This window comes from Salinigranum sp. (assembly GCF_041641895.1).
Taxonomy (GTDB): Archaea; Halobacteriota; Halobacteria; order Halobacteriales; family Haloferacaceae; genus Salinigranum.
This window is the reverse complement of record NZ_JBEPXO010000004.1, coordinates 1-53,830: the sequence shown is the minus strand read 5'-3', so window position 1 is coordinate 53,830 and position 53,830 is coordinate 1. Positions and strand designations below refer to the sequence as shown.

The following is a 53,830-nucleotide window of genomic DNA, read 5'->3' as shown; positions in this document are numbered from 1 at the left end:
TCTGCACGAACCAGCAGGAGGAGATGGGCGTGCTCACCGACCGGAGGAACGACGTCGTGGCGGTCAGCCTCAACGTCGACCCGAACGAGGACGCCGAACAGGTCCGCGAGCACGCGAGCGAGCACGGGTTCGACTGGCACTACGCCGTCGCTCCGCCGTCGATGACACGCGCGCTCGTCGAGGAGTTCGGGCCCGTCGTCACCAACGCGCCGGCGGCACCCGTCGTGACTGTCTGTTCGGGGGGGAGTGTGTCGCTCGTCGAGGGGCGGGGCGTGAAGTCGGCCGACGCCCTCGCGGCGGCGTTAGACCGGTGTTAGCATGGCAACGGCCGCCCAACTGGGGAGTTCGTTCGCCCTCGGACTGGCGACTCCGCTGACGGCCGTCTGCGTCCTCCCGCTGTACCCGAGTTTCCTCGCGTACCTCTCGAACCAGGGGGAGACGCGGCTCTCCATCTCGCTCTCGGGCGTCCTCGTCGCCGCGGGCGTCCTCTCGTTCATGCTGGGCCTGGGGCTGGTGTTCACGACGCTCCTCGAGTCGTCGCTGACGCGGGTCGTCGGCGTCGTCTCGCCCGTGGCGTTCGGCCTCCTGGCCGTCGCGAGTCTGCTGTTGCTCGCCGACGTCGAGTTCGGTCACCTCCTCCCGAGCGTCGAGCCACCGCAGACGAGCCACCCGATGGCGTCGGCGTTCGGCTACGGCTTCTTCTTCGGCGCCATCGTCGTCCCCTGCAACCCCGGGTTCGTCGCCGTCTTCTTCGCCCGGGCGTTCCTCTTCACCGACCCCGTCGGGAGCCTCCTGAACTTCCTCGCCTTCGGGTGCGGTATCGCCGCCCCACTGGTCGCGCTGGCGGCTGTCTCCGGCCGGTGGCAGGCGCGCGTGATGCGGAGCCTCACCGGCCACCGGTCGCTCGTCAACCGCGTCACCGGCGCCGTGATGCTCGCCGTCTCCGTCTACTACCTCGTGGTCGTCTTCGGGGTCGGCCCGTTCTGAGCGACCCGGAGGGGCCGGGCGTACCGGCGCCCGAACCCGACCGGACACCCGGTCGTACGGGAGACCGACAGAGTTTACACGCGACTCGTGATAGCGTCAGTGTGACCGATACCGACCGGGCCGAGAGCCATCTGTTCCGGGGGCTGTCGGCGACGCAGGGGACGACCCTCGCAGTCGGGTGGGTGATGCTCCTGTTCGTCGGGGCCTATCTGATTACGCCGGCAAGCATCCTCCCGCTGATAATCGAGGACCTCGGAATCGGCGAGGCCACGGCCGCGTCGCTCGTCTCGATGCCACAGGTCGCCGCGACGGTAATCGGCCTCCCGGTGGGAATCTACCTCGACCGCATCGAAACGCGGAGCATCGTCCCGTTCGCGGGTGCCGTCCTCTTCGTCGGCAGCGCGGGCGACTGGCTGGCCGCCACCGAAGCCAGCGTCCTGTTACTCACCGCCTCACGGTTACTCGCCGGCGTCGGGATGTTCATCCTGTGGGTGGTGAGCGTCAACGTCGCCTCGAACGCGTTCCCCCCGAGACAGCGGGCGACGGCGACGTCCGTCATCGTCTCTGGATACCCGGCGGGGTACGCGCTCGGACAGTTCGGGGCGCCTCGCATCGCCAGCGTCGTCGGTTGGCCGGGGGTGTTCCCCGTCTTCGGCACCGCAGTGCTGGTGGTCTCGGCCGCGTTCTTCGTCGTGACGAGCGGCGTCTCCCGCTCCGGCACGTCGACGAGTCCGCCGGCACTCAGCGACCTCACGCGGGTGTTCGGCAACCGGAACGTCTGGTCGGTCGTCGTGGTGACGTTCCTGGGCTACTCGCTGTACATGGTGTTCAACTCGTGGATGCCGACGTACATCACCAGCCAGTTCGGCATCTCGCTCGCCGAGAGCGGTTCGTTCGTCGCGCTGTTCCCGGCCATCGGTATCCTCGCCCGGCCCGCCGGTGGGTGGGTTTCGGACGGGTGGCTGGAGCACCGACGGCGTCCCGTGTTCGCCGCCTCGTTCACCGGTGCGAGCGTGCTCGCAGTCGCCATGCTCTACAGCACCACCGTCGCCGCGCTGGTCGGCGTGCTCGTCCTCGCCGGCGTCTTCATCCAGCTCCAGATCGGACTGCTGTACCAGTCCGTCCAGGAGTTCGCCGCCCCCTCCGTCGCGGGCACCGCGGTGTCGCTCGCGAGCATCGCGGGGTGGCTGGGGTCGTTCGTCGCACCCGTCGCAGTCGGGGAACTGGTGGCGACGGCCGGAACGTACACCGCGGTGTTCGGCTTCGCCGTCGCGCTCGGACTGGGAGGCGTGCTCACCGTCTGGCGGATGGCCGAGTCGGGCGGCGGAGCGGCGACGTGCTGACCGTCCTCGAGCGACGGCCGAGACCGAACCAGGGGAGGAGTCGACGTCCACACCGACGGCGGACGGACGGAGGAGACGGAAACGGTCGGAGACGCGCCGTCGGCCGACGCGTCAGAGGATAGAGTACGACGCCGCGAGGGTGAGCGCCAGCGCCGCCGCGAGCCCGATACCGGCGAGGTACGTCAGCGAGCGTGGCTCCCACCGGAGGTGCTGGAAGTACGCCGCGACGAACACCGCCTTCACGGCCGACAGCACCATGATGAGGCCGAACGCCAGCCAGTACGAGAGGCCGGCGAACTCGACCAGCACCTGCACCGTCGCCGAGACGAACAACACCGCGTAGATTGCCGTGTACAGTTTGGTTGATGTCATGATTGGTCACCTCACAGGATGTAGAACAGCGGGAAGAGGAACAGCCAGACGATGTCGACGAAGTGCCAGTAGAGGCCGAAGTACTCGAGCGAGCGGTTGTCCTCCAGGTACGCGCCTCGCCAAGCGCGCGCGATGAGGAAGAGGGTTATGAACAGGCCGACGATGACGTGTGCCGCGTGCAGGCCCGTGGTGAGGAAGAACGTCGACGTCCGGACGTTCGTCGACAGCCACAGCCCCTCGTGGAACAGGTGGCTCCACTCGATGGCCTTGTTGCCGAGGAAGCCCAGTCCCAAGAGGAACGTGGCCGTGAGCGTCACCACGACGCCCCACTTGTGTTTCTTCTCGGCCGCGACCAGCGCGAGGACGACGGTGAAACTGCTCGTCAGGAGGAGATAGGTGTTCATCAGTCCGGGGATGGGGTTGCTGGGGACGGGCTCCCAGGCGGTCCAGCCGAAGGCGACGCGCGTGAAGACGTACGCGCCGATGAACCCGCCGAAGAGGACGATGTCGCTCGCGAGGAATATCCACATCCCCACTTTGCCGTTCTCGATACCGCCGAACGGCCAGGCCTCGCCCTCGCCGCCGGGGAAGGCCGTGAAGGGTTCGAGGCCCCACGACAGCAACGAACCGACAGTGACGGCACCGCCGAGGGCCGCCGAAGCCATGTAGACGTTCGCCATCATCCCCTCGCCGAACGAGGCCTCTTGGACACCCGACAGGCCGAGGAAGAGGAAGAACATCCCCACGCTCAACGCGAGCGGCCAGATGCTCGCGTGGTCCGCGTGGACGTCGTCTTCGACGGTGTCGACTTCACGGACCGGGACGAGGGCGCGGGCGCCCGCCGCCACGCCGCCGTCGGTCTGTGTCCCGCCGTCGGTGTGTGCGCTCGCCCCCGAGGACGCCGTCGACGAGGAGGGTTTCAGGAACTCGAGTTTCCCGTTCTCGTAGGTCGGCGTCCCGGGGAAGTTCTCGAGCGACGGCGGGGAGTCGACGGCCCACTCGGCGGTGGTCGCGTACTCCCAGGGGTTGCCGTCGACCGGCTCGCCCGAGAAGGCGCTCTTGCCCAGGTTGTAGAACATGATGAGGAACGACAGCCCGAGGACGAACGCGCCGACCGTCGCGATCTTGTGCCACGGCTCGAGGCCGGGGGCGTAGTCGAACACTCTCCTGGGCGTCTCCCACGCGACGAACAGCGGGAAGTACAGGAGGTTGAAGCCGACGAAGTAGGCGCCGAAGTGGAGTTTCCCGAGGAACTCGTCGTACATCCGGCCGGTCATCTTCGGGAACCAGTAGTAGAGGCCGCCCACCAGCGCGGTGATGCCGCCGACCATCACGTAGTGGAAGTGCGCGACGACCCAGTAGGTGCCTCTGAACTCGTAGTCCAGCACCACCGCACCGAGGAAGACGCCGGTGATGCCGCCGATGATGAACAGCAGCAACGCCCCGAACGAGAAGAGGAAGGGCGTGGTGAAGCGAATCCGCCCCTTCAGCATGGTGTAGATGAGCGCGAACACCATCAGGTCGAACGGGAGCGAGATGCCGATGGTGGTCACCATGAACAGCGTCTTGATCTGGAGGTTGATGGTGGTCAGGAACATGTGGTGCATCCAGACCACGAACGACTGCAGGGCGACGAGGACCATCGCGGCGATGAACCACTTGCGCCCGACGATTCGTCTTCCGGTGAAGGTCTGGAAGCACTCGGCCATCACACCCAGCGCCGGGAAGAAGACGATGTACACCTCGGGGTGGCCGAAGAACCAGAAGAGGTGGGTCCACAGCAGCGACCCCGCCGGCGACTCCATCGCGAAGTAGGTCGTTCCCAGCAGTCGGTCCGACGAGAGGATGATGAGCGCCGCGAGCAGCGCCGCGAACGCGAACAGCATCATCCAGACGGTCAGGAGGATAGACCAGGTGAACAGCGGGAGTTTCCGCATCGTCAACCCCTTCGCCCGCATCCGGTGCATGGTCGTCAGGAAGTTCACCGACGAGACGGTGACCGAGGCGACGAACAGCGTGAGCGCCAACACCGCGGTCGACGCCCCGACGTCGGGTGTGAAGGTCGGGACGTTCAGCGGGGCGTACATGGTCCACCCGCCCGCGAACGTCCCGCCCTGGAAGAACGAGACCATGAACAGCAGGCCAGAGGCGAGGTAGAGCCAGTAGCTGAGGGCGTTCAGCCGGGGGAACGCGAGGTCTTTCGCCCCGATCTGAAGCGGGACGACGTAGTTCGCGAAGCCGAACGCGAACGGCGAGAGGAACCAGAAGACCATCAGCAGTCCGTGTGCGGAGACCGCCTGGTTGTACGCGCCCGCGCTGATGACCGTCTCGCCCGCCGCACGAGGCGCCCACAGCTGGATGCGCATCAGCCACGCGAGCACACCCCCGAGGACGAGGAAGAACAGCGACGTCACCACGTAGAGGATGCCGATGTCCTTGTGGTTGGTCGTGATGAGCCACCGCTTGATGGAGTTCGTGCCGGGGAACTCGTGGCCGTGGTCGTCGTGTGTCGTCTCGGCCCCGGGCACCGTGAGTTCCCCGCTCACGGTGCCGCCGTCGGGCTGACCACCGTCCGTGGCTCGTCGGTCCGTGTTCGTGGTGTCGGTGCTCGCGTCGGGTCCGCTGTCGGGTTCGGTGTCGCTCATGACGTGCTCTCGTTGAGGTTAGTGTACCACTCGCGGTACTCGTCCGGTTCCATCACGACGACCTGTGCGGTCATGTAGGAGTGGCCGGCCCCGCAGAGTTCGTAGCAGTTCGCCGTGTACGTTCCCGTCTCCGAGGCCTCGAACCAGGTCTCGGAGGTCTGGCCCGGGATGGCGTCGGTCTTCACCTTCATCGCGGGGATGCCGAAGTTGTGGAAGACGTCGTTCGAGGTCACGCGTAACCGGACCGCCTGGTCGGCCGGCACGCGCAACGCGCCGCCGGCAGTCGAGTCCTCGACGTGGCCGTTCGGGTAGACGAACCGCCAGCCGAACTGGTAGCCCTCGACGTCTATCTCCAGCGACTCGGCCTGTGAGGGCCCCTCCTCGACGTAGAGGAGCGTCCCGTACGTCCACGCGACGAGCGAGATGACGACGACGGCGCTCAGCGCGAAGGAGGTGAACAGCTTCTTGCCCTTCCCGCCGCCGGAGGGGAGTTCACCCAGCGTCAACTGGTCCGCGTCGGCGATTTCCTGCCCCGTGTCGCGGTACTTGTACGCGTTGTACAGCATGTAGCCGATGACGATTACCCCGACGAGCGTGCCGAGGACGAGGAACACGACGAAGATGCGCTGGAAGACGAAGACCCGTGTCCCTCTGGGGATGAGGCCGGACTGAGCGACGAGTCCGAGCAGCCCGTGTGGTACAATCATGGTCATTGGTAGCACACAACCTTCACCAATAATAATTAGGGCGATACTTAGCGGTTTCGGGAGTGTGGTGAGACTCGAAGAGTCGATTCCCGTCAGAAGCGGCCGGACCGGGCCTCAGACGTCGTGCTGTGGGATACCGGTCGTCCGGTGGAGGACGTACCCGAGCGTCGCCCCGTAGAGGCAGTGAGCGACGAGCGAGACGACGAGGTAGACGGCGACGGCGGCCACACCGGTCCCGGGCCAGAACGCCGGCGCGAACCCGGTCCAGAAGAACACCGCGAACGTCACCCCGCGGAGGTAGCGCGGTTCGCGCGGCGGGAGGAACGACCCGACGACGAGGAAGATGAGCGGGAGGACGAACGTCCCGCCGAGGCCGAAGATAACCATGCCGAGCGCGGCCGTCGGTTGGATGCCGAAGAACGCCGCGAAGCCGGCGAACTGGGTGATCGGTTCGGTGCTGAACAGCCCAAGCGCCTGTGGGACCCCGACCAGCACGGGGAGCATCGCCACAGTCCCGAGCAGGCCGCCGGCCATGGACGTGAGGACGACTTTCGCCGAGATGGGGAGGCCCAGTTCGGCAATGCCGGGTTGTTCGAGCGCCACCGTGTCGGCCTCGGAAGTCTCACTGCTCATACTCGCCACTGTTCTCGCTCATTCATGATAAATGGTGACACTATCCACGGAGTGTGCACGCACTACGCACAGTCGTCGGTGGTGGACCGGCGTCCGACGTCGCACGCCACGACGGCGCGAGCGCAGACTCTACCCTCGCGTCACTGGTTCTCTCACGCTCACTCGCGTTCGAGGACCTCGCGTCGCCGCTCGAACTCGTCGTCGTCGAGGTCACCGCGGGCGTACGCCAGCCGTAACTCGGCGAGCGCGTCGTCCTCGTCGGCGTCACGGGTCACCGCCCGGTAGACGAGGTACGCTCCGCCGACGAGGACGGCGAGGAATGCCAGTTGCATCACCGCACCGACGACGAACACCCAGCCTGGGGCCGAGCCGTCGGCCCACATGCCGCCACCCATCATGGGCCCGCCACCCATGTACCCCATCATCCCGCCACCCACGAACAGGAGTGGCAGGAGGACGATCAGTACGAGCGCGGCGAGCACGAGCGTCACGAGTCGCGTGTCTGTCGAAGTTGTGGTCATCGTATCCCCCTGTGTCGTGCGTTCGGCACGACGCCGGTGAGAGATACGCACTCGTGGTTCAATGCGGTTGCTGTTCGGATACTGTCGCGTTCGGACCACGATACCTTCGAATCGAAAGTCGAGGCGCACGGTTCCCTCGTCGGTCGACGAGGGGCCCTGGACGGGGCCGACGGAGCTACCGGAACTCCTCGATGGTCGAGGTGATGCGGCGGGCGATCATCTCGGGGTTCGCGTACGTGACCGTCACCGAGAGTTCCTGCTCGTTGAAGTCCTGCCCGACTGCGTCTGCCACGTCGTCGCGCTGCTGGACCTCGATGTAGAGTCGGAGGTCGTCCTCGCGCGGGATGGTCGTGAGGACGAGGCGCTCGACGTCGTGTTCGAACCGCGGCCCGGGCTCGAACGCGAGCGCCTGTGCGAACGGACGGTCGTCGAGCCACGGCGTCTCGGCGAGCGTCGACCTGGCGAACTCGAAGCCGAGGTCGGTCGCCGCCTCGAACAGCGCCGCCACGTAGGGGCCCGGTTCGACCACGACGTCGTCGGAGTCGGACGGGTCGACGGCCCAGTCGATGTCGACGCCGGTCTCCAGCCAGACGCGCACCCCCCCGCCCGTGACGGGCGTCCACGGCGGCACGTGGAGGTCGACCCGTTCGGTCCGTTCCTCACCGGGGTCGATGGTGAACGAGCCGTCGACGTCGATTCGGTCGACGACCCGCTCGTCACCGTCGACTGCGGCCTTGAGCGTGAAGTAGATGCCGTCGATGCGCTGGGCGGTCTCACCGCCGAGCAGTTCGACGTCGAGGCCGACCTGCTCGCCGGGACGGACGTCCGCCTGCGGGAGGATGGTGTCGACGGTCGCCGCGCCGATGCCGATACTGGAGAGGAGCCGCTTCATACCTGCTAGAGAGGGAGTCGAGCGTAAAAGCGTTCGAGTCGGACGACGGCGACGCCGTCCACGGTAATCCCTATACCCGTTCGGTCCCTAACACGCCCGATGCAGATGTTGCCGGCGGACGCGCCCGCTCCGGAGGCGTTCACCGACTACTTCCACGTCTACGAAGTCGACGTCGACGACGACGAGGAGGTCAGGTACTACGGCGAACCGCTGGCGTCACAGGAGACGGTGGTCCAGCGACTCGCCCCGGCGTTCCGCGAGCGCGGCTATCGGGTCCGAGTCGAACGGCGCCTCGGCGAACACGTCCTCGTCGCCGAGCGGCGCTCGCCCGGCGTCGACGGCGTCCCGTGGACGAACGTCGCGCTGTTCGTCGCCACCGTGGTCACGACGCTCCTGGCGGGGGCGGGCTGGTACGGCATCCCCATCACCGAACAGCCGTGGCGAGCGGTCGAGGCGTGGCCCTTCACCGTCTCCGTGCTGGGCGTGCTCGCCATCCACGAACTCGGCCACTACGTCATGAGTCGGTACCACGACGTCGAGGCGTCCCTCCCGTACTTCATCCCCGTCCCCACGCTCCTGGGGACGCTCGGGGCCGTCATCCGGATGAACGACCACATCCCGAGTCGACGGGCGCTGTTCGACATCGGCGTCGCCGGCCCGCTCGCAGGCCTCGTCGCCACCGTCGTCGTGACCGCCGTCGGCGTCTCGCTCCCGCCCATCGAGGCCGGCGCGATGGTCGGGGGAGCCGGGGCGACGACCGCGGCGACGCAGGTCCAACTCGGCTACCCGCCGCTCATCCAGCTCGTGGCGTGGGGGGTCGGCCAGCCGCTCACCTACGCGGAGCCGGGCGTGATGGTCAACCCCGTCGTCGTCGGCGGCTGGGTCGGCGCGTTCGTCACCTTCCTCAACCTCCTCCCCGTCGGGCAACTCGACGGCGCCCACGTCACCCGCGCACTCGTCGGCGACGCGCTCTCGACGGTACAGAAGCTCGTGCCCGCCGCGCTGTTCGGTCTCGCGGGCTACCTCTACGTGTTCGAGGGAGGCCAGGCGGTGGGCATCTGGATACTCTGGGGGTTCATCGCCCTCGCCTTCGGCCGGGTCGGTGGGGTGACACCCCTCGACACGTCCCCCGTGGGCCGTGGGCGGTGGCTCCTGGGCATCCTGACTCTCGTCCTCGGCGTGCTCTCGTTCACCCCGGTGCCCATCGTCGTCGGCGTGTGAACGAGCGACGGACGACGAACGCCGGGCCGGAACGAGACGTCCAGAGGAGGTTGTCCGTCGGGGGCCGTCCGAGTGTAGTGTCCGTCGGGGGTCGTCCGGGAGCACGTCGAGACGGGCACGGGCGGCCGGACGACCCCCGTGTACGGGCGCGGTGAGGCCACCTCCTCCCCAGCCGATTCGCTCGCGCGTGCGGTGCGCGGCAGGCCCGCGCACCGTCTCCGCGCCGCGCCGTCTCTCCTTCCGGCGTACCAATTCTTATCAGCCGTGGCCGTGAGCCACGTGGTATGGAGGACATCTTCGTCGGCCGACTCATGTCCGCACCCGTCGAGACGGTCAGACCACACACACCACTCGACGAGGCGGCCGCACAGCTTCTGGAACACAACATCGGCTCCGTGGTCGTCGTCGACGAGGAGGGTCACCTGGAGGGCATCCTCACCGCGACGGACTTCGTCCGCCTCGCCGCCAACGACGCCGTCGCCAGCGCGGAGACCGTCGCGGCGTACATGTCGACGGACGTGGTCACGACGACGGCGAACCACCCCATCACGGACGTCGCGGACACGATGATCGACAACCGGTTCCACCACGTCCCGGTCGTCGACGACGACGAGGGCGTCGTCGGCATCATCACCACGACGGACCTCACTGCGTACGTCTCCGGGCGCTGAGCGGGAGCGACGTCCCGTCTCGTCGCCCGCTCGCCTCAGAGCACAGAGCGGCGGGTCCGACGCTCAGTCGACGAACTCGATGTCGGTCGAACAGAGCGGGCAGGAACGGGCGTCGCCGCCGTCGTCGAGCTTCGTCGGGTGGCCGGTCCAGCCACAGTCGGGACAGAGCACTGGATCGTCGCTCATACCGACCCGTCGAGACCGAGCCCACCTAAGTGTACGTGTCCGCCCGACCGGTCCAGCGTCGAGCGCCGGCACTCAGTCGTCGTGAGCGTCGACGAGTGCGCGGCGGTCGTCCCACAGCTGCTGGTCAAGTTCGTGGTCCGCCGCGTCGGCGTCGAGCAGGTCGGCGAACTCCGTCGCGTAGCGGTAGTTCACGCGACGGGCCGCCTCGCGCGCCCGAAGGAGACGCGACAGACGCTCGACGGCGGCGCGGGGCGCGTCGGTGTCGGCCACGACCGACTCGACCGACTCGCCGGCACGGAGGCGCCGGACGACCGGGTCGTACTCGGGCGGCGCGTCCACCGGGGAGAAGAGGTGGAGGTTCATCCGCGCCCGGAAGACGGTCCCGGGCGAGACACCGAGGCCGGCGGCGAGGTCGGCGTCCGACCGCCCGGCGTAGAACCCGCGGACGACGGCCACGAGGTCGGCGTCGGAGAGCGTCGTCCGGAAGCCGGTCTCCTCGCGCAGTTCGTCGACGAGGGCACGGACGTCCCGGTCGACGTCGGCGTCGGAGTGGACGGCCCCCCGGGGCTGTTGCTGTGGTTCGGTGAACTCCGAGGCCCCGCCGAGGCGCGAGTAGATGTCTCTGAGACGGTCGAACCGGTCAGTCATAGCGCGAATACGTACGCGCCCGACCCATATCACGTTTTCTCGACGACGGAAGCCGAACGCTCGGGGGGGTGCACGACCCCCCCCTCTCACCCGGCCGTCACTCCTCGACTACGTCCGTCGCCGAGAGCGTGTGCGTGACGAGGCTGGCGATGCCCCGGCGGAGGCGTTCGGTGATCGCCTGGTCGGAGATGTCGTACTCGTCGGCGAGGTCCTGCGTCGACATCCCCCGGGGGATGTCGTAGTAGCCGCCGTGGACCGCACTGACCAGCGTCGTACGCTGTTCGGGGGTGAGGCCGAACCACGGACCCGCTCCCGGCGCGGTCGGAGTGTAGAGACGGTCGACCGTGACGGAGACGTCCGCGGCCGCACACCGCTCGTGGAACCGCGACAGCGCCTCGTGCGACGGGAACCGAAGCTCGAACGTCCAGCTGTCGGGCGTGCCGGTGGCGCTCACGAGCTGTGCGCCGGTCGCGCGCATCGCGCCGAAGAAGTGGTCCCGGGGGGCGGTCCACTCTAGGGCGTACAGCGTCTCGCCCTCCCGTCGCTGGAGTCTGGTGACCGTCTCGACCGACGGGTGGTCCGTGAGCGCCTCTTCGAACGTGTCGCGGTCCTCGTCGCGGACACGGAAGAACGCGACGGGCGTCTGGCCCAGGGGGACCATCCGCTCGAGGACGACCGTCGCGTGGTCACGCAGGCGCATCAGTCGACCCAGTTTGAACGCGTCGGGGGCGACCTGTAGTTCGGTGATGACGCTCATTCGTGCAGTCGGGTAGACGTAGTCGCCCGGAACGCATATACCATATGATTACAGGCCGGAGAGGTCCCGAGCGTCCCGTCGACGACCGTCACCCCGGGTTCCGAGCCGACGCCTCACCCTGCTGCGATGGCGGTCACGGCGCTCGGCGGCGACCGTTCGGCCACTTCAGAGGCGCTCGCGTTCCCGCGTCAGCAGTCGCTCCCAGAGGCCGAAGAGGGCGCTGTCGAGGTCGTAGGCGGCGTCGATGTCGCGGACCCACTCGTCGTCGGCGAACAGCAGACGCTGGAAGTGACGGACGTCGTCCGAGAGGTCGCCCTGTCCGGTGTAGTACGCGACTGTCTCCTCGCGGGCGCGCTGGACGAACCCGCTCGGGACGTGGATACCCGACTCGCGGGCGACGTGAGCGTACCACTCCAGGTGGAGGACGGCGTCGGCGAGGACGAACCGACGGGCGAACCCCGAGACGTACGACACCGCGGGTCGGCCGTCCACGAGCACGTCGTGCGGCCGGGAGAACCGGGGGACGGTCACGTGAGCCAAGTCGCGGGTGTATCGGTGAGCGACGCGACGGAGGCGGTACTCGCCGTAGCTCACGGGGCCGACCAGCGCGAGTTCGTACCACAGCGGCATCCACTCGAGGTAGGGCGCGGAGAACGTCGCGTCGGCGAGGAGGTCGGCGGCGATAGAGCGCGCAATCTCGGGCGGGACGTCGGTTCGCCCCGCGCGGAGTGCCGCCGTCGCCTCCTCCGCACGGAGCGGGAAGTCACCGACGGCGAAGCCCATACCCTCGGAGACGGTGAGCACGTACTCGGCGCCGATGCGGTACCAGTCGGCGAAGTGTTCTGGGCGGAACAGTCCGAACAGGCGCAGCAGTGACACGCTCTCCCGTCGGCGGGCGGCGGGTAAAGCCCAGCGGTCCGCCCTCGGCGGCTCTCGACGGCTCCCGACGGCCGCCGGGGACGACCGACCAGCCTCCGCCGCAACGGCTTTGTCCGGCGACACTGGTATGCGACCCATGCGCGCGACGCGACACTACGGCGTGGAGGGGCCGTCCGGCTGATGGCGGGCGAGGCACGGCCGGACGTGACTCACGCGTCGCTCGAGGCGGCGAGTGCGGCCGACTGTGCGGTCGACGCCGCCCGTCGGCCCCGCGAGACGTTCCCGCAGTCGGTCGCCAGCGGCGGCCCGACCCCCACGGGGGCCGTCCTCTGGACGCGCGTCGCGCCGGCGGCCGTCGTCGAAGGCGAACCGCTCGTCGTCGAAGTCGCGACGGACGACGGCTTCGGAGAGCGCGTGGTGCAGGGACTCGTGCCGGCAGAACGGGTCGGTCCCGAGTACGACTACACCGTGCGCGTCGACCTCGACGAGGGCCTCGAGCCCGACACCGCCTACGCGTACCGGTTCGTCTACGACGGGGCCGTCTCGCCGGTGGGCCGGTGTCGGACGCTCCCCCGCCCGGAGTCGACGCCCGAGGCCGTCCGACTGGCCGTGGTGTCGTGTCAGGACTTCGAGAACGGCTACTACGGCGCGTTCGACCACGTTGCCGACGCAGACGTCGACTTCCTGCTGCACCTCGGCGACCTCATCTACGAGTCGGCGGACCGACTGTACACGGGAGTCGGGAGTCGCCGGTACCCCGACCGGGAGATGACGCTCCCCAGCGGCAACGACCGCGCGTCGTCGCTCGCGGACTTCCGGTACATCTACCGGCGGTACCGGAGCGACCGCTTCTTCCAGCGGGCGCTGGAGAACCACACTGTCGTCGCCGGGTGGGACGACCACGGCGTCGCCAACAACCGCTACTGGGACTACGAGGAGAGGGCGCCGGCCGCGCCGGGACACCCTCGGGGCGACGACCCCGCGTTCATGCGTGAGCTGACGCGGGCCGGCATCCGGGCGTGGTACGAGTACCTCCCCGTGCGGGTCAGGTACGACCCCGACGCCGACCGCATCCACGACTCCTTCCGGCTGTACCGCGGCGTCGAGTTCGGTGACCTCGTCGACCTCACGCTGACCGACCAGCGCCTCTTCCGGAGTCGTCCCGGCGGCCGGTACCTCGGCGGTGTCAACGTCGACCTGCGACGGAACCGCGACCCGACCCGGACGATGCTCGGCGACGAGCAACTGGCGTGGTTCACCGACCGAATCGAGGAGTCGACGGCAACCTGGTTCGCGTGGGCCAACGCCGTCCTCTCGTTACCGCTCCGTGCCGGGGCGGGGCCGCTGTCGCTGTACCCGAACGGGGACGCGTGGGACGGCTACGCCGCCGAACGCGACGAGGTGTTCGAGGCGCTCGGAGCGGCGCGGGACGCGGGGGTGGTGACGCTGACGGGCGACATGCACTCGTCGCTCGCGGGGTACCAGCAGACCGCCTACCCGGAACTCGGCGACAACGGCGCGCCGACCCGCGTGGGCGTCGAGTTCATGACGCCCGCCGTCACGAGCGTCAACGTCGCCGAAGCGGTCGGGGTGAGCGGGACGGTCCTCGGGCCGCCGACGCGCCGACTGCTCTCGCGGGCCGTCCGGTGGATGAACCCTCACGTTCGGGCCTTCGACAGCCACCACTGGGGCTACTCGGTCGTGGAGTTCACCCCCGAGACGTGTACGTTCACCACCTACGCGGTCGACAAGCACGTCGACGTCCCGGGGACGAGACGCGAGCTGGTACGGTACGAGGTGCCGGCCGACCGCTACGAGCTACAGGTCTCCTGACGGCGGAGCGTCAGGGTTCCGTTCGGACGTCGTGGTGTCCGCGTCGGCGCCGGTGTCGGCATCGGCGTCGGCGTCCGAGGGACCCCCGTCGAGCGCCTCGGAGAGGCCCCACTCGGCGGCACGGCGCTGTGCCTCCTCGCGCGCCTGTTCACGGATGGCCTCGATCTTCGACTCGTCCGCGAGGAACGCCTCGACGGCGCTACCGCTCCCCGCCCGGTCGTCGAGACGCTCGTCCGGCGCGGCCGCACGGGTCCGGGCGGCCAGTCCGGGGTCGCCGGCGAGGCGCTCTGCCGGCATGGCCGGCGGTACCCGGAACGTCCGCTCGTCGTGGAGGTCGGCGACCGCTCGGGGCGAGAGTTCGTAGAGTTCCACGTGCGAGGGACCGGGCGAGGCCACCTCGGCGAGTGCGTCGGGGCCGCCGCGGTCGGTCGCCGCGTCGTAGACCAGGACGGGCACGCCCGTCTCGAACGTCACGACACAGCGTGTGCCGTCGTCGAACAGCACCGCGTCCTGTGGCTCGAAGACGGCGTAGCCGGTCAGGCCGTCGTCGAGTGCCGCCTCGAGGACGGTCCCGGGTTCGTCGACGACGCGGGACCGGACGAGACGGCCGCGCGGGACGTTCATAGTCGCTCGGGGATGACGGCGCTCCGGAATCGGTCGGCGACGTCCTCGCTGCTGCCAGGGCGGACGTCGAGTCGGCGTGCGGCCTCCCGGTACGCCGCCGCGGCCGCCGAGTCGGGCGCGTACGACAGGAGCGGTTCGCCCGCCCGACGGGCCGCCCGCACCAGGTCGCTCTCGGGCACCAGCGCGAGCGTCTCGCCGCCGAAGTACCGCTCGGCCTGTCGGGCGATGGTCTCGGTCTCCTCGTCGTCACGGACCCGGTTGAACACGACGCCGGCCGTCTCCGCGCCGTAGGTTCGGGCGTACTCCTGCGCCTTGATGCCGTCCGAGAGCGCCGGAATCGTCGGCTGGAGGACGACGACGACCCGGTCGGCGAGGACGACGGGCAGGATGGCCGACTTCGAGTCGAGCGCGGCCGGCGAGTCGAGGAGGAGGACGTCCGCGTCGGCGGCGAGGTCGGCGACGACGTCTCTGAGGCGAGCGGGTTCGGCGCGCTCGAACGCCGCGAGACTCGTCCCGCACGGGACGACACGCATCCCGAACCGCTCGTACGTCGCGTCCGCCACCGCCGTGGCCGTCTCCTCGACGAGGAGGTCGTGAAGGGTGACCTTGACGTCGTCGAGGCCGGCGTGAAAGAGCAGGTTCGCCATCCCCGTGTCGGCGTCGACCACGGTGACGTCGTACGTCTCCGCGAGCGCCATCCCCAGGGCGAGGGTGCTCGTCGTCTTCCCGGTCCCCCCCTTCCCGCTGGCGACGGCGATAGCCTCTACCATAGCCCTTCTGTGACGGAACCGGGAATAAGCGTTCGGGAGTCGTTATCGAACCCGAGAGTCGGTACGTGCGGCCGCGACGGGGCGGTCCGCCCGACGTCGGGGGTGCGGTGCTGACGACCGGAGTGGACGGCCGTGCCGGGGACCCGCGTCAGGCGACGAGTTGCAGCGCCTGTCGGAGGTGGAATCGGACCTCCGGGTCGTTCGACTCGGCCAGTGCGACCTCCAGGTGGCGTCGGACCGCACCGTGGTCCAGGGCAGGGGTGGAGTGGGTGTTCATACACCGCACGAGCACTGCGTGGTATATAACATTCCGGTCCAAAATACCGCTTCATATAACTAGAGAGCGTCTCTCGAAGCCACTAGCGGCTTCTTTCTCCAGTCGAGTACATTCATAAAATCGTGAACGAGCAGTGTGCGTCGGACCGCGGTCCGGTCGGGAGTCGGGGGTCGGGGACCGCCCCAGGAGCCGTGACGGGGACGGTCAGGCGGAGAGGTCGTCGATGTCGTCCGTCAGGTCGTCGAGCGAGGCGGTGTCGTCTTTCTCGACGCGGAACGCGTCGACCAGTTCGTGGAGAGCCTCGCCGCGCGAACTGAGTCGGAGTGCGGTGGACGAAATCTGTTCCATCGCCGTCGACTGTTCGTCGACGCTGGCCGACACCTGCTGGACCGAGGCGCTCATCTCCTCGGCGAGCGCCGACGACTCCTCGACGACGGCCGAGACCCGCTCGGTGTTGTGCGCCTGCGTCTCGACCGCGTCGGAAATCTCCTCGACGCCGCGGTCGGTCTGTTCGACTCGCTCGCGAATCTGAGTGAGCGTCGAGACGACGTCCTCGACGGCGTCGGCACCCTCTTCGACCTCGGTGTTGGCCCCCCTGATGCTCTCGACGACCTCCTCCGACTGGGTCTGCAGTTCGGTGATGATGTCGGCGATGTCGTCGGCGGAGGTCTGCGACTCGCGGGCGAGCGACTTCACCTCGTCGGCGACGACGGCGAACCCCTCGCCCGCAGACCCCGCGCGGGCGGCCTCGATGTTGGCGTTGAGCGCGAGCAGGTTCGTCTGGTCCGCGATGGAGACGATGAGGTCGACGATGTTGTTGACCTCGGACATCCGTTCTTCGAGGGTGTCCATCTCTTTGGCGACCGCCCGAGAGGCCTCCGTCGCCGACCGAATCCGGTCGAGCGCACGGCGAGTGTCCTCGGTCCCTCCCTCGACGAGCGTCGTCGCCTCCTCGGAGCGCGCGCGAATCTCCTGGGTGGACGCGGTGATCTGTTGAATCGAGGCGGAGAGGTCGTCGACGTTCTGACTCGCCGTCTGTGTCTGCGTGGCGAGTCGTTCGGAGCCGCTGGCCACCTCCCCGGTGGAGGCTTCGATGGACGCGACGGCGGCAGTCACCTCCTCGGTGGAGGCGCTGACGTCCTGGCTGGTGGCGGCGAGGTCGTTCGAGACGTCGGTCGCCTCGTCGACGACCGCACGGATGTTCGTCGTCGCACGGGTGAGGTTCGCCGACAACTGACTGAACTCCTCGTACGCCGTCTGGAGTTCCGGGTAGTCGGCCGGCGGTCTGGGGACGTCTGCCGTGACGGTGAGGTCGCCGTTCGCGAGGCGAGCGACCTTGCGCTGGAGGTCGTCGAGCACCGTGCGCTGGTACGCCTCGAGTTGCTCCGTCCGGTCGTCAGCGGCGTTCGCTGCGTCTGTGGTCTCCCCCGTGGCTGGCGGGTCGACCGCACCGTCGGTCGTGTCTCTCTGTCCCGTCGTCGAGAGTAGCGAGACGTGTGGGATGAATCTCATGTATCGTCGCACGCCGTCGGGTCGTGCGTATGGAACCCACGACGGAAGCACCCTTACCCGTCTCCGCGTGACTACCGGGTCGGAATTATCTGCGGTGAGAAAGTATCGAAACTGGATATGTCGTCGAGGGGGACCGACGGTTCCGAACCGCGTCTCACGCGTCTCGCTGGCTCGGGACGCGGACTCGCGTCGTGCGGACCCCCTCGTCCGTGCCGAGACGTGTCCGACCCGTCACTCGGTCCGCCCGCGTCTCCTCGGCTCCGACCTCACGCGTCGCGCTCCGGGCCGTCGTTCCTGCCGTCGCCCGCCGTCCCACCCGGGACGGGCGTTGCGTCGTCGACGAGGTCCAGGAGGTCGAGGCGGTCGAGGAGTGCCCGCGTCGGTCGCCCCTCGGCGTCCCACTCGCGGACCCGGTAGTACGTCGACAGCAGGTCGTCGAACGTGGCCGGGTCGACCCCCTCGCGGACGGCGTCCGCGGAGGGCTGTCGCACGAGCGTCGGCAGGCGGTCCTCGTCGCGGGTGAACCCCTCGCGGACGTTGAACAGGCGGGTGAGCGTCCAGACGCGCTCACCGACGTCGAGCAACTCGTCCGGTTCGTACGCCAGTCCGACCGTCGCCAAGAGCTCCGCGCCGTAGTCCGAGAGCGTCTCGCCGACGAAGTCGTCGGCGACGAGACACCAGAGCGCGGAGCGTAGCGTCTGCTCGGCGGCGACGGCCTCCGCCCGCTCCCGGTGGGACCACCTCTCCGTCGCGAACACTTCCGTGACGACCGGCCGGGCGCGGCGGTGGCAGGCGCCGCGGTCGCTCGTGGCGTACGCGAGCGCCATCGCCAGCGAGCCACGCGGGTCGTACGCGGGGAGGGCGACCGACTTCACCGTGGGGACGAGGTCGTCGCCGCCGAACCGGGCGGCCGCGGCGTCGACGCCGTCGGCGAGCGCGTCGGCGAGCGCACCGTCGCGCGCGGCGATACGGGTGAGGAGCGCCTCGGCGGCCGCGGGGTCACCGAACGCGAGCGGCGGCGTTTCGACGTCGTCGAGGAGTCCTGTGTCCGACGCACGAATCGCCCAGGCGACCGCGTTACCGGCGCTGATGACGTCCATCCCGAGTCGGTCACAGCGGTCGCCGAGCGCGACGACGGCGTCGAAGTCGTCGATGCCGAGGCCGGCCCCCAGCACCATCGGCGTCGCCCCGCGCGGGACGGTGGAGTTCCGGTCGTCGCTGGCGGTGTCCTCGGAGGGAGCGGTCGCGATGCGGAAGTCGCCGTCGCGTTCGCGGGCGGTCGCCGCGGCGCGGACCGCGTCGATACCGATGCGTTCACTCCCCTCGAACCGGTCCGCCTGCCAGCCGCGGGTCGGGAGCACTCCGACCTCGTCGGCGAAGTCGAGCGTCTCCATCGTCCCGCTCGCGTCGAGCCAGCGTCCGGTGTCGCTCTCGTGGAACGCGCGGTCGTAGGCGTCGGCGACCGAGGCGGCTTCGTCTCCGACGTCGGTGGGGGTGCGTGGTTCGCCGTCGGCGACGACAGCCTTGAGCCGCTTCGAACCCGCGACGGCACCGACGCCGCCCCGTCCGGCCTGGTGGTCGCCGCCGTCGGTGCCCAGCGTCGCGTACCGGACCCGGCGTTCACCGGCGGGGCCGATGCAAGCAGTCGCCCCGTCGAGCGCGCGGTCCGTCTCGGGGATGGACCGGCCCCACTGGTCGGTGGGTCGGAGCGTCGCCGCTCCGTCGGCGAGTCGGAGGACTGTCGGCTCCGTCGCCTCCCCTTCGACGACGACGGCGGCGTGGTCGCCGAGCGCGTTCGGGAGGCGCGCGGCGAACGCCCCGCCGACGTACGAGTCGGTGAATGTCCCGGACAGCGGCGACTTCGTGACGGCGACGCACCGGGGTTCGCCCGGCAGCAGGCCGGTGAGCGGGCCGACCGCGAGAACGAGTACGTTGTCGGGCGAGAGCGGGTCGGTCCCCGGCGCCAACTCGCGGTAGAGGGTGTAGGCCCCGACTCCCTTGCCGCCGAGGAATCGGCGGCGAACCGACGGGGCGAGCGACTCGCTCGTGGCGGTGCCGGTAGAGAGGTCGACGTGGAGCACCCGGGTCGGCGGGCCTGAAGCCATCGGCGGACGTTGGAGACGGGTGCCGATTAAAGCCGCGTTCGAACGGGGAACCGTACCCTCTTGACCGAGAGGCCGCTACACCGCCTATGCGCAGTGCCGTCATCGTCGCCGGGGGTCGGTCGACTCGCTTCGGCGACCGCGACAAGGCCGTCGCCGAACTCGCCGGGGTGCCGATGGTCCGTCGGGTGGCCGACCGACTCGCGCGCGTCTGTGACCGTCTCGTCGTCAACTGCCGGAGCGACCAGCGCGACGACGTCGAGGCCGCGCTCGCGGGGCACGACCCGGCGTTCGCAGTCGATCCCGACCCCGACCGCGGACCGGTCGCCGGCATCCGGACGGGTCTCCGCGCCGTCGAGACGGAGTACGCTGCCGTCGTCGCCTGCGACATGCCGTTCGTCGACCCCGACTTCGTCGCGTACCTGTTCGAGCGCGCCGCCGGTCACGACGCCGCGATTCCGCGCCCCGGCGAGTGGTACGAACCGCTGCAGGCGGTGTACCGGGCGGCGGCGATGGCCGACGCCTGCGACGCCGCGCTCGCCGCGGCCGAGGGCGGAGAGCCACGGGTTCTCACACCCATCGAGACGCTAGACCACGTCGTGGTCGACGGTGAAGCGGTGGCCGCCCACGCCGCGAGCGACACCTTCGACAACCTCAACACGGAAGCTGAGTTCCGGGCGGCGGACGACCGGCTCGGCCGCGACGAGTGAGCCGATTCGCGCTCACGCGAACACCTCGACGACGGGGTCCGGCGCGACGAGCTGCGTGAGGACGACCCGGTCGACGCGGTCGGTGAGCGAGAGCACCTCGGCCGCGACGGCCTCACCCGTCGCGCGGAGCGCGTCGTCGTCGACCATGTTCACCACGGCGACGGCCCGAGCCTCGTCGGGGACGTCTTTCAGGCCGCCGTCGGTGCTGGCGAGGACGCGCGCGACGTCCGTCGCGTCCAGTTCGTCGCCCACGTCGAGTCCAGTCAGGTCGGCCACTAGTTCGGGACGGTGGACCCACTGCTCCGACAGGGGCTTACCGACGACCCGCGCGCTGGCGACGGCGAGGACGGTGTCCGCACCCGCGGGGAGTTGTGGCTCGCGCTCGTCGGGTGCCTTGAGGAGCCGGGTCCGCGCCCCGTCGGCCTTCACTAGCACCGGCCCGTCGTGGGCGGCGGCGACGTCGTCGACCGTCTCGGGGTCGTAGCCGCGGTAGCGGTCGTCGCGCTCGCGCTCGGGGACGAGACCGAGCGGCCACGCGTCCGCGTCGTCCGTGCGCGACTGCAGCGTCGAGACGGGGTCGTCCGTGACCACCACCTCCGCCACCTCGTCGTCGAAGATGGGAATCCGCACGGTGGCCGTCACGACGGCGCGGTCGAGGAGCCCACCGAGTCGGTAGAGCGCCGTCTTCTTGCCACCGGCACCGACCACCGCGACGCACTGTTCGTCGGCCGCCGCGAGAGCCGAGGGGAGACGCATCGTCGTGAGAAAGAGCGGTCGGCTAAAGAACGTAGGGGTGAGCCGGTATGACGACAGGTGACAGTCCAACCCGTCGTGTCTGCGGCCGAGACCACCCGTCAGCGACGGCCGACGACTCGGACGACATCGGTCCCCGAGTACCCGTGTTGCCGTGTCTCATCACGGTCCCAGCGGAGTTCACCCTGTGACTCGTCGCCGTCGAAGCCAGCGTCCCCAAGGTCGAACTGCAACACGAGGTCGTCGCATCCGTCGCCGTCGACGTCCCGAACGTGGGAGGAGCGATGCATCGCGCCGGCACCGCCGCTCAGCACGTCGGGGGCACCGAAGCGGTAGCGGACGTCCTCACGGGTCGGGTCGAACGTATCTGTCTGCAGGACAGCGACGGTGACGACACCGTCGCTCCGTGGGTTGACGACGTTCTGTGGGCTGTCGGGCCTGATGTCGATGGAGAGCTCGGGAGGAAAGTGCGCCGTGGCCGAGCCAGAGAACGCTGCCAGTCCCGTCACCGTCGCAGCAGCCCCTGTTGCGGTCTTCAGTAGCGTCCGTCGCGTACAGTGTGAACCTATCACACGGTAACGCGGACCGGGAGTGGCATTATATCTTGTCAGTAGTTCAGACAGCGGAATCTCTTCGCGGGGCAAAAGACACACCAACACGGTCGTCGACTGGTCGTATGTGTCGGGGACGGTCGGACGACCAGGCGAGCAGTGTCCACACAGGTGGCTCGGAAGACCAGTTCAGCCGCCGACTTCGACTGCATCGAGTAGCGTCTGGACGTCCATTCCGGCGACGAGTGCGGCCGCGCGGTCGTACGGAGTGTCTCCCGTTTCCCGCCCACGAACCCACTCGATTCCTCTGGCTTCGAAGAGCGAACTGACGAACGCGTCCCGGACGGAGCGGTTCTCGAACAGGCCGTGGAGGTAGGTCCCGACGACCCGTCCTCGTGACGCGCCGAGCGCCGCCGTCGGGTCGCCGTCGAGGGGAGCGAACGGCGTGTCGACGGCTCCCGTGGCCCTGGTTCGTCCCTGGTGTATCTCGTACCCCGTGACGACGTCGCTGACGCCAGCCAGCGGGCCAGCGGTGGCGTCCAGTCGGAGGCGTGTCTCGACGACGCGTTTCTCCGCCGAGAACGACGTCTCCACGGGGAGGAGGTCGAGCCCCTCGACCACGTCGTCGTCTCCCGTTCCCTCGACCGTCGCGTTCGTTAGCCGTTCGCCGAGGAGCTGATAGCCGCCGCAGAGGCCGACGACCGGCCCGTCGAAGGCCCGCAGTCGGGTGCCGAAGTCGGCCGCGTGTAGTGCGAGCAGGTCGTCGACGGAGTTCTTCGTCCCCGGGAGGACGACCGCGTCGGCGTCGTCGAGCGGCGCGTCGAGGGCGCGGTAGGCGACCCGAACCCCCGGGAGGGATTCGAGCGGGCCGAGGTCGGTGTAGTTGGCGATGTGCGGGAGCCGCGGGACGACCACGAGCACGCCGTCCTCGGCGTCCGCCTCGTCGGCGCCTCTGACCGTCCCCGAGGGTGGAACCGCGACGCTGTCCTCCTCCGGGAGACCGGGGTCGTCGTAGGGGAGGACGCCGAGGACGGGGACGCCGGTGCGGGACTCCAACTCTCGGAGGCCCGGTTCGAGCAGCGACTCGTCACCGCGGAACTTCGTGACGACGACGCCACAGACCAGCTCGCGGAGGTCGTCGGGGACGAGTTCGAGCGTCCCCACGATGGACGCGAAGACGCCGCCGCGTTCGATGTCGGCGACGAGGAGAATCGCCGCCGAATCCGTCTCCCGCGCGAAGCGCGGCGTCTCCACGTTGGCGAGGTCGCGGTGGTGGAGGTTTATCTCGGCGATGGACCCGGCCCCCTCGGCGACGACCAGGTCGTGTGCGTCGGCGAGTCGGGCATGGGCGGCGGCGGCCACGTCGCGGGCGCGGTGCCAGTGGTCGTCGTAGTAGCGCCCGGCGGCCACGTCGGCGACGACGCGCCCGTCGAGCAGCAGTTGCGACTCGCCGCCACCCTGTGGCTTGAGGAGGACGGGGTTGTGGTCCGTCGTCGCCGGGACGCGGGCGGCCCGCGCCTGGACGTACTGTGAGACGCCGATTTCGCCGAAGCCGTCGCCCGTCGCACGCGGGACGGCGCGGGCGTTCGTGCTCATGTTCTGCGCCTTGAACGGGACGACGTCGACGCCACGGTCGGCGAGGAGTCGACAGAGGCCGGCGGCGACGGTGGACTTCCCCACGTGGCTCGCGGTGCCGGCGACCAGGAGCGTCGGCATACGAGAGGGAGAGCGCCCGGAGTACAAAGCCGTGGCGCCGTCGGACCCCGGCCGGCAGTGGTGGCTATCGCGTCGCGCGCGTGGGGTTCGGGAGCAGTCGGGCCGTCTCGGGGTCCTCGCGTCCGGCGCCACCGCGGCCGGTCGGACCGATGCTCGTCACCCGCCAGCAGTTCCCGCGGGTGTGGAGTCGCTCCATCTCGACCGGAACGGTCGTCCCCGTCGGGAGGTTCGCGAACACCGCGCGGAGGTCCGCGGCGAACGCGACGACCTGTCGGTGCTCGTTCGAGTCGTGGACCTCGACGGTCATCGTCCCGTGTTCGTTCACCGTTCGGCGGACGGTGACGAGAGTGCGACCACGCTCGGAGCCGACGGCGATATCAGAAGTCACACTCGCACGGTCCGGTCGGAGCCGTACACTACTGGTGCTTGTTCGGTCAAGTCATTCAAGAGGCAGCGCGTTCTGGTGGAGCGCGAGACGCGTCAGTACTCCGTGCCGCGGCGCGCGCGCTGCCCGGCGTCCATCGGGTGCTTCGACTTTCGAACCTCGGTGACGAGGTCGGCGTGGTCGAGGAGGTAGGTCGGTTCCTCGTGACCGCCTGTCAGGACGAGTTCGAGGTCGTCAGGGGCACGTTCGACCAGTTCGACGAGGTCCTCGGGAGCCAGCAGGTCCATCGAGACGGCGTACAGCACCTCGTCGAGCACGAGCATGTGGACCCCGTCCTCGGGCGGGCCGTCGAGGTCGAAGGGGGTCGAGCGGTCCGCCGCCGCCGCACAGTCGACGAGTTCGCGGGCCCGTTCGAAGCCGGCGTCCACCTGCGCCGCGTGGTCGGCGTCGTCGCTCCCGTCGGCCATGCCGGCCCACCCGTAGTGGCCGAGGTTCTCGTAACTGAGTCCCGGCAGAGCCGCGATGGCGTTGTACTCTCCCCTGACCGCCTCGACGGAGTCCGCGCCCCCTTTCAGGAACTGGAGGAGGTGGACGCGGAAGCCGTGGCCGGCGGCGCGAACCGCCATCCCGAGGGCGGCCGTCGTCTTTCCCTTGCCGTCCCCCCACCAGACCTGAACGAGGCCGAACTCCTCGGGTGCGTCGGGCGTAATCGCCTGTGCCCCGGGACGGATTCCCTTCCCCGGCGTGTTGCGGCGGACCGTCTCCGGGGTAGCCGACTCTTCAGATTCCGGACGGTTGTCCGCACTCGGCGAGTCGGTATCGGACTCGATAGCGTCGTCGGCGGTTCGGTCGTCCTCGCGTTCCGTGTGGCGGTCGCCGTCGTTCATCGACCGAGTTCGGCAGCGCGAGAACAAAAAGCCGGCCCCTCACCGCTGGATCAAGGAGACGCCGTCGTCCTCCACGCGGACCTGCGTGTCGAAGATGGCCCCGAGCGCGTGGACCGTCTGGCTGTCGTGAGCCATCGGGTCGAGGTGGAAGTGCGACCGGACCCCGGCGTCGGCGAGTCTGGTCGTGAGGACGTGGAGGAACTGACAGAGTCCCTGCTGGCTGACGTACTGGGAGAGGGGCGTCAGCGAGTCGAACCGCAGACAGACGTCGACGGACGCGTCGTCGGCCTCGAGGGCCGAGAGGGCGTTCAGCACGCGCACGCCGAGCGTCGTGAGGTCGGCCGGGTCCTCGACGGTGTCGACGCCGACGTGTGGATCCGAGACGGCGTCCGTGACCGAGAGGCCGTCGCCGACGAGCACCACGCGGAGCCTGTCGGGGCGGGTCGGGACGTGTTCGTCCCAGATGTCGACGACCTCTCTGGGGGTGTTGAGCAGCGTAATCCACAGGACGCGCGTCCGCTCGGGGTCGTCACCGGCGAGCAGCGAGAAGCCGGTTTCGAGCGTCTGCGGGTCCATCGGTGAGCCCATCAACAGGACGTTCCTGGCGCCGTCGAAGACGTCGCTCGACAGCCCATCGCCTCGCTCTCGCCCCCCCTCGTTCTCTCCTCCCACAGTCTCTTTATCGTCTGTGATACGGACTATTAAACGTATCGAACAAGTAAGAGTTCAGAGATTTACGGCACGGAGGACAGTCACCGCCGCCGAACGACGAGCTCCTCGGCGTCGACGTCGACGGACACCCGTGCGTCACAGACGGAGAGGAACGTGTGGAGGAGTCGCGGGTCGTGGAGCGCCGGGTCGAGGTGGAACCAGCCGGCCGCACCTGCTCCCGTGAGTCGGGCCGAGAGGGCGTGGAGGAACCTGAAGGCGTCGGCGGAGGGGACGAACTGTAGCAGCGTCGAGAGCGACTCGAACCACAGTCGGTCTCGCCCCGCCACCGTCGACGTGAGTCCGTCGGTGAGGCGGAGTCCGAGGGTCGTCAGCGCCGACGGCGACTCGACGTGGGCCGTCGAGTACGCCGGTTCGTCGAACCGACCCGCCGTCGGGGGCTCAGCGGCAGAGCGTCGTTCGCCGACTCCGACGACTGTCAGTGAGGCAGGCGCTGTGGCCACCTGGTCCGTCCACGTCCGAACCGCGTCCTCCGGCGAGCGGAGCGTCGTCACCCAGTGGACGTGGTTCGCCGCCGGTTCCGGGGACGACAGGAACGACACGCCCTCCGTCGTCACCCGGTGGTCCCTGGTCGGGCCGGTGAGGAGAACGCTGGTGGCGTCGCCGACGGCGTCCGAGACAGTCGTCGGTCCCGCCGAGATGTCGAGACGGTCCACGGATTCTTCGTACGCTCTGATTATACAGGTCGAAAATCAGCGTGTCGATCCCCGCCAGCGCCAGTCTCGGCGGGTCGGCGGCAGCGGTTGATATTGCACGAACATCGTTCAGAACCCTCGATACAGCCGTTAGCACTGGACGCGGTGACGGGGAGTCTCGTCAGCGGCTACCTCTCTAAAATCATGATTGAGAGTCTCCGGTCCAGGCGAGGTAGAGGGCGGCGCTCCACGCGAAGTCGTCGCTCCCGCGACCTGCACCCGAACGAGGGTTGAAGTACTCGCGGAACCCCCCACGGTCACAGAGCGCGAGGCTGTCCGCCCGAATCCGGTCGGCCGCCTCCGTGGCGTCGTACCGTCGGAGGCCCCGTTCCAGGAGCCAGTTGGTGTTCATCCAGACGGGGCCTCGCCAGTAGCGGTCGGGGTCGAACGCCTCGCCGACGTAGGTCGGAACCGCGTACGTGAAGTCGAGGAAGTCGGTCGTGAGCGTCTCGTGGAGGCGTTCGAACTGCCCGACCGTGGGGACGCCGCCGAAGACGGGGACGAGTCCGGCGACGGTGGGTTCGAGCAACTGCTCGCCGGCGACGCGGTCGTAGGAGACGAACAGCCCCAGGTCGTCGGACCAGAGGCGACCACGCATCGTCGCGCGCGTCTCCGCGGCCTGTTCGCGCCAGCGGTCCGCCGCGGCGGCGTCGTCGCCGCTCGCGTAGAGCGCCGCGAGGTCCTCGCACGCGCGGACGTAGACGCTGTTCGTGAGGACGTCCTCGACGCGGAACGGACACGTCTCCCGCAGGACCGACTCGTCCCAGTCCGCCGCCCGGCCCTGCTGGAGGAGGGCGACGTACCGGTCGTAGTCCCAGTCGGTCGGCCGCTGGTCGGCAAGGGCCGCGGACTTGCGGTCGGCACGCTCGTACGCGACGTGACCGGGGTCGAACCGTTCGAGGGGACCGCGCCACGCCGGCGAGTCGTCCATCCCCGTCTCCCAGGGGTGGCGAGTGTAGACGACGCCGTCGGTGGAGCGCTCGCGACGCCACCACGAGAGGTGTGCGTCCAGCGGCTCGACGACCCGGTCACGGAAGTCGTCGTCGCCCGTTACCTCGTACACGCGACGGGCGGCAGTCGCGACGACCGGCGGCTGGGAGATCCCGCTCGTCTCGATGTCCTCGACGCCCGCGTCCCACTCGTCGGGGCCGGGGAAGTAGCCCTCTGCGTCGGCCCAGAAGACGATCTGTGGGAGCAGTCCGTTCGGCCACGTCGCCGAGAGGAGCGTCTCGACCTCCCGTCTGGCCGCCGCCGGGTCGACGTCCGCGAGGCCGAGGGCGACGAACGCCGAGTCCCAGTTCCACTGGAACGGGTAGAGGGTCGCCGAGGGGATGGTGTAGCCGTCGCGACGGTTCGACTCCAGCACGCGGACGGCCTCCGCTCGTCGTTCCTCGCGGGACCGGCCCCCGTCGTCTGCGCGGTCGGTCATGGGCCGAGGCGACGCGGAGCGGTCGAAAGGAGGTTTCGGTTCGGGAGTCGCTCGCGGGGGTCTGCGGCGCTCCCGCCGGGAGCCGTCACCGCTCTGCCGACGCCACGACGTCGAGGAAGCGGTCGACTGCGCCGCTCTCGGCGTGCAGGTGGGCGTACGTCCCGAGCGTCTCGTACGCGAGGAGGCCGTCGCGGCCGTCGAGTCCTCGGCCGCGCACGACGTCGAAGGCGAACCGTGCGTCGCTGGCGACGTCGGCCGTCGAGTGGTGGAACTCGTGACCGCGACGGGTCTCGCCGCACCAGGCGGTGAGCGTCTCCCGCTCGGCGGCGAGTTCGACGTGGTCGAGCGCTCGGACGGACTCCGTCATCCGGACCTGTGCGGGGAGGACGCCCGCCATCCGATGGTCGGTCCCGTCGACCGTCAGCGTCTCGGACAGCGCCATCAGGCCGCCGCACTCACCCCAGACGGGCACGCCGGCGGCGGCCGCGTCCGCGACGGCGTCGAGCGTCGACCCCGCGGCCAGGTCGGCGGCGAACCGCTCCGGGTAGCCACCGGGGAGGTAGACGCCATCGCACGGCGGGAGCGGGTCGTCCGCGACGGGAGAGAACGTGGCGACGGACGCCCGGTCTCGGAGACGCTCCAGCGTGGCGGGGTAGACGAAGCAGAACGCGTCGTCGCGGGCGACGGCGACCCTCGCGTCGGAACCGCCGGTCGAGTCGGGGGCGTCCGTGGCATCGTCGCACCAGCCCACCCCGTCCGAGGGCGAGGGCGACGGCGGGTACCACGACGGGGCGCGCGCCAGACCGAACAGCCGGTCGCCCGCGAGACGGTCGGCGGCGGCGTCGAGCGCCTCCGTGGGGAGCGGTGCCTCCGACCCCATGTGGAGGCCGAGGTGGCGCTCGGGAATCGTGAGGTCGTCGCGCGGCGGGGTCCGCCCGAGGTACGCGAGGCCCTCCGGAAGCGCGTCGCGGATGCCCGCCTCGTGTCGTCCACCGTGTGCGCGGGCGGCCACGACGCCGACGACGTCGACGTCGTGAGGCGACTCCCGGGCGTACGCTCGGAAGCCGAGCGCCGTGGCGGCGACGCTCTCCATCCCCGCCGCGGCGTCGACGACCAGGACGACCGGGAGGTCGAGGCCGGCGGCGACGGTGGCAGTCGACGTATCACCGTCGTACAGTCCCATCATCCCCTCGACGACGCAGACGTCGCAGTCGTCGCCGCGGGCGTAGTTGCGCCGCATCCCCGCCGTCGACTGGAGCCACGGGTCGAGCGTCCGCGAGGGCCGGTCGCAGACAACCGCGTGGTGACTCGGGTCGATGAAATCCGGCCCGGCCTTGGCCGGTTGGACCCGGTGGCCGAGACGCTGGAGGCCGTGACAGAGCGCGAGCGTCGCGACGGTCTTGCCGACGCCCGAGGCGGTCCCGGCTACGACGACGCCCCTCATAGCCGCGTCACCGTCGCTCGCACGTCGGTGACGATGCCGTACGGCGCGCTCTCGACGCTGGGGACCGACCGGTCGGCGTAGCGCGACCCGAGGCTGGCGAGGACGGCGTCGCGGACGCACGCCCGCGCGGCGCGCCCCACGGGCGTCGCGCTGCCCGAGAAGGAGGCCGGCGATCCGTCGGGGTCACAGGCGGCGACGACGGCATCGGTGGTCGTCCCGGGGACGCCGGCGACCGAGAGCAGCGTCGCAGCCTTCGCCTCTGCGGCGACCGTGAGGAGGTTCGGGAGCGCCCCCGGGTCGAGGGCGCGGGTGGTGCCGACGACGACGTTGACCGTTCCGAGCGTCGGGGCGTCGTCGGAGTCACCGGCGCCGGCGCCGTCGGCGGCCTCGGCATCCGCGTCCGCCGTGTCGTCGAGGCCGGCGACCGGCAGTGCCGCCGGGTTCGAGACGCCGGCGGTGGCGACGGCCTCGACGCACCCCAGGCGCGCCCGTCGGGCGTGTTCCTGTGCGACACCCGTCAGGAGCGTCGGTCCCGCGGCGTCGAAGCTCGCCTCGGTACGCCGCGAGTCGACGTACGCCGCGAGGTCGGTCTCGGGCCAGCCCTCGGGCACCGTGACGTTGTACGCGACGCTCCCGCGGGAGTCGCCGCCGTCCCAGCCGGTCGAGAGCCACCGCGTATCGGGTCGGAAGAGCCGACAGACGCCCGCGCGGACGGTCGTCTCGAACACCGGGGCCGCGTCGTCCGCCTCAGACACCGTCGAGCACCTCCAGCAGTCGGTCGTTCTCGGCCGCGCGCTTGACCGCGACCCGGACGTGGTTCTCCAGCCCGAAGCTCCGGCAGTCGCGGACGGCGACGCCCGCCGCGGCGGTGCCCTCGACGACGGCGTCGACCGACCGGGAGCCGACGTCGAGCAGGAGGAAGGGGGCGTCGGAATCGTGGACGCCGTACCCCAGGTCGACGAGCGCTCCGCGCATCCGTTCGCGCTCGCTGGCGACGCGCTCGCGCGTGCGCTCGACGAACGCATCCTGCCGGAGACAGTACGCGCCGACTGCGGCGGCGGGCGTCGAGAGGTTCCACGCGGGGCGGGCCGTCTCGAGTCGGTCGGTCGACTCGCCCGTCGCGCACGCGAAGCCCATCCGAAGGCCGGGGAGGCCGAACAGTTTCGTCAGGGAGCGACAGACGACCGTTCCCTCGCTCCCGGCGAGCGAGGCCACGTCGGTGAAGTCGAGGAACGCCTCGTCGACGACGAGGAGCGTCCCGGCCTCCCGACACCGGTCGGCGAAGGCGGCGAGCGCGTCGGGGTCGGCCACCTCGCCGGTCGGGTTGTTCGGCGTGCAGACGACGGCCGCGGCGTAGTCGCCCGGAGAGTGGTCGAGCAGTTCGTCGTGCGGGACGAACGCCGGCGTCGCCCCCTGGAGACGGACCTCGCGGGCGTACTCGGCGAAACTCGGCGTCGGGACGAGCACCGCGTCGCCCGGCGAGACGTGCGTCGCGAGCGCCAGACGGATGGCCTCGGTCCCACCCGCCGTCGGCACGACGTCGGCGGCCCGACAGCCGACGTAGTCGGCGGCCGCCTCGCGGTAGTCGGCGTACGACTCGTCGGGGTACCGGGTCGAGGCGTCGAACGCGTCCTCGTACACGGCCCGAACGCCCGGTGGGCGCTCGGGGTTGGTGTTGGCGCTGAAGTCCAGGTCGTGCGTCGAACCGCCATGGACGGCCCGGCCGACCCCCGCGAGCGAGTCAGGGTCCACGGTCGTCCCCCGCGCCGTCCGGACCGGACTCGTCGCCCGGGCCGGTCCCGTGCTGCGCGTCGGGGCCATCCGCCGCCGCGAAGAGAGCGTCGAGCAGCGCGAGCGTCCGTGGCTCGACGGCGTCGAGGTCCCCCGTGCGGTCCGCGAGCGCCAGCGCCCCGCCCATCGCCGCACCCTCCTTCCCGACCGTCGCGTACTGCGAGAGGCGCTCGTCGGTGAAGCCGGGGTCGGTCACCGTGAGGTCGAGGTCGAGGCCGTCCACGGCCGGGCCGAGGTCGACGCTGTCGGCGAGATACGACGTCGTCGCGAGTTCCAGACTCTCCTGACACCCGGCGTGGCGGACGAGCGCGGCCGCCGCCACCAGCTGTGTGCCGCCCGCGAGCGTCACCCGTATCCCCGCGTCGAGCGCGCCGACGCAGAGGCCGGCGACGACGGCGAGGACCGGGTCGCCGACGAACCGGACTGCGAGTTCGGGGCGGTGGGCGGCCTGTCCCGGCGCGATGTCGGACGACTCGAACGCCGCCTCGACGACCTCTTCCTTCCGCGCGAGTGGGTTCTCCGGGAGCGACGACGACACGGGGTACGGCTCCCCGAGCGCGCGCATGACTGCGAGGGCCGTCGTCGTCCCGCCGGGGACCGTCTCGCCGACGACCAGGTGGTCCTCCGCTAGGCGCGCGCCGACGGCCTTCGCGGCGGCGAACACCCCCGGCGCGGTGCGGACGGGGTCAGGCTTCCGGATGTCGTGACCGGGGTTCGCGCCGAAGTCGACGGTGGGAGCGCCCGTCGGCTCGGCCAGCCCCCCGTCACAGACGACGACGTCGAGGCCGAGCAACTCGACGACGGCCCGCGTCACCACCGCGGGCGTCGGACAGCCGCTCGGGCTCACGGGGAGGACGGGCGAGCGGACGAGTCGTCCGTACCGGACGAGTTCCGCGTCGGCGCTCGGCGTGTGCCGGCGGAGGTCGGCGGAGGCGCCCGCGGCGCTGAGGCCGTCGATGGCGGCCGTCCGCGTCGTCCCCGCCACGAGTGTCAGTCGCATCGTGACTCGGCCACCTCTCTGTCCGCGGGACGGTTGACGTTCACGGCGAGACGTTCGTCGTCGACCACCGACACGGTTTCGGTCCCGTCCCCCTCGCCGCCCACGACGTTCAGACCGGTGGGGGCCACGTCCGTCCCCCGGTGTTCGAAGGCGGTGTCGACGCTGACACCCAGTCGTCGTTTCACGCTGGCGGGGACACAGACCGTGAGCGAGTCGATTCTCACGTCTGCGTCGTCCGGAGCAGCGTCGCGGGTCGCGTCCGACAGCGCCCGGTCGACGTGGTCAGACGCGAGGAACGGGAGGTCGGCAGCGACGGTCAGCGCCGGCGTTCCGACGACGTCGAGGGCGTGCCGGAGGTCGGAGACGTACCCCTCGCCGGGCGCGTCGACGACGTCGAGGCCCAGCCGTCTCGCACGGTCGCGCGTCCGGGGCGCGTGCGGCGAGGTGACGGCGTGAACGGAAGAGACGCGACTGTCGCGGAGCGCACGGACCACCCGGTCGAGCATCGGGTCGCCACAGACGGTGACGAGCGGTTTCTCCGTCGAGCCGCCGAGCCGTGTCCCCTGGCCGCCACAGAGAACGAGGGCGGGAACGTCGACGGCGGTCAGAGGAGCGTCCACGCCACCACCCCCGCGTGGACGCCCACGACGCGGCCGAGTTCGTTCGTCGCCCCCAGGACGTCGCCGCTGACGCCGCCGAGTCGTGACCGCGCCCAGCGGAGGGTGAGGAGTGCGACGACTGGCCCGCCGAGGAGGGCCGCGACGACGGCGGGCGTCCCCAGCGGCGCGGCGAGCGCCAGGACGGGGAGGGCCGCGACGAACACGGGGGCGAGCGCCGTCGCGTCGGCAGAGTCGGTGAGCGCGGAGCCGAGTCCCTCGTGGGCCGCGTCGCCGAGGCAGACGAGCGTCGCCATCCCGGCCTTCGCTCCGACTTCGGCCGCGACGGCGATGGTGAAGGCGACGCGTGGGCCCGACCCGGCCATCCCGAGCGCGCCGAGCAGGAGCGTGCCGAGGGCGAGCGCGACGGCGAGCGTGCCGCCGACGCCGGTCTCGGAGTCCTTCAACACCGCGCGGCGACGTTCGCGGTCGGTCGACTCGTCGTGGACCACGCTCGCGTCGGCGGTGTCGGCGAGGCCGTCGACGTGGGTGACGCCCGTGAGCAGGTAGAGCGTGCCCAGGTAGAGCGCCGCCGTCGTCGAGAGGGGGAAGGGGACCGCGAGCGGGAGTGCGGCGAAGCCGCCGACGACGTAGCCCGCGAGGACGAACGCGACGGGCGTACGTCGGAACGCCTCCCACGAGCGCTCGTCGCCGCCGACGGGGAGCCGAGTGAGGAAGGCGAGCGCCCCCTGGACGGCTCTCAGAACCACACGACCACCCCCGCGGCGGCGACGGCGAGCCAGCCGCTCCGCGCGACGAGCGTCCGTGCCCGGTCGGCGTCCGCGGCCGTCGGCGGCGCGCCGAAGTCGAGGACGTAGCCGCCGGGCTTCTCCAGTCGCACCGACAGGAGCGCGGCGAGCGTCGCCATCGGCCATCCGGAGTTCGGGGAGGGCGGGCGCCCGGACTGTTCGCGCGCACGCGAGAGCGCGCGGAGGTCACCCCCGGCGAGCGCGAGGGTTACGGCGGTGAGGCGGGCGGGGAGCCACATGGTCAGGTCGTCGAGGCGGGCGCTGGCCGTGCCGTGTGGTTTGTGCGGGTAGCCGAGCATGGAGTCGAGCGTGTTGACCGCCTTGACCCACGTCGCGGCGGCGGCGCCCCCGGCGAGCGAGACGGGCGCGACCAGCGCGAACGCGAACAGGGGAGCGACGAAGCCGTCGGCGAGGTTCTCCGCGAGGCTCTCGACGGCGGCGCTCCGGACGTCGGCCGCCGAGAGCGTGTCCGCGTCGCGCCCGGCGAGCGACCGGAGACGGCGGCGGGCGGTGGGGAGGTCCTCAGTCGAGAGCGCGACGACGTCCCGCGCTTCCACGAGCAGCATCCGGAGGCTGGTGGTCGAGAAGAGGACCAGTCCCGACAGGAGCGCGGCGAGGGGAGGGAACGCGGCGAGCGCGGCGACGAGGCCGAAGACGACGCCGCCCGCGAGGAGCGGGAGGGTGACGGCGACGATGCCGCCCGCGAGCGACGGACGCGACCAGGTCCGGTCGAGCGGCGCGACGGCGCGACCGAAGATGGCGACCGGGTGGAGCTGCGAGGGGGGTTCGGCGACGAGGCGGTCCAGGAGCGCCGCGAGTCCGACGGCGACAGTCGCGGTTGCGGGCATCTCACACCCCGTCCGCGCGGGCGTCGAGCCACGCGGGGAAATCGGTCAGTGGGACGTCGGCCACGTCGACGAACGTGCCGCCGAGCGCCTCGATGCCGCCGTCGGTCGCTGGCGAGTCACCGACGTGCACGAGACGCGAGGGGTCGACCCCGAGGCCGTCGGCGACGACTTCGAACGCCTGGGGGGCGGGCTTGCGCCAGCCACAGCCGACGCTGGTGACGACGCTGTCGAACTCGCGGTAGTCGAACTCCGAGCGCACGAAGGTTCGCCCGACGAGTTCGGGGACGCTACAGTTCGAGAGCACGCCGACCGGCCCGTGGTCGCGGGCGGCTTCGACGGCGGCGACGGCGCCCGCGCGCGTCCGGACGGTCGGGTCGAACGCGGCGACGACCGCCCGGCGGGCGGCGTTGTTCGGGACGGAGACGCCGCGGGAGCGGAGGGTGGCACTGACGTGTGCCGGGAGCGGGACCTCGGCACCCTCGGGCGCGTCGACGTGTGACTCGCGGTACGCGGCGGCGAAGTCGTCGGGGACGGCGACGTCGCGCGCGCGGAGTTCGTCGGCGACGGCGGCCGCCGGGTCCGGCGGGACGTCGACGTCGACGAGCGTGCCGAAGAGGTCGAACGAGACTGCCACGCCGGATGTGCGGACAATGCGGACTTGAACTTGCTGGTGGCCGGCGGGTCGGAACGGGACGTCGCGGGAGGAGTGCGGTCAGTCGACGTCGCTGACCTCGTCGACAGCGTCGACGGTCGGGGGTTCCGGGTCGAGCACCGCGACCGGTTCGTCGGAGGGATCGACCCGGTCGAGCGCCTCCGGGAGCGACTCGGTCTCGGTCGGCAGGTCCGCAGGGTCGACGGCGTACGCTGCGGCGACTTCGTCGCTCCGGGTGGGGAACTTCAGTTCGTCCGCGGTCGTCTCGACGAGATGCTCCACTACCTGTGCGCGTTCGTGCTGTCTGTCCACCGCCGCCCGGTGGACGCGCTTCGCGTCGTCAGGGTCGGTGTCAGACATACCCGGAGCGTACGGCCTCGTCCGGCAAAAATCGTGCGGGGGCGTGTCACTGAGTCGTCCGGGGAACGGTCACCAGCGGTGGTGGACGTGGTCCCGAACGTGCTCGTCGTAGACGTCGGCGACGATGCCGTGCTGTTCGTTCGTGAGCGGGTCGGCCTCGCTGGCGGCGACGTTCTCCCGGATGTGTTCCGGGCTGGTCGACCCGGGGATGACCGCGCTGACGGCGTCGTGGTCGAGAATCCACCGGAGGGTGAACTGCGCGAGCGTCATCCCGGCGGGCACGGCACGTTCGAGTTCGTCGACGGCCTCGAGGCCGGCCTCGAACGGCACGCCGGCGAACGTCTCGCCGACGTCGAACGCGTCGCCCTCCCGGTTGAAGTTGCGGTGGTCGTCCTCGGGGAACGTCGAGTCGCGCGCGAGCGCGCCCGTGAGGAGGCCGGACGCGAGCGGGACGCGCACGATGACACCGACGTCTCGCCGCTTCGCCTCGCGGAAGAACAGTTCCGCGGGGCGCTGTCGGAACGGGTTGAAGATGATCTGGACCGTCTCGACGCCCGGATACTCGATAGCCTTCAGTGCCTCCTCGCAGCGTTCGACGCTGACGCCGTACGCGTCGACGCGCCCCTCTTTTTTCAGGCGCGCGAGCGCGTCGAACGTCTCGGGCTGGTAGTACGCGTCGGTCGGCGGGCAGTGCAACTGGACCAGGTCGAGGCTGTCCACGCCGAGGTTCTCGCGTGAGCGGTCGACGAACGAGGAGAGGTGTTCGTAGTCGTAGTCGGCGGCCACGTGGGGGTCGAGTCGGCGGCCCGCCTTGGTCGCGACGACGACGTCCTCCGTCTCGCTGGGGCCGCGCTCGTCGAGAACGTGCGCGATGTGTCGCTCGCTCCGACCGTCGCCGTAGACGTCGGCCGTGTCGACGAAGGTGATGCCGGCGTCGAGCGCCGCACGGACCGCCTCGCGACCCTCCTCGTCGGACACCGTACCCCAGTCCGACCCGATGTTCCACGTTCCGAGTCCGACCTCTCGTACCTCGTACGGACCGAGTTGGCGCGTCTGCATGCGCGCCGGTAGCGGAGCGACACCTGTAAGTCCGGCCCCGGAGGCAGGCCGTGCCGGTTGGGCGGTGACAGACAGATGTCCGACGCCGTGTAAACGTTCAAGTAGTCGGGCGCTCATCGGACAGTCGATGAGCAAGATCACGTTCCGTGCCGACGACGACCTCGTCCGACGCCTCGAGGAGTTCGACTCCTCGAAGAGCGAGGTCATGCGCGAGGCGCTCCGCGCGTACCTCGACGGGACGGGACGTGAGACGGACACGCAGACGTCGTCGGCAGTGGGAGACAGCATCGACGACGCGCTCGCCGCGCGGGTCGACGCACTGATCGACGAGCGTCTCACAGAGCGTTTACGCGCCGGAACGGTCGCGAGCGGGCCACAGGACGTCAACGTCAACGTCACCGTCGAGGGGATGGTCGAGAGCCGTGAGACGGACGTGTCCGACGACACGGAGGAGACGGAGCCGCGTAAGACATCCGGCGCCTACGCGGGAGACGAGATGCAAACGTCGGAGACGTCGTGCGGCCAGTGTGGCGAAAACGTCGACGCAGACCACGTTTACTGCCCGAACTGCGGGGAGCTGATAACCCAACCCGCGTGCGGGGAGTGCGGCGAAGAGCTCCGGTCCGACTGGGCGTTCTGCCCCGGATGTGGCCGGCGAACGCCCGCAGCGGACGTCCTCGACAGAACGTAAACGTCGAATTCCAGCACTAGAACCCCTCAGAGTCCGTTTCGGACATATTGTCTTACGGTCGCCGGTAGATTTATAATGTAGCGGTCAGTCCATACTTTCGCGTAAGACGGCCGTCTTACAGCCGAGACGGACGGCGGCACGGTGTGTCGCCGTCTGTCGATTCTACGGTGTAAGACGGTAACACGGGCCCACGTCCGCTGCGTCTTACCGGGGGAATGCAAAACCATGGAGCGTGTGACACTACGGATCCCGAAGGAGCAGATCGAAAAGGTCGAGCGAATGGTCGAGACGGGCGAGTTCCCGAACCGGAGCGAGGCGATCCGGGCGGCCGTTCGCGAGATGATCAACGAACAGAGCGAGACCCGCGAGTCGACGTCGGGTAAGCGCACCTGGGCGAGAGTGTAACGATGCAGGATATCGTTCAGGAAGCGATGCAGCGCGACGAGGCCGAGCGCAAAGCGCAGGCCGAAGCGACCGGCGACGACACGTTCGGTGACCCACGAATCGTCATCGTCGGCTGTGGTGGTGCCGGTAACAACACCATCAACCGCCTGTACAACATCGGCGTCGACGGCGCCGAGACGGTCGCCATCAACACCGACAAGCAGCACCTGAAGATGATCGAAGCCGACACCAAGATCCTGGTGGGCAAGTCGCTCACGCAGGGACTGGGTGCCGGTGGCGACCCCTCGATGGGTGAGCGCGCCACGGAGATGGCGCAGGGCACCATCAAGGAAGTACTCGGCAACGCGGACCTCGTGTTCGTGACGGCCGGGATGGGTGGCGGCACCGGCACCGGTGCGGCGCCCGTCGTCTCGAAAATCGCCAAAGAACAGGGCGCCATCGTCGTCGGCATGGTGTCGACGCCGTTCAACGTCGAACGCGCCCGCACGGTGAAAGCCGAGGAAGGTCTGGAGAAACTCCGCAACGAGGCGGACTCCATCATCGTCCTCGACAACAACCGCCTGCTCGACTACGTCCCGAACCTGCCCATCGGCAAGGCGTTCTCGGTGATGGACCAGATCATCGCCGAGACCGTGAAGGGCATCTCCGAGACCATCACCCAGCCGTCGCTCATCAACCTGGACTACGCGGACATGTCCACCATCATGAACCAGGGCGGCGTCGCGGTGATGCTCGTCGGCGAGACGCAGGACAAGAACAAGACGCAGGAAGTGGTGAACGACGCGATGAACCACCCGCTCCTGGACGTGGACTACCGCGGCGCGAGCGGTGGACTCGTCCACATCACGGGTGGCCCCGACCTCACCCTCAAAGAGGCTGAGGGCATCGCGAACAACATCACCGAGCGACTCGAGGCCAGCGCGAACGTCATCTGGGGCGCGCGCATCCAGGACGAGTACAAGGGCAAGGTCCGGGTCATGGCCATCATGACCGGTGTCCAGTCCGCACAGGTGCTCGGCCCGACGACGCAGAAACAGGCCGACCGCTCGCGGCAGAGCATCGAGGCACAGTCGACCAGCAGCTCGAACGGCCAGCAGTTCGACGCCCGCCAGAACGCACAGGCCGGCTGGCAGTCCGACGGCGGCCGCGACGAGCTCGAGAAGAACAACGGGCTCGACGTCATCCGCTGAGGGCGGCTCGCACCCGATTCGGCCGTCCGTCGTTCTCGTTTATCCACTAAAATACATATTTTCATTCTCGAAGCAATAAACTATAGAGCAGATAGCGTATGACGTGCTTCTCTGATATTTAGTCTATATATTTCTGTGCCCACGGGTCTCCGACCAGTCGAAGCGCAGAATTCCGGTTCGAGGAGCCGTCTCGATGCCGTTTACGGCTTTCGGTCCCGTTTTTGGCGATTCTTTCCGCATGGTACACCACGCGCCGGCAGGATCGGGTCAGCCGAGGCGGACGAGTCATCCGGCTGCGTGTCGTTCCGGCCAGGGACGCCACGCCCGCCGAAGAACGAGCCACCCCACTGACTGATCCAGATGTCCTGATTGGCGAGGTAGAGCGCGTCGGCCGTCACGAACGAGTCGTCGACGACCGACCACTCACGCGAGTCGGTGTCGTACGCCACCGCCTGGTTGTACACTGCGGCCTGCTCGAACTCCCCGCCCGCGGCTGGGGGGAGCGGCAGGGTGAACGCTGCCGTCTCGTCACGGGAGGGCGGTCGCTCGGCGCGCTAGAGCCGTCCCCGGTTGAACGTCTGGTCGAAGAAGCGCGCGTACTGGTCTTTCAGGTCCATCCCGAGCAGTTCGTCGGCCGCGTTGACGCCGCCGGTGATGTCGCCCGCGTCGCGGGCGGTGATGCGGTACGTGCTCGCGTCCTCACCCGAGGCGAACGTCCCGGCGTCGGCGTCGAACAGTTCCTCGGCGAGGTATCCCAGGACCGATTCGGCCGTCGACGCGTAGTCGACACCGTCGACCTGTGAGGCCCGCAGGAGCCCCTGTCCGACGACACCCTGCGTCGCCGCCTGGTTCGCCGCGCCGTTCTCGACCCGCCCGTTGCCGTCAGGGTTGGATTCGACGGCGCTCGCGAGCGCGTTGGCGTAGTCGGCGGCGCCAGCGACCATCTCGTCGGACCCAGCGTGCGTCCCGTACCAGCCCATCGCGCCGAGCAGCAGCCCCAGGTCACGGACCGAGCCAGCGCCGACGACGTCCGACGGGTCGAAGAGGTTCATCGTCGTCTTCGCCACTCCGTCTGTGAGCTGTTGAATCTTCTCGGCTGGGACCAGCGGTTCGGGGTTGACGTACCCGAACCACCCGTTCTGCGCCAGACTCGTCATGTCCGAGAGGAACCACAGCATGGCCGCGTGGTGGGTCGGGCGGGCAGTGCGGTCCGGGTAGCTCCCGTCGGCGGGCCTGAACGCGGAGACGAGTTCGAGCGACTCGCCCTTCGTGAGCGCACCGTTCTCCTCTGGACCGCCACCGACGAGCCCCGCCACGATACCGAGCTGTGCGAGCGTCGTGAGCATCTGCGCGCGGAACTTCGCGGCGAGGCTCTCGGGGAGAATCTCGAAGTGCGTCTCGAAGTTCTTCGCCCAGGTCACCCCCTTCAGATGGGTCCACGCCAGCGACGACGTCGAACACGGGCTGCTGCGTGAAGTGCGGGTCGCCCCTGGTGAAGGCGGCCATGTTGAGGTTCGGGTTCGCGATGGGGGGTTCGTCGACGTCGGCGTTCGACAGTATCGCCGGCACGCGCTGGTCGATCGCCTGTTGCTGCCGGTGGTTGTGCGGGAACTGTACGCCGTTGCCCGACATGGCGACGTTCGTCGACATGTTGTACAGCGAGTACCAGTACGAGTCCCAGGTCGCCGCCTGCCAGCCGTACGACGACTGTCCGTCACTGCTCTCCAGCCCCACGAGGGCGAGGAGCGTCCCGAGAGTCTGGGCGGCCGCGCTCGTCTCGACGTTCGAAGGGTCGGTCGTCCCCGGTCCCCCCTGGGCTCGCCGACGACGACGAGTCCCACCATCCCGAGTCCCTCGTGCGGCGTGCAGTAGTAGTTGTGGACCCCCGCCGCCTCGAACGTGTGCTCGAAGGTGTCGCCCGCCTCGAGGACGCCCGAGTCGAACGGCGCCGCCGACTCGGGGAGCTGCATCGACCGGTCGTCGTTCGGGTGGTACGCCGTAATCGAGTGTGCGCCGCCCGAAACGGTCCACTCGACCGTCGCTCCCGGTTCGACCCACACGACTGCGGGCGTGAAGACGAACTGTCCGGCCCCCTGGTCGTCGGCGAGGGTCGCGGCGTCGACGGTGGCGCTCCCCTGGAGGCGGCCGGGGCCGCCGAGTACGTCCGCGCCCGGCGGCTGGTCGCTCGTCGGCGTCGGCGTCGGAGTCGGCGTCCCCGTCTGGACCTCGGTCGACGTCGCGGCCGCGTCTTCCGCGTCGTTCGTCGGTGCCTGCGAGGAACAGCCAGCGAGTGTACCGAGCGTCAGGAACCGTCGACGGTCTGTCGACATCGTGGGTCTGGATGCCGCTGTCAGGGGCATAACCCCACTCGGGCGGGTGGGCTGGCTGCACGTGTACCCGCCCGCACGAGCCCGGTGGAGTTTTGTCGGCGGTGAGTTGCCCGGGACGGACTCGCCGAGAGAGTGAGTCGGCGACGGCAGAACGACGGACCGGCGTCTCGGAGACGACGTCAGGCCTCGTCGACCGCCTCGACGAGGTAACACTTCCGGCAGACCTCGCGTGCGGTCGGCGCGCCACAGCGGTCGCACTCGCCGAAGTCGCTCGACCCCTCGTCGTCTCGGTACCGCAGCGCGGCGAGTTCGGCGAGTTCCTCGTACCCCGAGATGATGGAGTGACGCGTCCCCGGGTGGGACTCCTCCATCTCCAGGAGGAGCTGTTGAATCTCCCCCCGGTACGCCTCGCTCGCGTGCGGACACTCGGTGATGTGCGCGGGGAGGTCCTGAAGGTGCGCGTACAGGGCGACCTCCTTCTCGGGGACGTCCCGGAGCGGCTTCGCCCGGGGGACGAACCGGTCGCTCTCGGCACGCGCGGGGAACGGTCCCAGCGAGGCGTCGAAGTGCTTCGCCATCTGCTTGACGTCGCCGGAGAAGAGATTCATCAGCGCGGTCTGTGCCTCGTCGTCGAGGTTGTGCCCGGTGAGGAGTTTGTCCGCGCCCAGCGCCTCGGCGTACCGCTCGAGCACGTCCCGACGGAAGACGCCGCAGTACGCACACGGGGCCATGTCTTCCGGGTCGTCCTCGACGACCTGGTCCATGCGGAGGCCGAACTCCTCCTCGTAGGTGACGACTTCGTGTTCGATGTCGAGCGCCGCGGTGAGTTCCTCGCTGGCGTCGAGGGAGGCGTCGCGGTAGCCCTCGATGCCCTCGTGAATCGAGAGCGCGACGAGTTCGACGCGGGGGTCCCGCCCGAACGTCTCCGCGAGGATGTGGGTGAGGACGACGCTGTCCTTCCCGCCCGAGAGGCCGACGACCCACGTCTCGGGCGCTTCGGGGGTCGCCTCGGGCGAGAGCAGGCCGTCCTCGCGGATGCGCCGCCGGACGCGCTTCTCGACCGAGACGCGGAAGTGGGTCTCACACAGGTGTAGCCCCGAGTAGGCCGCGTGCATGACCGCCTCGCGGCCGCACTTGTCGCACTCCATCGACAGTGAGTTGACGAGGCGGAGGGAAACGGGTTTCGTCTCGAACCCGTACCGTTTTGGCCGTCCCTCACGCATCGGCGTCTGGATGGACCGAGACGTCGCCCTCGACTACGTGAAGCGGATACTGGAGACGGTCGAAACCGAGGAGATGCCGGTCCCCGTCCGCGAGGTGTGGGTCTACGGTGACGTCGCACTCGGCCTCGACCCCGTCGACCGACTCGACGTCTACCTCACGAAGGACATGCTCATGCGCGGTGACCGATCGGCGGCGGAGCGGTTCGAGACGGAGTACGGCGTCAAGGGCGTCGGCTCCTCGGTCAGGGCGGCGTGGGCCGACAAGTTCCCGGCGTTCCTCCGGACGAACGACAACGGCTACGCCGCACCGGAGAAGTGTCTCGCCGCCCACCTCCTCGACGGACTCGACGACGAGATTCACCTCGAGGTGTGTAACGCGAGCTTCGACCAGAACGTCACCCAGCGGCTGAAGGGTGCGGTGGCCCGCGAGGCGTACGAGGAGATACTCGACCCCCGCGGCGTCCAGTTGTGGGTCGACGGGACCCGCGACGAGGAGGCGCTCGCGAGGGTCGAGGAGGGGAGCCTCGCGTTCCCGACCCTCTCGGCGGCGCTGGAGATGCTCGGACTCGACGAGGACCAGGCCGCGGATGCGGCGGACGTGCTCCGCGAGTACCGCGCGACCCAGTCGGGGACGACTGTCCGCGGCGACGTGGTCTGAGTCGCGGAGTCGCTCGCGGCCGAAGGGGAGGGTCAGTCGTCGACGCGGACGGCGACGTCGACGCCGACCGGCGTCGGACGGACGATGGTGTCCAGGACGGGGTTGCGCCGCTCCGTCTCGCGTCGCCACGCCTCGAGGTCCTTCGCGGTGGCGGTGGTTTCGACTTCGACCGAGACGCGGATGCGACCGTACCCCGCGCGGGACCCCTCCCCGGTCAGGTACGTCGTCGTGTCCAGGTCGCCCGAGGCCGAGACGGACCGGACGGTCAGATCGAGGCCCATCTCGGCCGCGACGTGGCTGCCGGTCACGTTGAAACAGCCGGCCAGCGACCCGAGGAGGTACTCGACGGGCGTCGGTCCGCGGTTCGTCCCACCCGACGCCTCGGGGGCATCGACTTCGACCGTCAGGTCGCGAACGGTTACCGTCGCGGCCTTCGGCCCGGTACAGTCCGCCGCTGTCTCGTACGTCTCTACCGCCGGTGTCCCACCCATGACAGGAGTTGGTCACATCACGGCTTAAATATGTGCTCCTTCTGATAGCTTTGCGGAAACTCTCGCGCGCCGCTCAGTCAGACACCCGGCCGACGACCACGTCGAACGGCACCACCTCGGCGCGGCGGTACGAGTCGGTCCGCATCTGTTCGGCGACGGACCGCCCCATCGCACGCCACTCACGGCGGAGGGAGTCGTACGCGGCGTCCGAGAGAACCCGGCGGAGTTCGGTCTCGTGGGCGTCGATGCCTTCGCCGGTGGCCTTCCGCTTCGCGTCGCGGACGTCGGCCGCATCGTAGGGGGGTTCGACACGTTTGTCGTGGTGGTACCGACGGATTCGGACGTCTCTGAGGCCGGCCGCGGCGAACAGGTCGGGGAGGCGGTCACCGAGGGCGACGTCTGTCGCGACCCCCTCCAGATACGCCTCCCGGACCCGACGCTCGAGTTCCACCTCGCGCTCGACGGTGGAGTCGACGCCGACGGCGGCGTTGTCGGGTTCGACGGCCGCCACCAGTCCCGAGGAGACGCGGGCGAACTCGCGGAGCGCCGCCTCGGGGTCGGGCAGGTTCACCAGGAGCGCCTGACAGACGACGCGGTCGAACGCGTCGGTCGCGAACGGGAGTCGAGTGGCGTCTCCGGCGACGACCGGGAGGCCGGTCTCCGCGCGCGCGACGTCGAGGAGTCGAGGGTCGGCGTCGAGACAGACGACGTCGCCGCCGGACTCCGCGGCGAGGACGCGGGAGAGTTCGCCCGTCCCGGCGCCGACGTCGAGGAGTCGCTCGCTGTCTGTAAGTTCCAGATCCGAGAGCGCCGCACGCGACCCGTCCCACATCCCCTCGCGCGTCCGTCGGAGGTAGTCGGCGGTGAACCTGCGCACGGGTCACCTACTCGGCGGGGAGGAAAAACCGCGTGGGTTCTCGGCCGGTCCGCCGGTCAGGCCCCGTTCGCGAGTTCACGCACGCGGTCGATGTTCCACGCGAACCCTCGTCCGTCCTCGGTGGGGGTCTCGAGGACGAGCGGGACGTCCGCGAGGTCGGGGTGGGTGACGATGCGGCGCATCCCCTCGACGCCGATTTCGCCCTCGCCGATGTGGGCGTGTTCGTCCTTGTTCGTCCCGCAGGCGTGTTTGGAGTCGTTGAGGTGGATGCACGCCAAGTGGTCGAGGCCCACCACGTCGTCGAACTCCGCGACGGTCGCGTCGACGGCGTCGGCGGTCGAGAGGTCGTAGCCCGCGGCGAAGGCGTGGGCCGTGTCGACGCAGACGTCGAGGTCCTGTTCGGACTCGCGGAGGACGTACGCGAGGTGTTCGAAGTCGTCACCGAGTTTCGTCCCCGACCCGGCGTCGCTCTCGAGGAGGACCGTGACGTCGTCGGGCACCGAGAGGTCGTCGAGGACGCTCACGGCGTTGTCGAGGCCCCGTTCGACCCCCGCGCCGGTGTGGGCACCGAGGTGGACGTTGACGTACTCGATGCCCAGCTGCGAGGCGGCGTCGACCTCCTTCTGCATCGAGTCGAGCGACTTCTGCCGGAGGCCGTCCTTGGGAGTACAGAGGTTCACCAGATACGACGAGTGGATGACCCAGGGGCCGTCCAGCTGTGCGGCCGACGCCTCGCGGAACTTCTCGGCCTCGTCGGGACTGATCTTCGGGTCCTGCCAGACCTGCGGGGAGTGCGTGAATATCTGGCCGCAGTTCCCACCGAAGGTGACCTGACGGTGGACGGCGTTCCGGAGGTCACCGTACGGCGGCTTCTCGTCGTCGTTCGGACGCGGGCTCTTGGAGATAGAGACGTGTGCGCCTACTCGCATATGCAGGGGCAAGCGGTTGGGGGAGAAAGGCGCTTCGGAGCGCTACGGGGGGTGACGGCGAAGTCTCACGAGCGATATTCAGGGAGGTACGACTATCACGACGTTCGATACATACGGGGTATGACCGAGGAACACCGAGTCACCCCAGAGAGGCCGACGCCGACGCCGACGGCGGCCGACGGACCGCTGGACGTCGGCGCTCGCGTCCCCGAAGTGCGCGCGGAGTTCGTCGACACCGACGGCTCCGTCTCCACGGTTTCGCTCTCGACGCTCGTGGCCGACCGACCCGTCCTCCTCTGTTTCTACACGATGGACTTCTCACCCGACTGCGTCAGACAGTGGTGTACCTTCCGTGACTTCGACTGGTTCGCCGGCGGGGACCACGTCCGGGTCGTCGGCGCCAGTCGGTCCGGGACGCGCCTCCACCGCGAGTTCATCAGCCGGTTCGACATCGGCTTTCCCCTCTTCGCCGACACCGACCTCGACCTCTCCGACGCGTTCGGCGTCACCTACCGGACCGTCGGACTGACGAGACGCTCGCGGCGGTCGTGTTTCCTCGTCGATACCGAGGGAGTCGTCCGGTACCGCTGGCTCGCCGACCACTGGGTCGACCCGACCCGAGATCTGCCGCCAGTGGCCGACATTCACGACGCCGTCACCGCGGAGGTGGGGCCGACGGCCGAGACGTTCGGGCTCTGACCGCGGCCGTCACGAGCGGGCACGGGGCTGGCGACGGACCCACTCGTCGGCCGCGTACTTCTCCTCTACGCGCTCGCGCGCACGCGAGAGTTCGTCGTCGGTCCAGGCCCCCGCCTCCGCACCGGACCACTCGGCGAGCGCCTCCTCGAACGCCGCGACGCTCTCCTCGCGCGAGGCGTCGGTGTGTTCGTCGAGGCCGGTGACCCGCTCGGCGAACGCGTCGGGCGTCACCTCCGGGCCGGCGAACGTCGCGAGGTGGCGGTCGGGGCGGGTCGAGAAGGTCACCGACCCGTGCTGGACGACGGCGTCGCGCTGGCGGTACTGGGCGTTCCCGCTCACCTTTCGGCTCGTCCCCGAGACGACGAGGTCGTGGGCGGGGTTCAGCGCCCGGAGGTAACACGCCGGGTCGTACAGCGCCGGCACCTCCCGGTCGACGAACTCGACCGGGGCACCGAGCGACTCGAACGCCGTCAGAACCGGGGCGAGCAGGTAGTGGTAACAGTCCATGAGGTTCCCGGGCAGTTCCTCGCGCGGGGCCGTGATGGAGTAGGAGATGTCGCCGAACGAGTCGTGGTAGATACCGCCGCCGCCGGTCGGTCGGCGGGTGACGTCGACGCCCGCAGTCGCACACCACTCCCAGTCGACGGTGTCGGGCTCCTGGTGGTAGCCGAGCGAGAGGCACGACGGCTCCCAGCGGTAGAGCCGAACCGTCCGGGGACCACCGGTCGCAGCCGTCTCCGCGGCGACTTCGTCGAGCGCCATCTGCATCGGTCCCGGTCGGGACTCCTCGCGGATGAGCCGCCACTCGTGACCGTGGTCAGTGGGCGGGGCTGTCTCGTCCATAGAGGGGACTGAACCGACGGAGGCAAAGCGGTTGTGCCTCGCCGGGCAGCCAGAGCCCGCGTCAGCGGGCGACCCAACCAGCCGTGTGACACTCACCCGTGGGAAACGGTCACGGATACAAGGTTATATCGTCGGGAGTGTACCTTCACCTGAGCCACACGAGTGGCGAGGAGTACGAATCATGGATCTCGATCAATTCATCAGCCAGAACGCACCGAAAGAAGGTGGAGACGGCTTCCAACTGGAGAACTCGAAACTGCTCGACGTCGCCCTCGATGGGACCGTCATGGCCAAGGCCGGCGCGATGGTCGCGTACACGGGCGACGTCTCGTTCGAGCGGAAGACCGAAGGCGGCATCTCGGGGATGCTGAAGAAGAAGGTGACCGGTGAGGGGAGCGTCATGATGCAGGCGTCCGGGACTGGCCACCTCTACCTCGCCGACCAGGGTAAAGAGGTGCAGGTCATCGAACTCGACGCGGGCGAGGAGATTAGCGTCAACGGGAACGACATCCTCGCGTTCGAGAGCAGCGTCGACTGGGACATCAAGATGATGGACAGCATCGCCGGCACCTCGACCGGCGGCCTGTTCAACGTCTACCTCGAGGGACCGGGGCAGGTGGCCATCACGACCCACGGCGAGCCCATCGTCGTGCCGACGCCGGTCCGAACGGACCCGCAGGCGACCGTCGCGTGGAGCGGCAACGTCTCCCCGGGGACGAAGCGCGACCTCAACCTCAAGAGCTTCATCGGGAAGTCCTCGGGCGAGACGTTCCAGCTGGACTTCTCGCAGGAGGGCGGGTTCGTCATCGTCCAGCCGTACGAGGAGATGACCCCGGCGCAGTAGACGACCGAGACGCTCTCGCCGAACACACCGGCGCGTCGTCGGTGACGCTTGCGGGCCTGTCCGGCACGTGGACGCCGGCAAATATACCATAACTAATCACCATATATCCGTATGCCGAGCAGCGGCGTGCAGTCACACCTGAATCTGATGGAGTCTTCGCGGACGTGATTCCGGAGACAGTGGTGCTCTCGGGGCTCCTGTTGCCTGTGGTACAGAGCGGACAGGCGTCGCCGGAGGGCGACCTGGCGGGGATCACCCTCGGACTGGTGCTCTCGTTCGTAATCGGAAGACTCCTGCAGACGGTGGCGCCGGCCGTCACGTTCGTCGTCGAGTGGGTCGAGCGTGTGCCGGGGGTCCCTCGGCTCGGCCCGGTGAGCATGAAACGGGAGTTGGAGCGCCTCCACGCTGCCGACGACCGGATCCGGCTCGAGGAGGGGTTCTGGAACCGGTGCACCGAGCGGTTCGGCTTTCCGGACCGCTGGAGTACGGAAGACGAGTACGAGGACCTCTGGCGGAGTCTCCTCACGTACCTCGAAGCGACACCGTACTCACAGACCGTCCGGATGCGGGCACTGTCCGCGATGACGAGAGGGCTCTGGACCGGGTTCGGAACACTCGCCGTGGTGTATCTCGGGGTGGCACTGCTCCCGTTCTCCGCGCTCGGCGCCCTCACACATCCGGCGCTTCGGTACGAGGCCGCAGCCGCGGGCGCCCTGGCGCTCGCGTTCTGGGTCTCCAACAGGGAGTTCAAGCGACTGTGGCTCAGATACGTGATCGTCGATTTCTACCTCTACCAGACGGCACCCCGAGCGCGACCCGAGTCCCGATAGCTCCCGTTCGCGTCCGCGCTCACGTCTCTGCACGACACGTGCGTGCCGCTCGTGTCGAACACGAGTCAGTCCGCGACAGCGTGAGTACCGTCCCCTCCGAACGAACCGCCGTGAGCCTCGAAGACTCCACCGCGCCCGACTTCACGCTCGAGAGCACCGGCGGCGGAGAGGTGACGCTCTCCGAGACGCTCGCGGACGGCCCGACGGTCGTGCTCGTCAACCGCGGTCACTGGTGTAGCTTCTGTGCCGAACAGCTTCAGACGTTCAGCGAAGTCTCGTACGACCTGTGGTTCAACGACGGCGTCGACATCCTGCCGGTCGTGACGGACTCACTCGGGGACGCCACCGAGATGCGTGACCGCTACGACCTCGACGTTCAACTCCTCGCCGACCCCGACGGGGAGGTCGCCGAGCAGTACAGCGGAACGGAAGAGACGAGCCACGGCCTCACGGGCATCGCCGCGACGTACGTGGTCGACTCCGAGGGCACGGTCCGGTACGAACAGGTCGCCGACCACCCCGGTGACCGGACGTACGGTAACTACGTGCGCTACTTCGTCCGCGGTGGGTTCGAGGACCCCTTCAGCGGCTGAATCGACTCGCGGCGCACGGGAGACTCGGCGAATCTCTCGTCCCGACACAGTTTCGTATAGCGGTATCTGATTTATCTCCGACAGACGGCGTCACGTCGGACGTGCTGCGGTCGAGTCCGAGACGCCGCCTCCCTGCAACACGCGGGGCTTTTACCGCGCGCTCGCCCATCCCCGGGTATGGTGCGGAACGTGGCCGGGTTGATGACCGAACTCGAACCCGAAGACTTCTATCTGCTCTCGGGCGTCGAGCAGGGGATGCGCTTCTCCGAGTGGGTGAACCGCGGGAAGCTCCCCTCCCTCTCCAACCTCACGGCCGAGAACGTCGACTACCGGCTCGACCGGTGTATGAGCCGCGACCTGATCAAGCGGAAGACCATCCAGTACGAGGGGTACCAGCTCACCTTCGAGGGGTACGACGTGCTGGCGCTTCGGACGTTCGCCCAGCGCGACACCGTCGAGGGGGTGGGCGCGCCGCTCGGAGTGGGAAAGGAGAGCGACGTCCTGGAGGTGCAGTCGTACAAGCCGCTCGCGCTGAAGTTCCACCGGGAAGGGTACACGAACTTCCGCGAGGTGAACAAGGAACGCGAGTACACGGCCGACCACCACCACGTCTCGTGGCTCTACACCGCGCGGAAGGCCGCCGAGCGCGAGTACGAGACGCTCACCGACCTCTACCCCGACGTGGCGGTGCCGAGACCGGTCGACCACAACCGACACGCCATCGTGATGGAGAAGTTCGCGGGCGTCGAACTCGGGCGGGCGAAACTCGACCCGGACCAGGCGGTGGGCGTCCTCGACCTCGTGCTCCGCGAACTCACGAGGGCGTACGAGGCGGGCTACGTCCACGCGGACATGTCCGAGTACAACGTCGCCGTGAGCGAGGACGGCATCACGGTGTTCGACTGGCCGCAGGCCGTCTCGACCGACCACGACAACGCCCGGGAACTCCTCGAACGCGATGTCCGGAACGTGGTCGGCTACTTCCGGCGGAAGTACCCGCGGCCGACGCCCGACGTCGACGTCGGTCGAGTGACGGACCGCATCGCGAGCGGCACGTTCGGGTCCGTGCGCGACGACTGAACGCCGGACTGGTCCGTTCGACCCTACAGCACTCGTTTTCGTCCGTTCCGCGTCGACGCTGTCGGGCGTGTCTCTCTCGTGTATAAACTTCATACTGCGATACGAAATCGAGGGGAGGTGGTCGCGAGTCCGGGGCTCTGTCACGGCACGAGACTCGACCCAAGGTATATACTTACTCGGGTGCGAGTGAAAATCATGGAATCCCGGAAGACCCGTGGGAAAGTCGCCGTCGTCGGCGTCGGAAGCGTCGGTGCCGCGACGGCGTTCTCGTTGATGAGCAGTGGGGTCGCGAGCGAACTCGTCCTCGTCGACATCGACGAGGAGAAAGCGGAGGGCGAGCGGATGGACCTCAGCCACGGGGCGTACTTCACACCACCCGTCGACATCACGACCGGTGACTACGAGGACTGCTGGGACGCCGACGTGGTGGTCGTGACGGCGGGGACGAACCAGCGCCCCGGCGAGACGCGGCTCGACCTCCTCGAACGGAACGCAGGCATCTTCGAGGAGATGATTCCCCAGATAACGGAGGGGCTCGCCGACGACAGCGTTCTCCTCGTGGTCACCAACCCGGTGGACGTCCTCTCGTACGTCTCGTGGGCCGTGTCGGACCTCCCCGCTGAACGGGTCATCGGGTCGGGAACCGTCCTCGACACCTCGCGCTTCAGACACGTCCTGAGCCGCGAGTGCGACGTCGACCCGAAGAACGTCCACGGGTACGTTGTGGGCGAGCACGGCGACAGCGAGGTGATGCTGTGGAGTTCGACGAACGTCGCAGGCGTCCCGTACGAGACGTACGCCGAGTCGCACTGTGGCGGCCTCTCGGACCGGGGACGCGCAGAGATCGAACGCGAGGTCAGGGAGGCCGCGTACGAGATCATCGAACGGAAGGGGGCGACGAACTACGCCATCGCGCTGGCGACCACCGAGATCGTCGAGGCGGTCCTCCGCGACGAGAACTCGATTCTCACGGTCTCGACCCTCCTCGAGGGGGAGTACGGCATCGAGGACGTCTACGCGAGCGTCCCGTGCGTCGTCAACCGTGACGGCATCCGGAACGTCGTCGAACACGACCTCCCCGAACCGGAGCAGAACGCCCTCCAGGAGTCGGCGGGCGTCCTGGCGGAGAACCTCGCTGACCTCGACTACTGAGACGGACGCTCACTCCGCCCGGAGGACGAGGACGTGCTGGTGGACCATCGAGGGGACGAACGCGAAGGGGTAGCCGTAGACGTGGAGCGACTTCGTGGGGTCGTACCAGACGAGGTCCGCCTTCAGGGTGAGCCCCGTCGACTCGAGCGCTCGGGCGAGGTCCGCCGAGAGGAAGTGGAACGACGACTCGCGGTACATGTCGCCGATGAACACGAGGACGTACGCGTCCGCGCGGAGCACCCGTGAGAAGGCGTCGAACGCCGCGGCCATCTCCGAGAGCCACTCGTCCTTCGAGCGGGGGTCGTCTCCGCTCTCCGGGTCGAACCGCCCGAGTTTGCTCGCTCTCGTCCGACGGGGGTTGCGCGTCTGTGCGACGGCGTCCATCGACCAGTACGGGACGTCGGTGAGGAGGAGGTCGACGCACCCCTCGGGGAGGTCACGGACGAGTCGCGAGCAGTCGCCGTGGCGCATCTCCTGTGTCGCCAGCGGCCCCGCACCGCGCTCCGCGCGCTCGCGGTTCTCCCGGTCGAGGACCGTGTGGTAGAGGTCGACCCACCGCTCCACCCGCTCGAACCCGACCGCCTCCCGGCGGCCGGTGCCCTCGTACTCGGCGAGACTCGCGCCCAGGAGCGTCCCGCCGACCCCCGCGAAGGGGTCCAACACCAGGTCGCCGGCCTTGCTGAACCGCTCGACGAGGTCCATGCAGAGGCGGGGGGGTTTCTGTCCCCCGTGTTCGGACCGGACGTCGTGCTGGAAGTCGGGCGGGTACGGCTTCGTGATGACCGACTTTGTGGCGAACTTCCACTCGCGGCCGGTGAGGTCGTTGAGGCGGTTGCGTTCGTCGTAGATGCCCCGGTCGGCGACGACCCGCTGGTACGGCTTCACGTCGTCCCGATCGGGAGGTCCCGCACCCGTCATCCGTCCGAGTACCACGCCGGAGGGATTAAACACCACGGGTGGCCGCGTTCGTCCGGGAGACGGCGTCCCACGACAGGGGACGAACGACGCCGAACGAGCACCGTCGGCGTCTCCAGCGGTCGCTGAGGGAGCCGACGACGGCAGACGGGAGAGCGACGGTCGGTCGTGTGCGTCGCACGGCAGGCCCGCCGACGGACCGTAGACACCTCCGTATCGCACGACGGCGCGTGTTCGACGGCCCGTGTGAGCCCGGACGCCCCTAACAGATTAGGCCGAGGTATCATACGGCTCTAGAATAGAGAGACGTGCAAGGTGACCAGACCGATATGTCCTCGCACTCCGCAACAGTAGACGCGCAACTCCCGACGACGGAGACTGGCCTCACCGCCGACGAACTGTTCGGTGTGATCACCACCGCACGACGGCGGAACGTGCTCTCGGTTCTCAGTCGACACGAGGGGAGCGTGACGCTCGCGTCGCTGGCGTCGACGCTCGAAGCGGGCGACTCGGGCCAGTGGAGCACGCCGTCGGTCACGCTGCACCACCTCGTCCTCCCGGAACTCGAACGAACGAACCTCGTCAACCGGGACGGCGACGCCGTCGTCCTCACCGACGGCGGCGAGAGCGTCGCGGCGTGGCTCGACGCCGTCGAGGCCTCCTGACTCGCCCACCCGTCGCGACTACCGACGTCGCCCGCCCTCCCGGTCCTCCCCTCCTCCGCTGACGCGTTCGGCCCGCCGAGAGCGCGCTCGACGCGAGCACGACACCGATTCGAAGTTCTTAACACCGCCACGAGGAAAGTCAGGGTAACTCGCTGGTCTGCGGGCACGCCAGTGGGCACCTGTGAGCTGCGTTCGCGGACACGGGACGAGATGTGACACGGGAGACGGGACGTCTCCGGGAGGCGAGAGCCGACGTTGAATCGCAAGCGCCCGCGGTGAAAACATATGGCACGAAGCTTCTACTCACACATCAAGGAAGCCTGGCGCTCCCCGAAGGAGGGGAAGCTCGCCGAACTGCAGTGGCAGCGAAAGCAGGAGTGGCGCGACCAGGGTGCAATCGTCCGCATCAACCGACCGACCCGACTGGACAAGGCGCGCGAACTCGGCTACAAGGCCAAGCAGGGCATCACGGTCGTTCGCGTCTCCGTCCGCAAGGGGAATGCCCGCAAACAGCGGCACAAGGCCGGCCGTCGCTCGAAGCGTCAGGGCGTCAACCGCATCGGTCGCCGGAAGAACATCCAGCGCATCGCCGAGGAGCGCGCCGCGCGCAAGCACCCCAACATGCGCGTGCTCAACTCCTACTGGGTCGGGGAGGACGGCTCCCAGAAGTGGCACGAGGTCATCCTCGTAGACCCCGCCCACCCCGCCATCCAGAACGACTCCGAACTCAACTGGATCTGTGACGACAGTCACACCGGGCGCGCGTTCCGCGGACTGACCAACGCCGGCAAGGCGAACCGCGGCCTCAACAACCGTGGCAAAGGCACCGAACACGTCCGCCCGAGCCAGGGTGCGAGCCGTCGCCGCGGCAAGTAACGGCGCCGTTCTCGCTTCGGCGCTCCAGCACCGTTCTCGAACCCGTTCGACACCGCCACGTCGAGTCACGACGCACGCCCACGTCGGAGCGGATGCGAGCGGCGGGTACGTGCCTTCTTTAACCGGCGACGACCTGGACACGCGTATGGTACAGGAGACACGGCTCGTCAGCCCACAGCGGGTCGGCCCACCGTTCGCTGTCGGCGTACTGGCCGTGCTCGGGACAATCCCGTTCGTCACGGCCGTAGAGCCGCTGGCGGACGTCCCGCGGTGGCTGGCCCTCGTCGTCATCGTCGCCGGCGGCGTCGTCGGCGTCGGCCTCGCGGCCCTCGTCGGCGCCACACTCGCCCACGACGTGGGGCTCCGGACGCTCGCCACCGATCGTCTCCCCGGCGAGGGCGTCCGGGCCTACCGGCTTCCCGCGCTGGTCGGCGTGGGCGTCACTCTCCTCACGCTCGGCCTCCACGGGGCCGTCGCCGCCGTCGGCCGCGACCCGGCCCTCCTCGACCAGTGGGCCGGCGGCGGGTCGCGGGGCGGCCGCGCGG

60 protein-coding genes and 1 pseudogene (1 of these 61 cut by a window edge) are annotated in these 53,830 nt (G+C 69.3%); 20 read left to right on the top strand and 41 right to left on the bottom strand.

The features are described from left to right. The 3 genes from ACESK5_RS01550 to ACESK5_RS01540 form a co-directional block, all read left to right on the top strand. Nucleotides 1-317, top strand: the 3' portion of a protein-coding gene (locus tag ACESK5_RS01550) for a TlpA family protein disulfide reductase (RefSeq protein WP_372909780.1). It extends 286 nt beyond the left edge of the window; 317 of the gene's 603 nt are visible here — the last part of the coding sequence; the start codon falls outside the window, past its left edge; its stop codon occupies nucleotides 315-317. 1 nt (nucleotide 318) lies between these two features. After that, nucleotides 319-987: a cytochrome c biogenesis protein CcdA gene (locus ACESK5_RS01545; protein ID WP_372909779.1), complete on the top strand. Its 669-nt coding sequence runs from the start codon at nucleotides 319-321 to the stop codon at nucleotides 985-987. A 101-nt stretch (nucleotides 988-1,088) separates the two neighbouring features. Next, nucleotides 1,089-2,330 carry a nitrate/nitrite transporter gene (locus tag ACESK5_RS01540; protein WP_372909778.1) on the top strand — a complete coding sequence of 414 codons (1,242 nt, stop codon included), beginning with the start codon at nucleotides 1,089-1,091 and terminating at the stop codon, nucleotides 2,328-2,330. Nucleotides 2,331-2,441: 111 nt separating this feature from the next. Here ACESK5_RS01540 and ACESK5_RS01535 read toward each other — a convergent pair whose 3' ends face one another. From ACESK5_RS01535 to ACESK5_RS01510, 6 genes are all read right to left on the bottom strand, one after another. After that, nucleotides 2,442-2,702, bottom strand: coding sequence for a cytochrome C oxidase subunit IV family protein (locus ACESK5_RS01535; RefSeq protein WP_372909777.1), 261 nt, complete (start codon nucleotides 2,700-2,702; stop codon nucleotides 2,442-2,444). Between the two features lie 11 nt (nucleotides 2,703-2,713). Further along, on the bottom strand, nucleotides 2,714-5,347 hold the full coding sequence (locus ACESK5_RS01530; RefSeq protein ID WP_372909776.1) for a cbb3-type cytochrome c oxidase subunit I: 2,634 nt from the start codon (nucleotides 5,345-5,347) through the stop codon (nucleotides 2,714-2,716). Then, nucleotides 5,344-6,054 (bottom strand): cytochrome c oxidase subunit II, encoded by a 711-nt coding sequence (gene coxB / locus ACESK5_RS01525; protein ID WP_372909803.1) that lies wholly within the window; start codon nucleotides 6,052-6,054, stop codon nucleotides 5,344-5,346. The genes ACESK5_RS01530 and coxB overlap by 4 nt, the downstream gene beginning before the upstream one ends. 114 nt (nucleotides 6,055-6,168) lie before the next feature. Then, nucleotides 6,169-6,687 (bottom strand): DUF6789 family protein, encoded by a 519-nt coding sequence (locus ACESK5_RS01520; RefSeq protein WP_372909775.1) that lies wholly within the window; start codon nucleotides 6,685-6,687, stop codon nucleotides 6,169-6,171. Between the two features lie 158 nt (nucleotides 6,688-6,845). Beyond that, the gene (locus tag ACESK5_RS01515; protein ID WP_372909774.1) at nucleotides 6,846-7,208 is read right to left on the bottom strand and encodes an SHOCT domain-containing protein; all 363 of its coding nucleotides are present in this window, start codon (nucleotides 7,206-7,208) and stop codon (nucleotides 6,846-6,848) included. Nucleotides 7,209-7,383: 175 nt separating this feature from the next. Next, nucleotides 7,384-8,100, bottom strand: coding sequence for a sporulation protein (locus ACESK5_RS01510; protein WP_372909773.1), 717 nt, complete (start codon nucleotides 8,098-8,100; stop codon nucleotides 7,384-7,386). Between the two features lie 99 nt (nucleotides 8,101-8,199). On the opposite strand from ACESK5_RS01510, the gene ACESK5_RS01505 reads away from it, so the two are divergent. Beyond that, on the top strand, nucleotides 8,200-9,321 hold the full coding sequence (locus ACESK5_RS01505; RefSeq protein ID WP_372909772.1) for a site-2 protease family protein: 1,122 nt from the start codon (nucleotides 8,200-8,202) through the stop codon (nucleotides 9,319-9,321). A 284-nt stretch (nucleotides 9,322-9,605) separates the two neighbouring features. Beyond that, nucleotides 9,606-9,992, top strand: coding sequence for a CBS domain-containing protein (locus ACESK5_RS01500; protein ID WP_372909771.1), 387 nt, complete (start codon nucleotides 9,606-9,608; stop codon nucleotides 9,990-9,992). A 63-nt stretch (nucleotides 9,993-10,055) separates the two neighbouring features. Here the strand turns inward: ACESK5_RS01500 and ACESK5_RS01495 are convergent, their stop codons facing one another. The 4 genes from ACESK5_RS01495 to ACESK5_RS01480 all read right to left on the bottom strand — a co-directional run bounded on the left by ACESK5_RS01495 (nucleotide 10,056) and on the right by ACESK5_RS01480 (nucleotide 12,462). Continuing rightward, a complete protein-coding gene (locus tag ACESK5_RS01495) occupies nucleotides 10,056-10,178 on the bottom strand; it encodes a hypothetical protein (protein ID WP_372909770.1) in 123 nt (40 codons plus the stop codon). Between the two features lie 72 nt (nucleotides 10,179-10,250). Beyond that, the gene (locus tag ACESK5_RS01490; protein WP_372909769.1) at nucleotides 10,251-10,826 is read right to left on the bottom strand and encodes a hypothetical protein; all 576 of its coding nucleotides are present in this window, start codon (nucleotides 10,824-10,826) and stop codon (nucleotides 10,251-10,253) included. A 97-nt stretch (nucleotides 10,827-10,923) separates the two neighbouring features. Continuing rightward, the gene (locus ACESK5_RS01485) at nucleotides 10,924-11,583 is read right to left on the bottom strand and encodes a bacterio-opsin activator domain-containing protein (protein ID WP_372909768.1); all 660 of its coding nucleotides are present in this window, start codon (nucleotides 11,581-11,583) and stop codon (nucleotides 10,924-10,926) included. 165 nt (nucleotides 11,584-11,748) lie between these two features. Next, complete coding sequence (locus tag ACESK5_RS01480; RefSeq protein ID WP_372909767.1) at nucleotides 11,749-12,462, bottom strand: hypothetical protein; 714 nt, start codon at nucleotides 12,460-12,462, stop codon at nucleotides 11,749-11,751. A 180-nt stretch (nucleotides 12,463-12,642) separates the two neighbouring features. Here ACESK5_RS01480 and ACESK5_RS01475 point away from each other — a divergent pair, with 180 nt between their 5' ends. Then, nucleotides 12,643-14,295, top strand: coding sequence for an alkaline phosphatase (locus ACESK5_RS01475; RefSeq protein ID WP_372909766.1), 1,653 nt, complete (start codon nucleotides 12,643-12,645; stop codon nucleotides 14,293-14,295). Here ACESK5_RS01475 and ACESK5_RS01470 read toward each other — a convergent pair. The 5 genes from ACESK5_RS01470 to ACESK5_RS01450 all read right to left on the bottom strand — a co-directional run bounded on the left by ACESK5_RS01470 (nucleotide 14,281) and on the right by ACESK5_RS01450 (nucleotide 19,583). Then, nucleotides 14,281-14,919, bottom strand: a complete 639-nt coding sequence (locus ACESK5_RS01470) for a hypothetical protein (RefSeq protein ID WP_372909765.1) — start codon at nucleotides 14,917-14,919, stop codon at nucleotides 14,281-14,283. The genes ACESK5_RS01475 and ACESK5_RS01470 overlap by 15 nt on opposite strands. Next, nucleotides 14,916-15,689 carry a P-loop NTPase gene (locus ACESK5_RS01465; RefSeq protein ID WP_372909764.1) on the bottom strand — a complete coding sequence of 258 codons (774 nt, stop codon included), beginning with the start codon at nucleotides 15,687-15,689 and terminating at the stop codon, nucleotides 14,916-14,918. Before ACESK5_RS01465 ends, ACESK5_RS01470 begins: the two co-directional genes overlap by 4 nt. A 148-nt stretch (nucleotides 15,690-15,837) precedes the next feature. Beyond that, nucleotides 15,838-15,966 carry a hypothetical protein gene (locus tag ACESK5_RS01460; protein ID WP_372909763.1) on the bottom strand — a complete coding sequence of 43 codons (129 nt, stop codon included), beginning with the start codon at nucleotides 15,964-15,966 and terminating at the stop codon, nucleotides 15,838-15,840. A gap of 204 nt (nucleotides 15,967-16,170) precedes the next feature. Next, nucleotides 16,171-17,478, bottom strand: coding sequence for a methyl-accepting chemotaxis protein (locus ACESK5_RS01455; RefSeq protein ID WP_372909762.1), 1,308 nt, complete (start codon nucleotides 17,476-17,478; stop codon nucleotides 16,171-16,173). Between the two features lie 266 nt (nucleotides 17,479-17,744). Then, nucleotides 17,745-19,583, bottom strand: a complete 1,839-nt coding sequence (locus tag ACESK5_RS01450) for an aldehyde ferredoxin oxidoreductase family protein (protein WP_372909761.1) — start codon at nucleotides 19,581-19,583, stop codon at nucleotides 17,745-17,747. An 86-nt stretch (nucleotides 19,584-19,669) separates the two neighbouring features. On the opposite strand from ACESK5_RS01450, the gene ACESK5_RS01445 reads away from it, so the two are divergent. Continuing rightward, a complete protein-coding gene (locus tag ACESK5_RS01445; RefSeq protein WP_372909760.1) occupies nucleotides 19,670-20,290 on the top strand; it encodes a molybdenum cofactor guanylyltransferase in 621 nt (206 codons plus the stop codon). A 12-nt stretch (nucleotides 20,291-20,302) separates the two neighbouring features. Here ACESK5_RS01445 and yqeC read toward each other — a convergent pair whose 3' ends face one another. From yqeC to ACESK5_RS01355, 18 genes are all read right to left on the bottom strand, one after another. Next, nucleotides 20,303-21,046, bottom strand: coding sequence for a selenium cofactor biosynthesis protein YqeC (yqeC, locus tag ACESK5_RS01440; RefSeq protein WP_372909759.1), 744 nt, complete (start codon nucleotides 21,044-21,046; stop codon nucleotides 20,303-20,305). A gap of 98 nt (nucleotides 21,047-21,144) precedes the next feature. Beyond that, nucleotides 21,145-21,615 (bottom strand): hypothetical protein, encoded by a 471-nt coding sequence (locus ACESK5_RS01435; RefSeq protein ID WP_372909758.1) that lies wholly within the window; start codon nucleotides 21,613-21,615, stop codon nucleotides 21,145-21,147. 168 nt (nucleotides 21,616-21,783) lie between these two features. After that, nucleotides 21,784-23,310, bottom strand: a complete 1,527-nt coding sequence (locus ACESK5_RS01430) for a cobyric acid synthase (protein ID WP_372909757.1) — start codon at nucleotides 23,308-23,310, stop codon at nucleotides 21,784-21,786. A gap of 64 nt (nucleotides 23,311-23,374) precedes the next feature. Next, on the bottom strand, nucleotides 23,375-23,698 hold the full coding sequence (locus tag ACESK5_RS01425) for a hypothetical protein (RefSeq protein WP_372909756.1): 324 nt from the start codon (nucleotides 23,696-23,698) through the stop codon (nucleotides 23,375-23,377). 92 nt (nucleotides 23,699-23,790) lie between these two features. After that, the gene (locus ACESK5_RS01420) at nucleotides 23,791-24,582 is read right to left on the bottom strand and encodes a cob(I)yrinic acid a,c-diamide adenosyltransferase (protein ID WP_372909755.1); all 792 of its coding nucleotides are present in this window, start codon (nucleotides 24,580-24,582) and stop codon (nucleotides 23,791-23,793) included. A gap of 39 nt (nucleotides 24,583-24,621) precedes the next feature. After that, a complete protein-coding gene (locus tag ACESK5_RS01415; RefSeq protein WP_372909754.1) occupies nucleotides 24,622-25,254 on the bottom strand; it encodes a hypothetical protein in 633 nt (210 codons plus the stop codon). A gap of 80 nt (nucleotides 25,255-25,334) precedes the next feature. Beyond that, nucleotides 25,335-25,967, bottom strand: a complete 633-nt coding sequence (locus ACESK5_RS01410; RefSeq protein ID WP_372909753.1) for a hypothetical protein — start codon at nucleotides 25,965-25,967, stop codon at nucleotides 25,335-25,337. Nucleotides 25,968-26,148: 181 nt separating this feature from the next. Then, nucleotides 26,149-27,435 (bottom strand): trehalase family glycosidase, encoded by a 1,287-nt coding sequence (locus ACESK5_RS01405; RefSeq protein WP_372909752.1) that lies wholly within the window; start codon nucleotides 27,433-27,435, stop codon nucleotides 26,149-26,151. A gap of 85 nt (nucleotides 27,436-27,520) precedes the next feature. Further along, nucleotides 27,521-28,879 (bottom strand): cobyrinic acid a,c-diamide synthase, encoded by a 1,359-nt coding sequence (locus ACESK5_RS01400; RefSeq protein WP_372909751.1) that lies wholly within the window; start codon nucleotides 28,877-28,879, stop codon nucleotides 27,521-27,523. Then, nucleotides 28,876-29,607: an adenosylcobinamide amidohydrolase gene (locus ACESK5_RS01395; RefSeq protein ID WP_372909802.1), complete on the bottom strand. Its 732-nt coding sequence runs from the start codon at nucleotides 29,605-29,607 to the stop codon at nucleotides 28,876-28,878. Before ACESK5_RS01395 ends, ACESK5_RS01400 begins: the two co-directional genes overlap by 4 nt. Before the next feature lie 19 nt (nucleotides 29,608-29,626). Continuing rightward, nucleotides 29,627-30,631 (bottom strand): threonine-phosphate decarboxylase CobD, encoded by a 1,005-nt coding sequence (gene cobD, locus ACESK5_RS01390; protein ID WP_372909750.1) that lies wholly within the window; start codon nucleotides 30,629-30,631, stop codon nucleotides 29,627-29,629. After that, nucleotides 30,621-31,670, bottom strand: coding sequence for a nicotinate-nucleotide--dimethylbenzimidazole phosphoribosyltransferase (locus ACESK5_RS01385; protein ID WP_372909749.1), 1,050 nt, complete (start codon nucleotides 31,668-31,670; stop codon nucleotides 30,621-30,623). The genes cobD and ACESK5_RS01385 overlap by 11 nt, the downstream gene beginning before the upstream one ends. After that, the gene (locus tag ACESK5_RS01380) at nucleotides 31,661-32,290 is read right to left on the bottom strand and encodes an NTP transferase domain-containing protein (RefSeq protein ID WP_372909748.1); all 630 of its coding nucleotides are present in this window, start codon (nucleotides 32,288-32,290) and stop codon (nucleotides 31,661-31,663) included. The genes ACESK5_RS01385 and ACESK5_RS01380 overlap by 10 nt, the downstream gene beginning before the upstream one ends. Beyond that, nucleotides 32,275-33,036: an adenosylcobinamide-GDP ribazoletransferase gene (gene cobS, locus ACESK5_RS01375; protein ID WP_372909746.1), complete on the bottom strand. Its 762-nt coding sequence runs from the start codon at nucleotides 33,034-33,036 to the stop codon at nucleotides 32,275-32,277. The genes ACESK5_RS01380 and cobS overlap by 16 nt, the downstream gene beginning before the upstream one ends. After that, nucleotides 33,027-33,923 (bottom strand): adenosylcobinamide-phosphate synthase CbiB, encoded by an 897-nt coding sequence (cbiB, locus tag ACESK5_RS01370; protein WP_372909745.1) that lies wholly within the window; start codon nucleotides 33,921-33,923, stop codon nucleotides 33,027-33,029. The genes cobS and cbiB overlap by 10 nt, the downstream gene beginning before the upstream one ends. A 1-nt stretch (nucleotide 33,924) precedes the next feature. After that, nucleotides 33,925-34,557 (bottom strand): HAD family hydrolase, encoded by a 633-nt coding sequence (locus tag ACESK5_RS01365; protein ID WP_372909744.1) that lies wholly within the window; start codon nucleotides 34,555-34,557, stop codon nucleotides 33,925-33,927. A 78-nt stretch (nucleotides 34,558-34,635) separates the two neighbouring features. Further along, on the bottom strand, nucleotides 34,636-34,935 hold the full coding sequence (locus tag ACESK5_RS01360) for a hypothetical protein (RefSeq protein WP_372909743.1): 300 nt from the start codon (nucleotides 34,933-34,935) through the stop codon (nucleotides 34,636-34,638). A 69-nt stretch (nucleotides 34,936-35,004) separates the two neighbouring features. Further along, nucleotides 35,005-35,994, bottom strand: a complete 990-nt coding sequence (locus tag ACESK5_RS01355) for an aldo/keto reductase (RefSeq protein WP_372909742.1) — start codon at nucleotides 35,992-35,994, stop codon at nucleotides 35,005-35,007. A gap of 127 nt (nucleotides 35,995-36,121) precedes the next feature. Here ACESK5_RS01355 and ACESK5_RS01350 point away from each other — a divergent pair, with 127 nt between their 5' ends. From ACESK5_RS01350 to ftsZ, 3 genes are all read left to right on the top strand, one after another. Continuing rightward, entirely contained in the window at nucleotides 36,122-36,685 is a 564-nt protein-coding gene (locus tag ACESK5_RS01350) for a zinc ribbon domain-containing protein (protein ID WP_372909741.1), read from the top strand. 225 nt (nucleotides 36,686-36,910) lie between these two features. Beyond that, nucleotides 36,911-37,090, top strand: a complete 180-nt coding sequence (locus ACESK5_RS01345) for a ribbon-helix-helix domain-containing protein (protein WP_372909740.1) — start codon at nucleotides 36,911-36,913, stop codon at nucleotides 37,088-37,090. Nucleotides 37,091-37,092: 2 nt separating this feature from the next. Next, a complete protein-coding gene (gene ftsZ / locus ACESK5_RS01340) occupies nucleotides 37,093-38,280 on the top strand; it encodes a cell division protein FtsZ (protein WP_372909739.1) in 1,188 nt (395 codons plus the stop codon). A 554-nt stretch (nucleotides 38,281-38,834) separates the two neighbouring features. On the opposite strand, the gene ACESK5_RS01335 is transcribed toward ftsZ, so the two are convergent. From ACESK5_RS01335 to ACESK5_RS01325, 3 genes and pseudogenes are all read right to left on the bottom strand, one after another. Then, nucleotides 38,835-39,701, bottom strand: coding sequence for a hypothetical protein (locus ACESK5_RS01335; protein ID WP_372909805.1), 867 nt, complete (start codon nucleotides 39,699-39,701; stop codon nucleotides 38,835-38,837). 462 nt (nucleotides 39,702-40,163) lie between these two features. Then, nucleotides 40,164-40,610 (bottom strand): annotated as a pseudogene (locus ACESK5_RS01330) (plasmid stabilization protein); the annotation flags it as partial. A gap of 179 nt (nucleotides 40,611-40,789) precedes the next feature. Further along, complete coding sequence (locus tag ACESK5_RS01325; RefSeq protein ID WP_372909738.1) at nucleotides 40,790-41,758, bottom strand: TIGR00269 family protein; 969 nt, start codon at nucleotides 41,756-41,758, stop codon at nucleotides 40,790-40,792. A gap of 85 nt (nucleotides 41,759-41,843) precedes the next feature. Here ACESK5_RS01325 and ACESK5_RS01320 point away from each other — a divergent pair, with 85 nt between their 5' ends. After that, nucleotides 41,844-42,491 carry a hypothetical protein gene (locus ACESK5_RS01320; RefSeq protein WP_372909737.1) on the top strand — a complete coding sequence of 216 codons (648 nt, stop codon included), beginning with the start codon at nucleotides 41,844-41,846 and terminating at the stop codon, nucleotides 42,489-42,491. 32 nt (nucleotides 42,492-42,523) lie between these two features. Here the strand turns inward: ACESK5_RS01320 and ACESK5_RS01315 are convergent, their stop codons facing one another. From ACESK5_RS01315 to ACESK5_RS01305, 3 genes are all read right to left on the bottom strand, one after another. Continuing rightward, the gene (locus ACESK5_RS01315) at nucleotides 42,524-42,982 is read right to left on the bottom strand and encodes an OsmC family protein (RefSeq protein ID WP_372909736.1); all 459 of its coding nucleotides are present in this window, start codon (nucleotides 42,980-42,982) and stop codon (nucleotides 42,524-42,526) included. A gap of 73 nt (nucleotides 42,983-43,055) precedes the next feature. After that, on the bottom strand, nucleotides 43,056-43,814 hold the full coding sequence (locus ACESK5_RS01310; RefSeq protein ID WP_372909801.1) for a class I SAM-dependent methyltransferase: 759 nt from the start codon (nucleotides 43,812-43,814) through the stop codon (nucleotides 43,056-43,058). A gap of 101 nt (nucleotides 43,815-43,915) precedes the next feature. Then, nucleotides 43,916-44,788, bottom strand: a complete 873-nt coding sequence (locus ACESK5_RS01305; RefSeq protein WP_372909735.1) for a deoxyribonuclease IV — start codon at nucleotides 44,786-44,788, stop codon at nucleotides 43,916-43,918. Nucleotides 44,789-44,908: 120 nt separating this feature from the next. Between ACESK5_RS01305 and ACESK5_RS01300 the strand changes: the two genes are divergently transcribed. Further along, the gene (locus tag ACESK5_RS01300; protein WP_372909734.1) at nucleotides 44,909-45,487 is read left to right on the top strand and encodes a redoxin domain-containing protein; all 579 of its coding nucleotides are present in this window, start codon (nucleotides 44,909-44,911) and stop codon (nucleotides 45,485-45,487) included. Nucleotides 45,488-45,496: 9 nt separating this feature from the next. Here the strand turns inward: ACESK5_RS01300 and ACESK5_RS01295 are convergent, their stop codons facing one another. Then, nucleotides 45,497-46,330 carry a biotin/lipoate A/B protein ligase family protein gene (locus tag ACESK5_RS01295; RefSeq protein ID WP_372909733.1) on the bottom strand — a complete coding sequence of 278 codons (834 nt, stop codon included), beginning with the start codon at nucleotides 46,328-46,330 and terminating at the stop codon, nucleotides 45,497-45,499. A gap of 181 nt (nucleotides 46,331-46,511) precedes the next feature. Here ACESK5_RS01295 and ACESK5_RS01290 point away from each other — a divergent pair, with 181 nt between their 5' ends. The 5 genes from ACESK5_RS01290 (at nucleotide 46,512) to ACESK5_RS01270 (ending at nucleotide 50,829) form a co-directional block, all read left to right on the top strand. Continuing rightward, nucleotides 46,512-47,174, top strand: coding sequence for an AIM24 family protein (locus ACESK5_RS01290; RefSeq protein WP_372909732.1), 663 nt, complete (start codon nucleotides 46,512-46,514; stop codon nucleotides 47,172-47,174). Nucleotides 47,175-47,338: 164 nt separating this feature from the next. After that, the gene (locus ACESK5_RS01285) at nucleotides 47,339-48,004 is read left to right on the top strand and encodes a hypothetical protein (protein ID WP_372909731.1); all 666 of its coding nucleotides are present in this window, start codon (nucleotides 47,339-47,341) and stop codon (nucleotides 48,002-48,004) included. Between the two features lie 110 nt (nucleotides 48,005-48,114). Further along, the gene (locus tag ACESK5_RS01280) at nucleotides 48,115-48,597 is read left to right on the top strand and encodes a peroxiredoxin family protein (RefSeq protein WP_372909730.1); all 483 of its coding nucleotides are present in this window, start codon (nucleotides 48,115-48,117) and stop codon (nucleotides 48,595-48,597) included. Nucleotides 48,598-48,774: 177 nt separating this feature from the next. Then, entirely contained in the window at nucleotides 48,775-49,677 is a 903-nt protein-coding gene (locus tag ACESK5_RS01275) for a serine/threonine-protein kinase RIO2 (RefSeq protein WP_372909729.1), read from the top strand. 195 nt (nucleotides 49,678-49,872) lie between these two features. Then, a complete protein-coding gene (locus ACESK5_RS01270; protein WP_372909728.1) occupies nucleotides 49,873-50,829 on the top strand; it encodes an L-lactate dehydrogenase in 957 nt (318 codons plus the stop codon). A gap of 9 nt (nucleotides 50,830-50,838) precedes the next feature. Here ACESK5_RS01270 and ACESK5_RS01265 read toward each other — a convergent pair whose 3' ends face one another. Further along, a complete protein-coding gene (locus ACESK5_RS01265; protein ID WP_372909727.1) occupies nucleotides 50,839-51,747 on the bottom strand; it encodes a DNA methyltransferase in 909 nt (302 codons plus the stop codon). 326 nt (nucleotides 51,748-52,073) lie between these two features. Here ACESK5_RS01265 and ACESK5_RS01260 point away from each other — a divergent pair, with 326 nt between their 5' ends. From ACESK5_RS01260 to ACESK5_RS01250, 3 genes are all read left to right on the top strand, one after another. After that, a complete protein-coding gene (locus ACESK5_RS01260; protein ID WP_372909726.1) occupies nucleotides 52,074-52,409 on the top strand; it encodes a hypothetical protein in 336 nt (111 codons plus the stop codon). 285 nt (nucleotides 52,410-52,694) lie between these two features. Beyond that, nucleotides 52,695-53,285, top strand: a complete 591-nt coding sequence (locus ACESK5_RS01255; RefSeq protein ID WP_372909725.1) for a 50S ribosomal protein L15e — start codon at nucleotides 52,695-52,697, stop codon at nucleotides 53,283-53,285. A 145-nt stretch (nucleotides 53,286-53,430) separates the two neighbouring features. Then, nucleotides 53,431-53,830, top strand: a 400-nt coding sequence (locus ACESK5_RS01250) for a hypothetical protein (RefSeq protein WP_372909724.1), incomplete at its 3' end; no start/stop codon positions are given.

Bases quoted from the DNA above. Each gene is read 5' to 3' on its own strand.
- ACESK5_RS01475 (WP_372909766.1), top strand. From the start codon at position 12,643: ATGGCGGGCGAGGCACGGCCGGACGTGACTCACGCGTCGCTCGAGGCG.
- ACESK5_RS01255 (WP_372909725.1), top strand. From the start codon at position 52,695: ATGGCACGAAGCTTCTACTCACACATCAAGGAAGCCTGGCGCTCCCCG.
- ACESK5_RS01500 (WP_372909771.1), top strand. From the start codon at position 9,606: ATGGAGGACATCTTCGTCGGCCGACTCATGTCCGCACCCGTCGAGACG.
- ACESK5_RS01345 (WP_372909740.1), top strand. From the start codon at position 36,911: ATGGAGCGTGTGACACTACGGATCCCGAAGGAGCAGATCGAAAAGGTC.
- ACESK5_RS01495 (WP_372909770.1), bottom strand. From the start codon at position 10,178: ATGAGCGACGATCCAGTGCTCTGTCCCGACTGTGGCTGGACCGGCCAC.
- ACESK5_RS01270 (WP_372909728.1), top strand. From the start codon at position 49,873: ATGGAATCCCGGAAGACCCGTGGGAAAGTCGCCGTCGTCGGCGTCGGA.
- ACESK5_RS01505 (WP_372909772.1), top strand. From the start codon at position 8,200: ATGCAGATGTTGCCGGCGGACGCGCCCGCTCCGGAGGCGTTCACCGAC.
- ACESK5_RS01315 (WP_372909736.1), bottom strand. From the start codon at position 42,982: ATGGGTGGGACACCGGCGGTAGAGACGTACGAGACAGCGGCGGACTGT.
- ftsZ (WP_372909739.1), top strand. From the start codon at position 37,093: ATGCAGGATATCGTTCAGGAAGCGATGCAGCGCGACGAGGCCGAGCGC.
- ACESK5_RS01385 (WP_372909749.1), bottom strand. From the start codon at position 31,670: ATGCGACTGACACTCGTGGCGGGGACGACGCGGACGGCCGCCATCGAC.
- ACESK5_RS01325 (WP_372909738.1), bottom strand. From the start codon at position 41,758: ATGGAGTGCGACAAGTGCGGCCGCGAGGCGGTCATGCACGCGGCCTAC.
- ACESK5_RS01465 (WP_372909764.1), bottom strand. From the start codon at position 15,689: ATGGTAGAGGCTATCGCCGTCGCCAGCGGGAAGGGGGGGACCGGGAAG.
- ACESK5_RS01460 (WP_372909763.1), bottom strand. From the start codon at position 15,966: ATGAACACCCACTCCACCCCTGCCCTGGACCACGGTGCGGTCCGACGC.
- ACESK5_RS01450 (WP_372909761.1), bottom strand. From the start codon at position 19,583: ATGGCTTCAGGCCCGCCGACCCGGGTGCTCCACGTCGACCTCTCTACC.
- ACESK5_RS01295 (WP_372909733.1), bottom strand. From the start codon at position 46,330: ATGGACGAGACAGCCCCGCCCACTGACCACGGTCACGAGTGGCGGCTC.
- ACESK5_RS01420 (WP_372909755.1), bottom strand. From the start codon at position 24,582: ATGAACGACGGCGACCGCCACACGGAACGCGAGGACGACCGAACCGCC.
- ACESK5_RS01520 (WP_372909775.1), bottom strand. From the start codon at position 6,687: ATGAGCAGTGAGACTTCCGAGGCCGACACGGTGGCGCTCGAACAACCC.
- ACESK5_RS01350 (WP_372909741.1), top strand. From the start codon at position 36,122: ATGAGCAAGATCACGTTCCGTGCCGACGACGACCTCGTCCGACGCCTC.
- ACESK5_RS01400 (WP_372909751.1), bottom strand. From the start codon at position 28,879: ATGAGGGGCGTCGTCGTAGCCGGGACCGCCTCGGGCGTCGGCAAGACC.
- coxB (WP_372909803.1), bottom strand. From the start codon at position 6,054: ATGATTGTACCACACGGGCTGCTCGGACTCGTCGCTCAGTCCGGCCTC.
- ACESK5_RS01260 (WP_372909726.1), top strand. From the start codon at position 52,074: ATGTCCTCGCACTCCGCAACAGTAGACGCGCAACTCCCGACGACGGAG.
- ACESK5_RS01545 (WP_372909779.1), top strand. From the start codon at position 319: ATGGCAACGGCCGCCCAACTGGGGAGTTCGTTCGCCCTCGGACTGGCG.
- ACESK5_RS01355 (WP_372909742.1), bottom strand. From the start codon at position 35,994: ATGCAGACGCGCCAACTCGGTCCGTACGAGGTACGAGAGGTCGGACTC.
- ACESK5_RS01510 (WP_372909773.1), bottom strand. From the start codon at position 8,100: ATGAAGCGGCTCCTCTCCAGTATCGGCATCGGCGCGGCGACCGTCGAC.
- ACESK5_RS01490 (WP_372909769.1), bottom strand. From the start codon at position 10,826: ATGACTGACCGGTTCGACCGTCTCAGAGACATCTACTCGCGCCTCGGC.
- ACESK5_RS01320 (WP_372909737.1), top strand. From the start codon at position 41,844: ATGGACCGAGACGTCGCCCTCGACTACGTGAAGCGGATACTGGAGACG.
- ACESK5_RS01265 (WP_372909727.1), bottom strand. From the start codon at position 51,747: ATGACGGGTGCGGGACCTCCCGATCGGGACGACGTGAAGCCGTACCAG.
- yqeC (WP_372909759.1), bottom strand. From the start codon at position 21,046: ATGCGTCTCCCCTCGGCTCTCGCGGCGGCCGACGAACAGTGCGTCGCG.
- ACESK5_RS01445 (WP_372909760.1), top strand. From the start codon at position 19,670: ATGCGCAGTGCCGTCATCGTCGCCGGGGGTCGGTCGACTCGCTTCGGC.
- ACESK5_RS01430 (WP_372909757.1), bottom strand. From the start codon at position 23,310: ATGCCGACGCTCCTGGTCGCCGGCACCGCGAGCCACGTGGGGAAGTCC.
- cbiB (WP_372909745.1), bottom strand. From the start codon at position 33,923: ATGCCCGCAACCGCGACTGTCGCCGTCGGACTCGCGGCGCTCCTGGAC.
- ACESK5_RS01485 (WP_372909768.1), bottom strand. From the start codon at position 11,583: ATGAGCGTCATCACCGAACTACAGGTCGCCCCCGACGCGTTCAAACTG.
- ACESK5_RS01305 (WP_372909735.1), bottom strand. From the start codon at position 44,788: ATGCGAGTAGGCGCACACGTCTCTATCTCCAAGAGCCCGCGTCCGAAC.
- ACESK5_RS01455 (WP_372909762.1), bottom strand. From the start codon at position 17,478: ATGAGATTCATCCCACACGTCTCGCTACTCTCGACGACGGGACAGAGA.
- ACESK5_RS01530 (WP_372909776.1), bottom strand. From the start codon at position 5,347: ATGAGCGACACCGAACCCGACAGCGGACCCGACGCGAGCACCGACACC.
- ACESK5_RS01360 (WP_372909743.1), bottom strand. From the start codon at position 34,935: ATGTCTGACACCGACCCTGACGACGCGAAGCGCGTCCACCGGGCGGCG.
- ACESK5_RS01310 (WP_372909801.1), bottom strand. From the start codon at position 43,814: ATGTGGGACGGGTCGCGTGCGGCGCTCTCGGATCTGGAACTTACAGAC.
- ACESK5_RS01290 (WP_372909732.1), top strand. From the start codon at position 46,512: ATGGATCTCGATCAATTCATCAGCCAGAACGCACCGAAAGAAGGTGGA.
- ACESK5_RS01300 (WP_372909734.1), top strand. From the start codon at position 44,909: ATGACCGAGGAACACCGAGTCACCCCAGAGAGGCCGACGCCGACGCCG.
- ACESK5_RS01470 (WP_372909765.1), bottom strand. From the start codon at position 14,919: ATGAACGTCCCGCGCGGCCGTCTCGTCCGGTCCCGCGTCGTCGACGAA.
- ACESK5_RS01515 (WP_372909774.1), bottom strand. From the start codon at position 7,208: ATGACCACAACTTCGACAGACACGCGACTCGTGACGCTCGTGCTCGCC.
- ACESK5_RS01275 (WP_372909729.1), top strand. From the start codon at position 48,775: ATGGTGCGGAACGTGGCCGGGTTGATGACCGAACTCGAACCCGAAGAC.
- ACESK5_RS01535 (WP_372909777.1), bottom strand. From the start codon at position 2,702: ATGACATCAACCAAACTGTACACGGCAATCTACGCGGTGTTGTTCGTC.
- ACESK5_RS01405 (WP_372909752.1), bottom strand. From the start codon at position 27,435: ATGACCGACCGCGCAGACGACGGGGGCCGGTCCCGCGAGGAACGACGA.